General features: G+C 41.7%; 58 protein-coding genes (2 of these 58 running past the window's edge). 14 read left to right on the forward strand and 44 right to left on the reverse strand.

Features of this window, described 5'->3' with window-relative positions; translation table 11 throughout:
* The 3 genes in view from HMPREF1195_RS03120 to pepT are tightly spaced (at most 2 nt apart) and all read left to right on the forward strand, a layout consistent with a single transcriptional unit that may run on beyond the window.
* Nucleotides 1–619 carry the 3' portion of a LexA family transcriptional regulator gene (locus HMPREF1195_RS03120; RefSeq protein ID WP_023918234.1) on the forward strand. Its footprint begins 137 nt before the window's first position, so only the last 619 of its 756 coding nucleotides appear in the window; its start codon lies off the left edge, out of view; it ends in the stop codon at nucleotides 617–619.
* The gene (locus HMPREF1195_RS03125) at nucleotides 616–1,437 is read left to right on the forward strand and encodes a Cof-type HAD-IIB family hydrolase (protein ID WP_023918236.1); all 822 of its coding nucleotides are present in this window, start codon (nucleotides 616–618) and stop codon (nucleotides 1,435–1,437) included. Before HMPREF1195_RS03120 ends, HMPREF1195_RS03125 begins: the two co-directional genes overlap by 4 nt.
* Before the next feature lie 2 nt (nucleotides 1,438–1,439).
* A complete protein-coding gene (gene pepT / locus HMPREF1195_RS03130; protein WP_023918238.1) occupies nucleotides 1,440–2,660 on the forward strand; it encodes a peptidase T in 1,221 nt (406 codons plus the stop codon).
* 36 nt (nucleotides 2,661–2,696) lie between these two features.
* Here the strand turns inward: pepT and HMPREF1195_RS03135 are convergent, their stop codons facing one another.
* The 19 genes from HMPREF1195_RS03135 to HMPREF1195_RS03225 form a co-directional block, all read right to left on the reverse strand.
* Complete coding sequence (locus HMPREF1195_RS03135) at nucleotides 2,697–4,436, reverse strand: ATP-binding protein (protein ID WP_037599320.1); 1,740 nt, start codon at nucleotides 4,434–4,436, stop codon at nucleotides 2,697–2,699.
* Entirely contained in the window at nucleotides 4,433–5,524 is a 1,092-nt protein-coding gene (locus HMPREF1195_RS03140; protein ID WP_023918241.1) for a carbamoyl phosphate synthase small subunit, read from the reverse strand. The genes HMPREF1195_RS03135 and HMPREF1195_RS03140 overlap by 4 nt, the downstream gene beginning before the upstream one ends.
* 124 nt (nucleotides 5,525–5,648) lie before the next feature.
* Nucleotides 5,649–6,572, reverse strand: a complete 924-nt coding sequence (locus tag HMPREF1195_RS03145; protein ID WP_003007497.1) for an aspartate carbamoyltransferase catalytic subunit — start codon at nucleotides 6,570–6,572, stop codon at nucleotides 5,649–5,651.
* 46 nt (nucleotides 6,573–6,618) lie between these two features.
* Entirely contained in the window at nucleotides 6,619–7,137 is a 519-nt protein-coding gene (gene pyrR / locus HMPREF1195_RS03150) for a bifunctional pyr operon transcriptional regulator/uracil phosphoribosyltransferase PyrR (protein WP_003001719.1), read from the reverse strand.
* Nucleotides 7,138–7,411: 274 nt separating this feature from the next.
* Complete coding sequence (locus HMPREF1195_RS03155; RefSeq protein WP_023918243.1) at nucleotides 7,412–8,035, reverse strand: Pr6Pr family membrane protein; 624 nt, start codon at nucleotides 8,033–8,035, stop codon at nucleotides 7,412–7,414.
* A 44-nt stretch (nucleotides 8,036–8,079) separates the two neighbouring features.
* A complete protein-coding gene (locus HMPREF1195_RS03160; protein WP_003016288.1) occupies nucleotides 8,080–8,415 on the reverse strand; it encodes a zinc ribbon domain-containing protein YjdM in 336 nt (111 codons plus the stop codon).
* Nucleotides 8,416–8,543: 128 nt separating this feature from the next.
* The gene (locus HMPREF1195_RS03165; protein WP_023918246.1) at nucleotides 8,544–9,296 is read right to left on the reverse strand and encodes an HAD family hydrolase; all 753 of its coding nucleotides are present in this window, start codon (nucleotides 9,294–9,296) and stop codon (nucleotides 8,544–8,546) included.
* Nucleotides 9,271–9,675, reverse strand: a complete 405-nt coding sequence (locus HMPREF1195_RS03170) for a PaaI family thioesterase (protein WP_003016342.1) — start codon at nucleotides 9,673–9,675, stop codon at nucleotides 9,271–9,273. The genes HMPREF1195_RS03165 and HMPREF1195_RS03170 overlap by 26 nt, the downstream gene beginning before the upstream one ends.
* A gap of 83 nt (nucleotides 9,676–9,758) precedes the next feature.
* Nucleotides 9,759–10,856 carry a hypothetical protein gene (locus HMPREF1195_RS03175; RefSeq protein ID WP_023918248.1) on the reverse strand — a complete coding sequence of 366 codons (1,098 nt, stop codon included), beginning with the start codon at nucleotides 10,854–10,856 and terminating at the stop codon, nucleotides 9,759–9,761.
* Between the two features lie 3 nt (nucleotides 10,857–10,859).
* Complete coding sequence (locus HMPREF1195_RS03180) at nucleotides 10,860–11,564, reverse strand: ATP-binding cassette domain-containing protein (RefSeq protein WP_023918250.1); 705 nt, start codon at nucleotides 11,562–11,564, stop codon at nucleotides 10,860–10,862.
* The gene (locus HMPREF1195_RS11210) at nucleotides 11,561–11,701 is read right to left on the reverse strand and encodes a hypothetical protein (protein ID WP_003001697.1); all 141 of its coding nucleotides are present in this window, start codon (nucleotides 11,699–11,701) and stop codon (nucleotides 11,561–11,563) included. Before HMPREF1195_RS11210 ends, HMPREF1195_RS03180 begins: the two co-directional genes overlap by 4 nt.
* A gap of 153 nt (nucleotides 11,702–11,854) precedes the next feature.
* A complete protein-coding gene (locus HMPREF1195_RS03185; RefSeq protein WP_023918252.1) occupies nucleotides 11,855–12,325 on the reverse strand; it encodes an 8-oxo-dGTP diphosphatase in 471 nt (156 codons plus the stop codon).
* Nucleotides 12,326–12,351: 26 nt separating this feature from the next.
* Nucleotides 12,352–12,783, reverse strand: coding sequence for a hypothetical protein (locus tag HMPREF1195_RS03190; RefSeq protein WP_023918254.1), 432 nt, complete (start codon nucleotides 12,781–12,783; stop codon nucleotides 12,352–12,354).
* 499 nt (nucleotides 12,784–13,282) lie between these two features.
* Nucleotides 13,283–13,906, reverse strand: coding sequence for an NAD(P)H-dependent oxidoreductase (locus tag HMPREF1195_RS03200; RefSeq protein ID WP_023918258.1), 624 nt, complete (start codon nucleotides 13,904–13,906; stop codon nucleotides 13,283–13,285).
* Nucleotides 13,907–13,999: 93 nt separating this feature from the next.
* Complete coding sequence (locus HMPREF1195_RS03205; protein ID WP_023918260.1) at nucleotides 14,000–14,497, reverse strand: GNAT family N-acetyltransferase; 498 nt, start codon at nucleotides 14,495–14,497, stop codon at nucleotides 14,000–14,002.
* A 14-nt stretch (nucleotides 14,498–14,511) separates the two neighbouring features.
* Nucleotides 14,512–16,500 (reverse strand): excinuclease ABC subunit UvrB, encoded by a 1,989-nt coding sequence (uvrB, locus tag HMPREF1195_RS03210; protein ID WP_023918262.1) that lies wholly within the window; start codon nucleotides 16,498–16,500, stop codon nucleotides 14,512–14,514.
* Between the two features lie 262 nt (nucleotides 16,501–16,762).
* Nucleotides 16,763–17,452, reverse strand: a complete 690-nt coding sequence (locus tag HMPREF1195_RS03215; RefSeq protein WP_023918263.1) for a hypothetical protein — start codon at nucleotides 17,450–17,452, stop codon at nucleotides 16,763–16,765.
* Nucleotides 17,433–18,245, reverse strand: coding sequence for a hypothetical protein (locus HMPREF1195_RS03220; protein ID WP_023918265.1), 813 nt, complete (start codon nucleotides 18,243–18,245; stop codon nucleotides 17,433–17,435). The genes HMPREF1195_RS03215 and HMPREF1195_RS03220 overlap by 20 nt, the downstream gene beginning before the upstream one ends.
* A gap of 1 nt (nucleotide 18,246) precedes the next feature.
* Nucleotides 18,247–18,957: an ABC transporter ATP-binding protein gene (locus HMPREF1195_RS03225; RefSeq protein ID WP_023918267.1), complete on the reverse strand. Its 711-nt coding sequence runs from the start codon at nucleotides 18,955–18,957 to the stop codon at nucleotides 18,247–18,249.
* A gap of 158 nt (nucleotides 18,958–19,115) precedes the next feature.
* Between HMPREF1195_RS03225 and HMPREF1195_RS03230 the strand changes: the two genes are divergently transcribed.
* Both HMPREF1195_RS03230 and HMPREF1195_RS03235 read left to right on the forward strand, forming a co-directional pair.
* Nucleotides 19,116–19,787, forward strand: coding sequence for a response regulator transcription factor (locus HMPREF1195_RS03230; RefSeq protein ID WP_023918269.1), 672 nt, complete (start codon nucleotides 19,116–19,118; stop codon nucleotides 19,785–19,787).
* The gene (locus tag HMPREF1195_RS03235) at nucleotides 19,772–20,848 is read left to right on the forward strand and encodes a sensor histidine kinase (RefSeq protein ID WP_023918271.1); all 1,077 of its coding nucleotides are present in this window, start codon (nucleotides 19,772–19,774) and stop codon (nucleotides 20,846–20,848) included. The genes HMPREF1195_RS03230 and HMPREF1195_RS03235 overlap by 16 nt, the downstream gene beginning before the upstream one ends.
* A 102-nt stretch (nucleotides 20,849–20,950) precedes the next feature.
* Here HMPREF1195_RS03235 and HMPREF1195_RS11370 read toward each other — a convergent pair whose 3' ends face one another.
* Entirely contained in the window at nucleotides 20,951–21,889 is a 939-nt protein-coding gene (locus tag HMPREF1195_RS11370) for a CPBP family intramembrane glutamic endopeptidase (RefSeq protein ID WP_023918273.1), read from the reverse strand.
* A 261-nt stretch (nucleotides 21,890–22,150) separates the two neighbouring features.
* Between HMPREF1195_RS11370 and HMPREF1195_RS03250 the strand changes: the two genes are divergently transcribed.
* Both HMPREF1195_RS03250 and HMPREF1195_RS03255 read left to right on the forward strand, forming a co-directional pair.
* Nucleotides 22,151–24,334 carry an amino acid ABC transporter substrate-binding protein/permease gene (locus tag HMPREF1195_RS03250; RefSeq protein ID WP_023918274.1) on the forward strand — a complete coding sequence of 728 codons (2,184 nt, stop codon included), beginning with the start codon at nucleotides 22,151–22,153 and terminating at the stop codon, nucleotides 24,332–24,334.
* Complete coding sequence (locus HMPREF1195_RS03255; RefSeq protein ID WP_023918276.1) at nucleotides 24,334–25,074, forward strand: amino acid ABC transporter ATP-binding protein; 741 nt, start codon at nucleotides 24,334–24,336, stop codon at nucleotides 25,072–25,074. Before HMPREF1195_RS03250 ends, HMPREF1195_RS03255 begins: the two co-directional genes overlap by 1 nt.
* A 347-nt stretch (nucleotides 25,075–25,421) precedes the next feature.
* On the opposite strand, the gene HMPREF1195_RS03260 is transcribed toward HMPREF1195_RS03255, so the two are convergent.
* From HMPREF1195_RS03260 to HMPREF1195_RS03290, 7 genes are all read right to left on the reverse strand, one after another.
* Nucleotides 25,422–27,164, reverse strand: coding sequence for an ABC transporter ATP-binding protein (locus HMPREF1195_RS03260; protein WP_023918278.1), 1,743 nt, complete (start codon nucleotides 27,162–27,164; stop codon nucleotides 25,422–25,424).
* The gene (locus HMPREF1195_RS03265; protein ID WP_023918279.1) at nucleotides 27,161–28,888 is read right to left on the reverse strand and encodes an ABC transporter ATP-binding protein; all 1,728 of its coding nucleotides are present in this window, start codon (nucleotides 28,886–28,888) and stop codon (nucleotides 27,161–27,163) included. Before HMPREF1195_RS03265 ends, HMPREF1195_RS03260 begins: the two co-directional genes overlap by 4 nt.
* Before the next feature lie 116 nt (nucleotides 28,889–29,004).
* On the reverse strand, nucleotides 29,005–30,204 hold the full coding sequence (locus HMPREF1195_RS03270) for an MFS transporter (RefSeq protein WP_023918280.1): 1,200 nt from the start codon (nucleotides 30,202–30,204) through the stop codon (nucleotides 29,005–29,007).
* A 78-nt stretch (nucleotides 30,205–30,282) separates the two neighbouring features.
* Nucleotides 30,283–30,999 (reverse strand): DUF1003 domain-containing protein, encoded by a 717-nt coding sequence (locus HMPREF1195_RS03275; RefSeq protein WP_023918282.1) that lies wholly within the window; start codon nucleotides 30,997–30,999, stop codon nucleotides 30,283–30,285.
* A gap of 68 nt (nucleotides 31,000–31,067) precedes the next feature.
* Nucleotides 31,068–32,414, reverse strand: coding sequence for an asparagine--tRNA ligase (gene asnS, locus HMPREF1195_RS03280; RefSeq protein WP_021153339.1), 1,347 nt, complete (start codon nucleotides 32,412–32,414; stop codon nucleotides 31,068–31,070).
* Between the two features lie 148 nt (nucleotides 32,415–32,562).
* Nucleotides 32,563–33,741 (reverse strand): pyridoxal phosphate-dependent aminotransferase, encoded by a 1,179-nt coding sequence (locus HMPREF1195_RS03285; protein ID WP_003007583.1) that lies wholly within the window; start codon nucleotides 33,739–33,741, stop codon nucleotides 32,563–32,565.
* 16 nt (nucleotides 33,742–33,757) lie between these two features.
* On the reverse strand, nucleotides 33,758–34,105 hold the full coding sequence (locus HMPREF1195_RS03290) for a cell wall elongation regulator TseB-like domain-containing protein (RefSeq protein WP_230514274.1): 348 nt from the start codon (nucleotides 34,103–34,105) through the stop codon (nucleotides 33,758–33,760).
* A gap of 357 nt (nucleotides 34,106–34,462) precedes the next feature.
* On the opposite strand from HMPREF1195_RS03290, the gene HMPREF1195_RS03295 reads away from it, so the two are divergent.
* Nucleotides 34,463–34,909, forward strand: a complete 447-nt coding sequence (locus tag HMPREF1195_RS03295; protein ID WP_003001765.1) for a MarR family winged helix-turn-helix transcriptional regulator — start codon at nucleotides 34,463–34,465, stop codon at nucleotides 34,907–34,909.
* 118 nt (nucleotides 34,910–35,027) lie between these two features.
* Here HMPREF1195_RS03295 and yaaA read toward each other — a convergent pair whose 3' ends face one another.
* Nucleotides 35,028–35,753: a peroxide stress protein YaaA gene (yaaA, locus tag HMPREF1195_RS03300; RefSeq protein WP_023918288.1), complete on the reverse strand. Its 726-nt coding sequence runs from the start codon at nucleotides 35,751–35,753 to the stop codon at nucleotides 35,028–35,030.
* A gap of 66 nt (nucleotides 35,754–35,819) precedes the next feature.
* On the opposite strand from yaaA, the gene HMPREF1195_RS03305 reads away from it, so the two are divergent.
* From HMPREF1195_RS03305 to HMPREF1195_RS03315, 3 genes are all read left to right on the forward strand, one after another.
* Entirely contained in the window at nucleotides 35,820–36,320 is a 501-nt protein-coding gene (locus tag HMPREF1195_RS03305) for a DUF1836 domain-containing protein (RefSeq protein ID WP_013903686.1), read from the forward strand.
* Entirely contained in the window at nucleotides 36,295–36,942 is a 648-nt protein-coding gene (gene trhA, locus HMPREF1195_RS03310; RefSeq protein ID WP_003011253.1) for a PAQR family membrane homeostasis protein TrhA, read from the forward strand. Before HMPREF1195_RS03305 ends, trhA begins: the two co-directional genes overlap by 26 nt.
* A gap of 63 nt (nucleotides 36,943–37,005) precedes the next feature.
* Nucleotides 37,006–38,310 carry an aminotransferase-like domain-containing protein gene (locus HMPREF1195_RS03315; protein ID WP_037599328.1) on the forward strand — a complete coding sequence of 435 codons (1,305 nt, stop codon included), beginning with the start codon at nucleotides 37,006–37,008 and terminating at the stop codon, nucleotides 38,308–38,310.
* An 18-nt stretch (nucleotides 38,311–38,328) separates the two neighbouring features.
* Here HMPREF1195_RS03315 and HMPREF1195_RS03320 read toward each other — a convergent pair whose 3' ends face one another.
* The 14 genes from HMPREF1195_RS03320 to HMPREF1195_RS03385 form a co-directional block, all read right to left on the reverse strand.
* Nucleotides 38,329–38,577 (reverse strand): hypothetical protein, encoded by a 249-nt coding sequence (locus tag HMPREF1195_RS03320; RefSeq protein WP_023918292.1) that lies wholly within the window; start codon nucleotides 38,575–38,577, stop codon nucleotides 38,329–38,331.
* A 92-nt stretch (nucleotides 38,578–38,669) separates the two neighbouring features.
* The gene (locus tag HMPREF1195_RS03325) at nucleotides 38,670–40,424 is read right to left on the reverse strand and encodes an ABC transporter ATP-binding protein (RefSeq protein WP_023918294.1); all 1,755 of its coding nucleotides are present in this window, start codon (nucleotides 40,422–40,424) and stop codon (nucleotides 38,670–38,672) included.
* The gene (locus tag HMPREF1195_RS03330) at nucleotides 40,411–42,165 is read right to left on the reverse strand and encodes an ABC transporter ATP-binding protein (RefSeq protein ID WP_023918295.1); all 1,755 of its coding nucleotides are present in this window, start codon (nucleotides 42,163–42,165) and stop codon (nucleotides 40,411–40,413) included. Before HMPREF1195_RS03330 ends, HMPREF1195_RS03325 begins: the two co-directional genes overlap by 14 nt.
* A 1-nt stretch (nucleotide 42,166) precedes the next feature.
* Nucleotides 42,167–42,832: an MmcQ/YjbR family DNA-binding protein gene (locus tag HMPREF1195_RS03335; RefSeq protein WP_023918296.1), complete on the reverse strand. Its 666-nt coding sequence runs from the start codon at nucleotides 42,830–42,832 to the stop codon at nucleotides 42,167–42,169.
* A 103-nt stretch (nucleotides 42,833–42,935) separates the two neighbouring features.
* A complete protein-coding gene (locus HMPREF1195_RS03340; protein WP_023918297.1) occupies nucleotides 42,936–43,571 on the reverse strand; it encodes a copper homeostasis protein CutC in 636 nt (211 codons plus the stop codon).
* 21 nt (nucleotides 43,572–43,592) lie between these two features.
* On the reverse strand, nucleotides 43,593–44,195 hold the full coding sequence (locus HMPREF1195_RS03345; protein WP_023918299.1) for a hypothetical protein: 603 nt from the start codon (nucleotides 44,193–44,195) through the stop codon (nucleotides 43,593–43,595).
* A 275-nt stretch (nucleotides 44,196–44,470) separates the two neighbouring features.
* Nucleotides 44,471–45,427: an ABC transporter permease gene (locus HMPREF1195_RS03350; protein ID WP_023918301.1), complete on the reverse strand. Its 957-nt coding sequence runs from the start codon at nucleotides 45,425–45,427 to the stop codon at nucleotides 44,471–44,473.
* Complete coding sequence (locus HMPREF1195_RS03355; protein ID WP_023918303.1) at nucleotides 45,427–46,488, reverse strand: ABC transporter permease; 1,062 nt, start codon at nucleotides 46,486–46,488, stop codon at nucleotides 45,427–45,429. The genes HMPREF1195_RS03350 and HMPREF1195_RS03355 overlap by 1 nt, the downstream gene beginning before the upstream one ends.
* The gene (locus tag HMPREF1195_RS03360; protein ID WP_023918304.1) at nucleotides 46,481–48,016 is read right to left on the reverse strand and encodes an ABC transporter ATP-binding protein; all 1,536 of its coding nucleotides are present in this window, start codon (nucleotides 48,014–48,016) and stop codon (nucleotides 46,481–46,483) included. Before HMPREF1195_RS03360 ends, HMPREF1195_RS03355 begins: the two co-directional genes overlap by 8 nt.
* 135 nt (nucleotides 48,017–48,151) lie before the next feature.
* Nucleotides 48,152–49,213 carry a BMP family lipoprotein gene (locus HMPREF1195_RS03365; protein WP_023918305.1) on the reverse strand — a complete coding sequence of 354 codons (1,062 nt, stop codon included), beginning with the start codon at nucleotides 49,211–49,213 and terminating at the stop codon, nucleotides 48,152–48,154.
* A gap of 75 nt (nucleotides 49,214–49,288) precedes the next feature.
* Entirely contained in the window at nucleotides 49,289–49,678 is a 390-nt protein-coding gene (locus HMPREF1195_RS03370) for a cytidine deaminase (RefSeq protein WP_003007631.1), read from the reverse strand.
* A complete protein-coding gene (deoC, locus tag HMPREF1195_RS03375) occupies nucleotides 49,665–50,327 on the reverse strand; it encodes a deoxyribose-phosphate aldolase (protein WP_003001619.1) in 663 nt (220 codons plus the stop codon). Before deoC ends, HMPREF1195_RS03370 begins: the two co-directional genes overlap by 14 nt.
* Before the next feature lie 17 nt (nucleotides 50,328–50,344).
* Complete coding sequence (locus HMPREF1195_RS03380) at nucleotides 50,345–51,622, reverse strand: pyrimidine-nucleoside phosphorylase (protein ID WP_023918307.1); 1,278 nt, start codon at nucleotides 51,620–51,622, stop codon at nucleotides 50,345–50,347.
* Nucleotides 51,619–52,212, reverse strand: coding sequence for a class I SAM-dependent methyltransferase (locus HMPREF1195_RS03385; RefSeq protein ID WP_037599331.1), 594 nt, complete (start codon nucleotides 52,210–52,212; stop codon nucleotides 51,619–51,621). Before HMPREF1195_RS03385 ends, HMPREF1195_RS03380 begins: the two co-directional genes overlap by 4 nt.
* A 90-nt stretch (nucleotides 52,213–52,302) precedes the next feature.
* Here HMPREF1195_RS03385 and coaA point away from each other — a divergent pair, with 90 nt between their 5' ends.
* From coaA to HMPREF1195_RS03400, 3 genes are all read left to right on the forward strand, one after another.
* Nucleotides 52,303–53,223 carry a type I pantothenate kinase gene (coaA, locus tag HMPREF1195_RS03390; protein WP_023918311.1) on the forward strand — a complete coding sequence of 307 codons (921 nt, stop codon included), beginning with the start codon at nucleotides 52,303–52,305 and terminating at the stop codon, nucleotides 53,221–53,223.
* Nucleotides 53,224–53,319: 96 nt separating this feature from the next.
* Entirely contained in the window at nucleotides 53,320–53,568 is a 249-nt protein-coding gene (gene rpsT, locus HMPREF1195_RS03395; RefSeq protein WP_003007640.1) for a 30S ribosomal protein S20, read from the forward strand.
* Between the two features lie 66 nt (nucleotides 53,569–53,634).
* Nucleotides 53,635–54,144, forward strand: a complete 510-nt coding sequence (locus HMPREF1195_RS03400; protein ID WP_023918313.1) for a DNA topology modulation protein — start codon at nucleotides 53,635–53,637, stop codon at nucleotides 54,142–54,144.
* 31 nt (nucleotides 54,145–54,175) lie between these two features.
* Here the strand turns inward: HMPREF1195_RS03400 and ldcB are convergent, their stop codons facing one another.
* Both ldcB and HMPREF1195_RS03410 read right to left on the reverse strand, forming a co-directional pair.
* Nucleotides 54,176–54,955: an LD-carboxypeptidase LdcB/DacB gene (gene ldcB, locus HMPREF1195_RS03405; protein WP_023918315.1), complete on the reverse strand. Its 780-nt coding sequence runs from the start codon at nucleotides 54,953–54,955 to the stop codon at nucleotides 54,176–54,178.
* A gap of 10 nt (nucleotides 54,956–54,965) precedes the next feature.
* Nucleotides 54,966–56,649, reverse strand: partial view of a TcaA second domain-containing protein gene (locus HMPREF1195_RS03410; RefSeq protein WP_023918317.1) — the 3' portion only. 104 nt of this gene lie beyond the right edge of the window; 1,684 of the gene's 1,788 nt are visible here — the last part of the coding sequence; its start codon lies beyond the right edge, outside the window; its stop codon occupies nucleotides 54,966–54,968.

Consider the following 56,649-nt stretch of genomic DNA (forward strand, 5'->3'; position numbering starts at 1 on the left):
TACGCTAACTGGATATGTAAAAGGGACTTCTCTTCCCGTTCCTGAAAATTTAGAGAAGATTGCAGCCTTTTTCCAGGTAGCAGTTGCTGAAATTGACCCTCGATTGCGCAATGATTTTGTGGTCATTGATTCAGAGATTGAACGATTATATAAACAGCTCGATGAAGGAAATCAAGAAAATCTTCTTTCTTATGGAAAGAGTCTCTTGACCCATCAAAAAGAAAGACAGAAAATTGAAAAGCAATACCACTCGTATTCTGTCTATGATTCTTTTGCAGCTTACCAAAATCAGAAGCAAGCTGATATCGTCTGGTTTGATCAAAAGATTCCTTACGATTTGGCTTTTTGGATTCATACGGATTCCCTCGAGCCTAAATACGAAAAAGGGACCGTTGTGTTAATCAAGCAAACCTATTATGATCAAGCAGGGGCAATTTATGCCATTGATTTTGACGGGCAAACGTTGATCAAACGTGTCTTTCGTGAGGCCAACGGTATTCGACTGGTTTCCCTCAATAAGAAATATAGTGATCAAATCATTCCACTAGATGAGGAACCTGGGGTGATTGGAAAAGTGATTGATGGCTTTGTTCCTCTTGATTTGGAGGAAATCAAATGATTAAATTAATTGCGATTGACTTAGATGGCACCCTCTTACACGAGGATAAGACTTTATCCAAAGGAAATATTGAAGCCCTTCATAAAGCCCATCAAGCCGGCTATGATATTGTGATCTGTACGGGGCGTCCCTTAGCGGGTGTCCGTCCTATCTTTGAAGAGATTGGTCTTCCTGATGGCAACTACTATATGATTATCAATAACGGGTGTACAACCTTGTCTACTCAGAATTGGGAAATCATTGGCAAGGAAGAGTTGAGCCTCGAGGATAGGCACCGGTTGCAAGTTTTAACGGAAGATACAGATGTCCAGCTAACCTTATTTGATATGGATCACTACCTAGTGGTCGCACCTGAAGCTAGTGAACTTGTCACTATGGATGCGGGTATTGTTAACTATAAACCGACACCTATTTCATTAGAAGATCTACCAAACTACCTCCCTATTTTTCAAGCAATGTACGTAGGAGATCCTTCTGCTATTGATGCCTTCCAAGCTCAGCACGAGGCTGCATTAGAGGCCGATTTTAACACTGTACGTTCGCAGGATATCTTGTTTGAAATTCTGCCAAAAGGCGCGAGCAAGGCTTCTGCTCTTCAGGCATTAAGTCAAACATTAGGCTACAGCAGAGAGCAGGTTATGGCTCTTGGAGATGCCAATAATGACCTTGAAATGCTACGTTTTGCTGGTTACAGCGTTGCTATGGGAAATGGCAATGCTGCTGTCAAGGAAATCGCAGACTTCATCACCCTGACCAATGATGAAGATGGCGTGGCCCATGCTATTCACAAATTAATTGAAACTGAAAAAGGAGAATGATCATGAAATACGCAAATTTGTTGGACCGTTTTATTACCTATGTAAAGGTTAACACACGTTCAGACGAGAATTCTACAACCACTCCAAGTACCCAATCACAAGTTGATTTTGCAACAAACGTTTTGATCCCTGAGATGAAACGCGTGGGTCTTCAAAACGTCTACTATTTACCAAACGGCTATGCCATTGGAACACTTCCAGCCAATGATCCAAGCTTTACACGCAAGATTGGATTTATCTCTCACATGGATACCGCTGACTTCAATGCGGAAAATGTCAATCCACAAATCGTTGAGAATTATGATGGGGGTGTCATTGCCCTTGGTGAGTCTGGTTTCACACTCGATCCAGCCGATTTTGCTCATTTGAACAACTACAAGGGACAAACCTTGATCACAACTGACGGTACTACTCTTCTGGGTGCAGACGATAAGTCAGGTATCGCTGAAATCATGACAGCTATTGAATACCTGACAGCTCATCCTGAAATCAAACACGGAGAAATCCGTGTTGGCTTTGGTCCAGATGAAGAAATCGGCGTCGGCGCAGATCAATTTGATGCAGAGGATTTCGATGTAGATTTTGCCTATACTGTCGATGGTGGTCCTCTTGGAGAGCTTCAATACGAAACCTTCTCAGCAGCTGGAGCTGAAATCACCTTCAAAGGACGCAATGTCCACCCAGGTACAGCCAAAGGTCAAATGATCAACGCCCTTCAATTGGCCATTGATTTCCATAACAAACTACCTGAAGGAGCACGTCCTGAATTAACCGAAGGCTATGAAGGCTTCTACCACTTGATGAACATTGAAGGAACTGTTGAGGAAGCAAGTGCCAGTTACATCATTCGGGACTTTGAAACTGAAAGCTTTGAGAAACGCAAAGACCTCATGACATCTATTGCGGATCAGATGAATGCGGAGCTCGGTAGCGAACGCGTTCTCCTCACCCTCAAAGATCAGTACTACAACATGAAGCAAGTGATTGAAAAAGATATGACGCCGATTACCCTTGCTAAGGAAGTCATGGAAGATCTTGGCATCACACCAATCATTGAACCAATCCGCGGTGGTACAGATGGGTCTAAAATTTCCTTTATGGGAATTCCTACACCAAACATCTTTGCCGGTGGCGAAAATATGCACGGTCGCTTTGAATACGTTAGCCTCCAAACCATGGAACGCGCAGTTGATACCATTATTGGTATTGTGACCAAAAAATAAGAAACAAAAAGGATTCGGATAGATTGTCCGGATCCTTTATTGTATGTTAGAAAGCTTGACAATATCTTTTACCTGATCAATGGACTGAATTAGGTTAAGGCTTGTCTCATTGATAGGAAGATAATAGACTTTATCTGCCAAAGATTCTGTAAAAGGACGATTGGTGACTAAGATCACCTGTTGTCCTTTTTCTTTTAACTCTTGCTCCTTCTTTCCTACCTTTTGGTAAAAACTCGGGTCCCGAATTTCTAGATCATCCACCAAGACACAAGCAGCATCCAAACCGAATGACTCATTGGTCCCATTTTGGGTCAGATAATAGGCTGCTCCTGCTTTGACCTCATATAAGCCAGCTGATGGCTCAACCGGAAGAAATGCTGGACTTGTATCAGCCTCTACTCCTTTTTCTAACTCCACTAGATTGGCCAAGACCTGCAAATAAATCGGTGCTAATTTACTTAAATCCAAGAGTTCCTCAAACTCAAAACCACGTTTCAGAGCCTCTAAGATATAGAAGAGCCGATGGGGCATATGACGAGCTATTTTTTGGATTAACTCATCATCGGTCATTTCTTCAGGAAAGACAGTCAGCAGTTTTTTATCTTTAATGGTTTCTAAGGCCTGTTGGTAAGCTTCATCGATCCTCTTTCCAAATCCATAAACTGCCCCATAGGAGTGAATTTGGGTATTGAGACGAGCATTTTGCGCAGCATCTGAAAAGATCGGAATCTTAAAGAAAATATAGTCTAGACTAGGTTCATAGACTGCCTTTATCTTCTGTAATAATGGATGAGGCAAATGCTCGAGCGAGCGCCCCAATTGCAGCTGCACGCCTTGCTCAAACAAGGAATAGCCCAAGCCCATAGAGGCCATCGAGATACTATCTGAAGCAAATGGATTAACCTCTAAGATATAAAAAGCATAGCTGGTCGGATCCAAGGCAAACTTAATGGAAATGGCTCCTGTCAGCTTCAGATAGCGACTGATGTGGATCGCTGCTTCACGAAGATTTTGAAACTCACGGTCAGTCAGAGTGACCGCTGGCATAAATTGGTAAGAGTCACTAGAGTGGATCCCAACAGGATCAATGCTTTCAATAGAGGCCGCCAGGTAGTGATTGTCTTCGCGATCCCGCATGACTACAAAATCCAGTTCCTTAAAGCCATAAGTCGAAAACTCCAGCAAACACTGCTGACTTGGAGAAACCGAAAGTCCCATTTCTACAGCTTCGCATAAATCATCCAAGTTATGAGCGATCTTTCGCCCTTGCCCTTGCTTACTCGCTACTGGCCAGATCATAATAGGAAATTGAATGCCTTCAGAAAACTCGATAGCTTCTCGAACAGAACCAACCAGTGCGGAAGCGGGTACTTGATAGCCCAGCTCTTGAAAGAGACGTCGTTGATCTGCCTGTTGGTAAAAATTACGGTAGCGTTGGAGACTCGGCCCGACAATCATAATCGATGCATCTTTGAAAAATCCAGTTTCTTCCAAACGAAACAAGAGATTCAAAATCTGTTTGTCCGCAAAAGCTAAGAGCAAGCGAGATCCAGTATAAGAAAGAAGAGTCGTCCTAAGAGCATCCAGCTTGAGCTTACTAACTACAACTATATCTGTAGCTTCTTGGGTGATAGCATTTTCCTCGCCCAAATAAAGGACAAGAGCATTCCCATCCTTGGCATTAAGTTTTTGTGCTTCCTGTACCGCAGCCAAGAGGCTAATATCCTGATAAGAATCTCCACACAGGAGAAGCAATTTCTGGTTTTGTTTCATCATTCCTTCTCCCTTCTACTTTCGTGAATTTTGGCATCAATCAACTCTAAAAATTCATCGTAAAAATAGAGATTTTCTCTTGGACCTGGACTAGCATCTACTTGGAATTGAACCCCTAAAATTGGTTGGTAACGATGACGAAAAGCTTCAATACTATGGTCATTGACATTTTCATGTGTGACCAATAAATCATGGGGCAGACTGTCCCTCGCTATACTATACAAGTGATTTTGACTGGTTATCTCGATTTTTCCTGTCGCAATTTCACGCACAGGTATGTTCAAGCCGAAATGTCCGACTTCCATAGGGGCCAGCTCAGCGCCGTAAGCTTGTGCCAACAACTGAGCTCCCAAGCCCATACCCCAGATCGGAATCTGACCATTGAGCTTTTTGATCAAGCGGCAGAGTTTTTTCACCTGATGGGGATCGCCTGGCCCACTGGATAAAATAACCCCATCTGGTTGCTGCTCCATCAGTTCATCATAAGAGATATCATAGGGATAGACTGTCACATTACAGTCCCTTTGACTCAGCTGACGTAAGACAGAGTGCTTGACCCCTAGATCAATCAAGGCAATACTCTTTCCAAAACCAGGTACAGCATAGGCTGTTTTGGTCGAGACTTGACGTACTTGGTCTTTGGGAAGGACCGTTGCTCGCAACTGATCCAAGATATGCTCGATCGAATCCCCCTTGTTAATAACAGTTGCCTTCATCCGTCCATACTTGCGGACAATTTTTGCCACCTGGCGGGTATCAATCCCTACAATACCAGGGATTTTTTTTCGCTTCAAGAATTCATCCAAGGTCATCTGCTGCCGCCAATTGCTCGGCATCTCCACCAGATGCTGAACCACTACTGCTAAACAAGTGGGTGTAATGGATTCAGAATCATCCCGATTGATTCCTGCTGCGCCAATAACCGGGAAGGTAAAGGAGAGAATCTGGCCACTAAAAGCCTGATCCGTGAGCAATTCTTGATAACCTGTCATGGCTGTGGTAAAGACCAACTCACCCGTTACATATAGGTCTGCACCAAAGGCTTCTCCTTCAAATACAGTACCATCCTCTAGGACCAATAATCGTTTCATCGAACCTCTCCCTTCTTTTACTCTAGTACAATTTTATCACAGTTCCTCAAAAAAAGGAAAGTCAGATTCCATGTAGCGATCTACTCTGTCCTCTTTCTTTCCTTTCAATGAATTGTCAGTTATTTTATTTTGCTCCGCGACCTTTAAGGACGGCTTCAATGATGGCCATACGGACAAAGACACCATTGGTCATTTGTTCTACGATGCGTGATTTAGGAGCTTCTACCAAGTGGTCCGCGATTTCAACGTCACGGTTGACTGGTGCTGGGTGCATCAAGATCGCAGTATCTTTCATACGGTCATAACGTTCTTGTGTCAAACCATGAAGACGGTGGTAGTTTTCTTTAGAGAAGAGTGATTCGTAATCATGACGTTCGTGCTGCACACGCAAGAACATCATCACATCCACTTCTTCAATGACTTCATCGATAGTGACGAAGGTTCCATAGTCTTCAAATTCCGCACTTCTCCATTCGTCTGGACCTGCAAAGTAAAGAGTTGCTCCCAAACGTTTCAAGATTTGCATGTTTGATTTCGCCACACGTGAGTGATCCAAGTCCCCAGCGATACAAACTTTCAAGCCGTCAAAGTGACCGAATTCTTGGTAGATGGTCATCAAATCAAGCAAGCTTTGGCTTGGGTGTTGACCTGAACCGTCCCCACCATTGACGATAGATGCAGTGATCGTCGGGCTTTCAACTAATTCTTTGTAGTAATCCACTTCAGGGTGACGGATGACGCAGACATCTACACCAAGAGCTGACATGGTTAAGATTGTATCGTAAAGTGTTTCCCCTTTGTTCACAGAACTTGTCTTTACATCAAAGTCAAGGAGATCACATCCCAATTTCAACTCTGCCACTTCAAAGGCTTTGTGGGTACGAGTTGAAGGTTCAAAGAAAAGGTTTGAGATGATGTGTTGGTCTTCGTAGGATGCTTTAGCTCCGTTTTTGAACTCAATCCCACGTTTGATCAATGCCATTACTTCTTCATTGGTAAGAGTTTCCATTGAGACAAGGTTTTTAAGAGCGATTTGATTTTCAGACATATTGATTCTCCTTTTAAAATGTGAATGCAAATAGTATACAATTTGTTTAAGCTTCTTTGATGAGGACGCGGTCTTGACCGTCTAGCTCCACCATCTCGACAATGATTTCCTCTGACTTACTTGTCGGGATATTTTTCCCAACAAAGTCCGGACGAATCGGCAACTCCCGATGCCCACGGTCGACTAGAACCGCCAGACTCACTCGAGCAGGACGACCGTGACTGACCAGATTATCAATGGCAGCGCGTATCGTGCGACCTGTATAGAGGACATCATCGATCAAAATGACTTCTCTATGAGCGATATCAACTGGTAAGACCGTTGTATCCTCAGTCGCCTTCATGTCATCTCGGAAAGGCTTGGTATCTAGTTCTGCAACAGGGACATCGATTTGTTCCAGCTGAGAGAGGCGTTCTTGGATCCGGCGAGCGATGTAAACACCACGCGTCTTGATCCCCACCAGCACAATCTGGCTCAAATCTTTGTTTCGTTCAATGATTTCGTAGGTGATCCGGGTAATGGCCCGTTTCATCGTCAAATCATCAACGACTTCTTTGGTTTTCATTCAGTCCTCCTTAGTTGTAAAAGAAAAACCTCCTTTTTCAAGGAGGTTCAGCAAATGGATGGTCTAAGAGGATAGAGTCTCGCCCTATGGTCCTAGCCATTGTTTTTCACAGTCTCCTTGCCTGCCTCACGGGACAGGATTAAAGGATTTATTTAATTGAGATAACTATATCACAGTTTCAAACGACATGCAAGAAAAAACTCAACATTTTTCAAAAAAATTTAAAGATATGACTTTTCGTCTGAATAATGTTCGGTTTTTACTGAAAAACAGCCTATTTTCGCTTGATATTTTTGATCCCATAGAGCACATAGCCAGCTAGGAGGTAAGCGATAAAGATGATCACTACCCATTTGCCAACAAAGGCCCAACCGTATTTATTAACATTGATAAAGAAATAGGCAAAGGGACTATCTTTTGCACCTGGAATCGGCCACTTCAAGACCAAACCATTGAGAAGGGCAAAGAGCATGTAAGCCAGGGGAATCAAGGTCCAAAGGAAGGGATCGAGCTTACGGTATTGCTTGGCTTTATCAACCACTAGGGTATCAAAGAAGAACATCAAAGGAACGATGTAATGACAGAGGAAGTTTTCCAAACGATAAAACTTCTCAGGTGTCGCCAGAGGCGCCAACATAAAGTGGTAGATGACAAAGGTAATCATAATAGCCATGGTGACCGCTCCCTTCATACGAAGGTAGCCCTGAGTCTGGGTCGAACGACCTCGAACCATGCGCCAAACCATGTCTCCCATAAAGAACATGACCAACATGTTAGATAAAATGGTGTAATAGAGCATCATGCCAAAGCCCCCATGCTTGGTCAGTTGCAGATAAACACCGAGTACACTTAAAATAAACAATAAAAAACGATAGCTAAACAATAGTTTGAATTTCATAGTATCCTCCTGAAAGAAAAGGGACTAGGCCCTTCTTCTTTTCTTTAGATCTTCTTCACAAATTCTGATTTGAGTTTCATTGCACCAAAGCCATCAATCTTACAATCGATGTTGTGGTCTCCTTCCACGATACGGATATTTTTCACGCGCGTACCTTGTTTCAAATCTTTCGGGGCACCCTTGACTTTCAAATCTTTTATCAAGGTCACCGTATCGCCATCAGCCAATTTGTTTCCGTTTGCGTCAATCGCTACGACACCCTCTTCTTCTTCGACCTCAGCTGGGTTCCATTCATACGCACACTCTGGACACACCAAGAGCGCTCCATCTTCATAGACGTATTCAGAGTTACATTTTGGACAGTTTGGTAAGTTATTCATTTTTATCTCCTTATTCAAATTAACTTTCATAGTATACCATGAAAGCGAAAATTTGACAAATCCTGCTTAACTGTAGCATTTTCAATAAAAAAGGAGGCAACTTGGCCTCCCTACATAGATCATATTTTTCAATCTTCCTGCAATTCTTGAATATCTCGAATCACGCGCACACCTGCTTGATTCTTCTCGCGAAGTTCAACATCAGAATATGGGAAGGTATTGATCAAGATACTCTCCATCCCGATACTTTGGGCCACGGCGACATCTGTCGTAAAGTCATTCCCCACCATGACCGTTTTCTCAGGGTTCAACTGGTGTTCTTTCATCACTTCCAAGAGAAACTCTGGCTGAGGTTTGCGAATACCTGCATCAGATGACAAGTAAATGGCATGGAAAAGTTCTCTCAAACCAACCAAATCAATCTCCGGATTGGTAAAATCCGCTTGGGCATTGGATAAGAGAAAGATCCGGCAACCTGCAGCTTTCATATCCTCTAATACTTCTTTCGTGTGAGGATAAAGCTCCAACCGTTTGCGAGAAAGGACACGGAAAGTCCGCGCAATCAAACGTCCCCACTCTTTGAGGTGGACAACACTATTCCCGCTTGGATGGCCTTCTAAATACAATTGCACAAAGATAACTGTAAGATCAATCTCTGGGTAGGCAACTTGTTTTTCCTTAGCCAAGTCTTCTTCGGCTTGTTGCACCAACTCTCTATAACGCAGTCGCAAGCCTTCTCCTGTGTAGCTTGCCCCGTAGGATTGGTAGATCTGAGCCATGGTATCCCATAAAATGGGACTCGACTCATCCGTTTCGATGTCGACCAAGGTTCCATAAAAATCAAAAATATAGTTTTTAAATGCGTACTTGTGCGGATTCATCTCTCACTCCCGTAACAAACATGGTAAAGGTTGCCTTGCAGACATTGGCCCCGTCTTGATTGGTAATATCGACATCCACAACTCGAGTCGTGCGTCCACTATGGACACATTCGCCATGGATCGTGAGGACATCCCCCAGACGCCCTGCTTTCAAGTAATTGATCGAGGATTGCAAGGTCACCCCATCGACCCCTTGAGAAACCACGACCAAACCACTGACTTGGTCACACAGGGTAAAGAGATAGCCTCCGTGCGCATTTCCATAATAATTGAGCGAGGATTCCACGACCTTGGTTGTCACCACTACATGGCCATCTCTCATCTTTTCGATTTCATAATTTTCAAATGCAGCAATTGCATCAAAGTGAAAATCTTTCATATACTTGCCACCTTTTCTAGCATCTTTTCAACTCCTCTATCATACTACAATTAAGAAGCAGATACAAGCAAAGGGGCAATTCCTTAGAAGCAGAAAAGGAGACTCCAACTAAGTAAGAAGACGATACTAGGAACAATGTATTTTCGGGGGTGCTTCCAACATTCTCTCTTTAAATTCCATTTTCTTAAAGGAAAATAGATTTCAATAAGTAAGTGCAAAACAGCTTCCACTACTGCTAGAAGCATCACTCCTAGTAAAAATAGAATCCCCAAGTCAGGCATGACCACCATTTTTAATAATAGAGCAACAAATAGATTCACAGCTAAGAAATAAGTCAGCAATACACGGTAATACATCAAGTAAAAGAACCGACTCTTAGGAAGTGACTTAACATGATCAATCAAATCTTTATCCGCGGAAATGAGGGTGGTTAATGGCGTATTGACAGAAGCCATCGTTAAAAGAATGATGATTTTTAAAGGAGCATCATAATCCTGTATCAGAATGAGAAGGAGGAAGATGAGAGTAAAGACAAAATTGATGGAAAAATAGCGCTCTTGAAACAAGGAAAGCCAAAAATAATTGCCACTTCTTCTCTTTGCGACGAGCAACTGATCATTTTTTGAAATCGCGACCAGGTCCTCATTTTTAAAAATTAAGACAGCAAGGAGGGCTGACAGTAAGATCATATAGGACACTTGTTGAACCCATAAAGAAGATCCTGTGAGAACAGTCGTTACAAAAATGAGCACCCCTCCTAGAAAACTGGGCCTTGTATTGAACTGGATAAAGACATAAAACACACTCAATACCACCAGTAAAGATAGGTGGACAAGCTTAAAGGATTGTGGCAGGTCTAACTTGACTCCCAAAAAGAGGATCAATAACAGCACGCGCTCTAACAAATTGAGAAGAAAGGTTACTGTCAGAAAAGAACCTTTGAAACGATTGAGAGACAACGGAAGCTGGTAGTAGGCCTGGACCCTGTCCATCGAAAAGTAGGAATACAACAATTGAAAGGTTGATAGAGCAGTGACAATAGCCGTACTGATCAATAAGACTTGAAAGCTCGTAGAAAATTTGCCCCCAACAACATGGTAATAAAGAGCAAATGCTAAGGAAGTCAAGAACAAAAAGAGCCGATTTTTGGATACCAAATCTCTAAAAATTGCTAGTAGCATGCTCTACCCCCTCTGACGATTGACGTCATGAAACCAATCTTCTAAATTCGAATCGATCGCGTCTAGGTGACCATCTTCAATAGTATAAGCTGTATCACAGACTCGAACGATACTCTCTGCTATATGCGAACTCATCAGAATAGCGCCTTCTTCTTTATACTGCAATAGCAAACCATATAGAAATTCTGTCGCATCAAAATCAAGGCCATCAAATGGTTCGTCCAAAATAAGGAGGGAAGGTTTGAGATAAAAAGCTGTGATCAGGAAGACTTTCTTCTTATTTCCCGTTGACAAACTACCGATATCGGTGTTGAGAAATTCTTCAAAATGAAAACCTGAGATCAGGTCCTGCAATAACGTTTCATCTCTCTTTCGATGATACAAACGACAGACAAAATTAAAATAGTGAACAAAATCCCAGTTTAAAAAACTATTGTTTTCAGTAAAAACTGTATAGGTACTGCTCTTATAGAAATTCGTATGAAAAGATGTCACCTTGTCTTCAATGGTAACAGTCTCAACTGCATACTGCCGATGATCAAAAACACTACTTAAAGCTTTTAGCAAGGTTGTCTTCCCAGCTCCATTTCGACCAATCAACCCTACTACAGAATGATTGGGTACAAGCAAATTCACGTCTTTTATAATGGGCTTGTCTTTTTTATACCAAACATTTAGCCCCTTAATGTTTAAACACTCACTCTTCATCGACGCACTCCTTTATAAAGGTAAGAAGCCCCAACTAAAAGCAACAGCAAAGCGTATAACCATTCCTTTTGAAAGGCAAAGACTAAGGCACCGATCAAGAAGCAAATTCCTATAAGGATTCTAAATTGTAATTTCATATCTTGCCTTCTTTCTATTCACAGTATGAATGATTACAATTGTATTTTATGCTTATACTATAGTACTTTTTTTAAGCAGATTCAAGCACGAATGGAATATTCTTTCTTCTTTTACCTTACAAGCAAAAAAGCTAGATACCTCTAGCCCCTTGCTTAAAATCTTAATTTTTCCCAATCATCGTCTGTCCGTTTACGATAATAGTACTCGGACAAATCTGGGTCTTCCATCACTTCCAGCAGAGGAAGCATATCGTAGGATAAGTCCAACTGATCTAATTGGTCTTTCTCAACCCAAGAAACTTCTCCTTCTTCGGACGATCTGAGCTGGCCAGTGAATTCTGTCGCTTTGTAGCAAAAGACGATGTAGCGGCCGCCCTCATCTTGTGGCCAGTCTTTGACTGCGACGAGTTTTGGATCTGTAATTGTCAGTCCTGTCTCTTCGTAGATTTCACGAATGACGGATTCTACAAGGCTTTCTCCCTCTTCGATATGGCCACCTGGAAAAGCATAGCCAGCCCATTTCTTGTAGCGCTCTGGCGAGCGGTATTGGAGGACTACTTTATTCGTTTTACAGTCTTCAATCAGACATAGATTTGTTAAAATGGTAGATGTTTCGCGTGACATAAATTTCCTTTCTATAATGTTAACAATTAATCAAAATAAACTTTTTTCTTTACCTCTTTCTTCATCACAAAGGGATTTACCAGCTCATGGTATTCATCAAAAATATCCAAAAGAAAGCCTCTCTCAAAGACAATGGTCTTCTCTTTTATCGAATATTCCAAGTGAATCGTAACCGGACCATGACCATCAAAGGTAAAGAACAACTCAATGAAAAATACCAGAATCGCCATAGCAAAGAGACTCAAAAGAACACTAACAAAGTTCTTCCAATTTGGAGCATGTTTTCGATAGAAGTGATACCAGATGTGACTAAAAGCCGTCACAGCTCCAAGATACAGCCAGGGATTCCACAGGAGCGGTGTAAATGCATAACCATAGAAGCTCAATATAAAGTTCACAAGAACAAAAAGCAACAGAATCAGATACAGGATCCGAAACATGTTCAAATAATTTCTCATGTTTGGTCTCCCCTTCGTAATAATTGGATTAAACTGGATCTCCTAAAGAAACATCAACAGAATATGATAACCCAACCGAATCCAATGATCAATTAGAGGCGCATCCGGATCATTTTTTTTACTATCTAAAAATAGACTTAGCGATAATAAAAGTAAGCTAAGAGCTATAACTATTCTAAGAACGAGTCTCATACCGCCAAGAGCAAAAGAAACTATAGAACCAATTAGTGGTAAAGGGGAAAATATAAATGCCACTAAGCCGAAATAGATCTTAACCAATGATAAAACCAATAAACTATAAACGACAATCTTCGTAAAAAGAGAGACCCTTTTATCTTCTCTTTTCAGTTGTGAAATGGAATAGATGACATAGATCATATACATAAATAGAAACATATTTATTTACCCTATTTCCTATAGATTTTATTCCTATTTTATCCAACATCCGTTTAGAATACAACTTCTTACCTAAACTCACCCAACAAAGACAAGAACAGGATCAGAGTTTTTTCACTTCTCCTGCTACCTTTTGGAGATGGTGTTGCCGCATGCTAGCGGTGTTCACATCCCGGCCGACTTCACCCAAAATGCAGACGCGCTTGGTTTTGATCCCACAGTGGTTCAAGACGGCATTCTTCAAAACAGAGATACCATAACTATCTGGAATGTTGAGAGGGCCTGAAAAAATCTTGTACCACCAGGTAGGTGCCATCGAAGTTGCATAAATACTGGCTGTTTTCCCTTTGAGCAACTTCTTGAATTGCTTGCCTCTGAGGTAATTCCAGATAAAGCTGCCCTGATCATTAGCCGAGTAAGCAATCCCAGGTGTGAAGACCCGATCAATCCAGCCCTTCATGAGGCTAGGCATACTACTCCACCAGATGGGATAGACAAAAATCAGGTGATCCGCCCACTGGATCCATTCTTGAGAACGAAGGATAAAGGAATCTTCTTCCATCCGCTTTCGATAGCCGTAGCGAAGGACCGGATCAAAGTCCTCATCATTGAGACTTATCACTTTAAGCTCGTGGCGATTTGAGTCAATAGTTTCAACAATGGTTTGAAAAATAGCCTGGCAGTAACTTTCCTTATCCGGATGCCCGTTGATGACCAGAATTTTCATTCGTCTTCTCCTTCATTTCTTTGGTTCATTCTATCTCTTTTATTTTTTTACTTGATTAATTGATAGTGGTTCAAAGATTGATAGATAGGTCCTTTAGGAATTTTTATTCGAAGAACACTTCATCCGCAATTCCTTAACAGGTTTTCCAAGTTCAAGTATTTTTTCTTGGCCATCAAAAGTAAAACCCATTTTTTGATAGAAAGCAATGGCTCGCTTATTATCTTTCAATACCCATAAATAAATTTCAGAGAAATGATCGAGAACAGCAAATGCAGCATGCAATAACTGTTCACTCACACCTTTTCCATAGTAATCTTTTAAAACATATAAGGCGATGATTTCACCAGCTTGAATGGCCTCATCACGAAAATTTCCATAGCTGATAAATCCAACGACCTTCTTTCCATCCATCGCAATCAAGGTATTTTCTGGATACTTTTGACTAAAGAAACGACATCTATCTAATGTCATCGTCTCCTGAAATTCCGCGGGTAAAAGATCGTCATAAGCCTCTCTCCACGTTTGCCAATGAACGAGAGATTTTCCTTCTATCTCCTCAGGAGTTTCCATTGTTTTAATGATAATCTTCATTCGCTTTATCCTATCTAATCCAAGGCCTTGACTTCCAACATCATATCCCGGATTTGTGCTGCCAACTCAAAGTCAAGCACTTCGACGGCTTCTTGCATTTGGCCTTGCAGTTTCTTGACCAGTTCCTTGCGCTCTTGGCGGTTGAGACTGGTAATATCCACTTCCTTGTCCTCTTCCTTGGCCACCGCCTTGGTAACAGAGATGAGATCACGGATTTCCTTCTTGATGGTTTGTGGCACAATGCCATGTTCTTCATTATAAGCCATCTGAATTTTACGGCGGCGAGCTGTTTCATCAATGGCTTTTTGCATAGACTGGGTCATGGTGTCCGCATACATGATGACGTGACCCTCACTATTACGGGCAGCACGACCGATGGTTTGGATCAGACCACGTTCATTTCGGAGGAAACCTTCCTTATCAGCATCAAGGATAGCAACTAGGCTGACTTCTGGTACGTCAATCCCTTCGCGAAGTAGGTTAATCCCTACCAAGACGTCAAAGACACCTAATCGCAAGTCACGGATAATCTCTGTCCGCTCCAAAGTCTTAATGTCCGAGTGCATGTATTTGACCTTAACCCCCATTTCTTTGAAGTAGTCGGTCAAGTCTTCTGCCATCTTCTTGGTCAGGGTGGTGACAAAAGTCCGCTCTCCACGTTCTACACGCGCATTGATTTCACCCAAGAGATCGTCCATTTGTCCCATGGTCGGACGCACTTCCACCTCGGGATCGAGAAGACCTGTCGGACGAATGATCTGCTCGATGATAGTATCGGTTTGTTCCATCTCATAATCACCCGGTGTCGCAGACACATAGACAATCTGATGGACATGGCTTTCAAACTCCTCCCGACGCAGTGGTCGGTTGTCCAAGGCAGACGGCAAACGGAAACCATAGTTGACCAGCATCTCCTTGCGCGAGCGGTCTCCATTGTACATGCCCTTAATCTGTCCCATGGTCATGTGACTTTCATCGATCATAATAAGAAAATCTTCTGGGAAGAAGTCAAGGAGGGTGTAGGGAGGCTCTCCTTCACTCCGGCCATCCATGTGACGAGAGTAGTTTTCGACCCCATTGGTGTAACCCATCTCCCGTAGCATTTCAATATCGTACTCAGTCCGTTGTTTCAAGCGTTGAGCTTCTAGCAACTTCCCTTCTTTTTCAAAGACTTTCAACTGCTCTTCTAGTTCCGCCTGAATCTTGGCAATGGCTACATCCATATGGTCATCATTGGTCACGAAGTGAGTGGCTGGGAAAATGGCTAAGTGGTCCACATCTCCCAGAACTTGGCCAGTCAGAGCTTCAATCTCACGAATCCGCTCAATCTCGTCTCCAAAAAACTCAACCCGAAAGGCATGTTCATCGCGCGAAGCTGGGAAAATCTCGACCACATCTCCCCGAACACGGAATTTCCCCCGTTGAAAGTCGATGTCATTGCGCTCAAACTGGATATCCACTAGGTCATTAAGCAGTTTATCACGAGAAATCTCCAGACCTGGGCGCAGGCTGACCACGCTGTCCGAGTATTCTTTGGGAGAACCCAAACCATAGATACAAGAGACAGAAGCGACAACGATCACATCGTTACGCTCTAACAATGCTGATGTTGCTGAGTGACGAAGCTTGTCAATCTCATCATTGACCGAACTATCTTTTTCGATATAGGTATCGCTAGAGGGCACATAAGCTTCTGGCTGGTAGTAATCGTAGTAAGATACGAAGTACTCAACCGCATTCTCAGGGAAAAATTCCTTGAACTCTCCATAGAGCTGGCCTGCTAGGGTTTTATTGTGGGCAATGACCAAGGTCGGCTTATTGACCTGAGCGATGACCTGGCTCATGGTGTAGGTCTTCCCCGTACCAGTCGCCCCCATCAGGATCTGAGCCTTTTCTCCTCCCTCGATGTTATCCACCAGTTGCTCAATAGCCTGCGGTTGATCCCCAGACGGTTGGTATTTGGATACTAGTATAAATTTGTTATCTGTTACTCGATTAATCATCTCTTTGTCCTCACATATATAGACCTTATTTTACCATAAATCACTAGAATTCTCTGAGATGAGGAATGAAAGGGAAAACAACATATTACAAAATAATTAATTGGACACAAATTAGAGCGAAAACTAAACAAGACTCTCGCAATTACTTCGAAAGTCTTGTCTTTTATTCTAAAACAATGCAATACGTAATAAACATCAGTGTCCATGATATACAAAATTAGCAAGGTTTGCTCATCAGTATTGTTTTTACGTGATCAATTTACTACTTAACTTCTTGATTCCTTACCAAGAGGTAGAGAGTTGCTCCAAATGAGCATACAAGTCCAATAACGTAAGTACAGAGTTGCAAATTGGAAGCACTACCTAAAATGGTATCCGCAACAATATTATAAAATAGATAACTAGTCAATGGTTCCACTACTCTTTCTATGAATGGTTGTACCAAAATAGGAAATAGCAGCAAAATAGCTAAACTCCCCATTGGACTTTTGAAAAAATAACTTAAGAAGTAAGAAATTAAAAAATATTGGATGGAGCCAATCAAATAGAAACTGAAAAGTTCTAAACTGACACCATTTTCGCTACTAAAAAAATGAAACCATACAAGCAGTACAATGAAATATAAGGTTGATTGGATTAGTACATCACATAACTCTACGAACAGGATCCTAATTGAACTTAAGATCCTTTTTCCGCTTACCAAATAAACCAGTTTTGTTTCGTGAGCTTGTAACTCAACAAATGCATTAACACACCCAATACTAACAGAGAGCATTGATGCAAAAACAAGAGCTTGCTTTATAGATAATTGTACAACAGTATCATTGATTGAAACTGGTAAAACACCTAAGAGACACACAAAACCTATAAAAAGTGACTGTATAGCTATCTGGTACTTTACGGGTTTTAAACTATATTTTTTGACAATAAGACTAAAAAATATTCTTGCCATTCTTCCTCCTCATTCGAATCATTTCTACAAGCATTATGAATACCAAGAACAAGATCCCTTCAACTACTAAAAGTGTAAATCCATACAATTGGCTCGTTTGAGTCCCTTCAATTCGGCCAAAAGCAAATGACTTTGCTCCAATCAAAGGCAAGAGATTTTCTATTTTAGAGGAAATTCCTCTTAAAATACCTGATAAAGTGATTACCAATAACAAAACGTCTGCAATTAATGAAGTCATTGATTTTTTCGTTACTATTACTAAGAGTAAAGCTAATAGAGTAAGAACGATTGCAAATATCATAACTCTTACCGTAACATCTAAGAACAAAGTCAATTCTAAATAATTCTTTAAAGTTGAATCCAGAAAAACGAGTAAAACAACAGCATTTACTATAGAAAATACTAAAGTAGAAAGTATCGATAAGACAACCGAACTTGCAATAAAACCAGTAAGACGAACTTTCCAGTTAGGAATCAATAACTGAGTAAAACTATCATCACCAAATTGGTAATGGGTTGAATAAACAAGTGAAACCAAGATTGGTAAGAAAATAACACTTGCTTGGTAGGGGGAAGATAAAAGAGCATCCCTGACTGTATAGACTGGATTCGATGATAGCATAGATGGATCAAGGTTAACAGCCTGTCCATTTCCTTCTACTAAAGCATTTATCACCTGGATATTTTGAATTGAAAAAAATATGCTGACTCCCAAAATAAGAAAAAAAGTGAATTTAAAAGTAGGTAAACTACAATATTTATAGAGGTCACTAAAAAAGGAACGCTTCAACATATTATTCACCTTCTTTCCCTTCGAGTGCCTTAAAATATGCCTCCTCAAAAGATCCAAACTGTTTCAAAATGTCTTTGGTAGGAGCATCAATAACAATCTTCCCATTAGAAATCCCAACCAAATGATCTACAGTTAATTCTAACTCACTCATATAATGACTTGTCATTAATACAGTCTTACCTTCATTGACAAAAGACTGCAAAAAATTGCGTACCCAGCGTATTCCTTCTGGATCTAGTCCATTGATTGGTTCATCTAAAATTAAGATGTCAGGATTTGCTAATAAGGCTGTTGCTAAACCAAGACGTTGCTTCATTCCTAATGAATAGTCTTTTACTTTTTTATTTTTAGCTTCACTTAACCCCACCAACTCTAAACATTCGTTGCACCTATTTTTGTCAACGCCACAAGCCAAGCCAATCCACCGAAGATGCTGAAATCCTGTTCTAGTTGGATAAGGTTGACAACTATCTAGGAATGATCCAACAATACAAAAAGGATTATCTCCCAATTGAGAGTATTTTTTTCCATCGATCAACGCCATTCCCATTTGACTATTTTCTAAACCAAGTAAAATTCTAATTAAAGTTGATTTTCCAGATCCATTCGGTCCAATCAATCCGGTAATCTCACCTTTTTTGGCTTTGAAAGACACGTTTTGAAGGACAATTTTATTATTATATTCCTTATGTAGCTTTTGAATTGTTATCATTCATTCTTTTTCCTTTCTGACTTTTAGTGAAATTCCACCTTCACTTGGAGCAAGTATAACAGGAGAAAATCAGGAAATTCTCAGAATAATTATTTTTTTCATTTTCAACAAATTGCATTCTAGATTTGCTATAATATGCTCATATAATTGGAGGAACTATGAAGTATAAAATTTTAGCCATTGACGATGATGAAAAAATCTTACGATTAATAGCGAATACATTAAAAGCGAACAACTTTCACGTGGAAACTCGTAAAAATATAGAGGAGATTAATATCTGTGACTTTACTGGATTCGATCTAATTTTACTTGACGTCATGATGCCTATTTCTGGTTTAGAAATCTGTCGTTCCATTCGTTCACAAATTACTACTCCAATTCTATTTCTAACAGCTAAAGATTTTGAAGAAGATTTACTAAAAGGAATACAAGCCGGAGCCGATGATTACATCACAAAACCATTCAGCATAAAGGAATTGATTGCAAGAATTCAAATGCATCTTCGGAGGGAAGAAAGATCTCACAACGCCTCTAAAGAAGAGATGGATTCAAATATAACTTTTTATCGAGATAGTCAAGAAGTTTATTATCAATCAAAGAGAATTTCATTAACCAAGCGAGAGTTTGATTTACTTTATCTTTTAGCAAAAAATGAAAACCGAATATTTAGCATAGAAGAACTTTACAATTATCTTTATCCTGTAAGCTCTGATGCTCAACTACGGTCAATCACCGAATACATCTATCAAATTAGACAAAAATTTAAAACTCATCAAATTGATCCAATCAAAACAGTATGGGGAGGAGGATACAAATGGAAAAAGAATTGACGATCAAGCAACTCATTAAGCGTACCTACCTTAAAATCATTTGGCAATTTCTTCTATGTCTGATACTTTTTTACATAGTTCCAGCTCTTCTATCTTCTGTATCTGGAATCAATGAGAAAAATGCTAATCGCTTTGCTTTATTTTTTAGCGTCAGTTCTTGGATTTATCTTTGCATCATTTTAATTTTTATCATTGTAATAAATATTAGACAATTATTAACCAAGATTCAAAAAGAAATGAACATGGTTTATCATAGTGGACTATATTTCACCAAAAATGAACATCACCATTTGCAGATTAAAGAATTCATTGAAACAAACGATCTGATTGAAAAAATGCAATCTGATATAAAAAATAGAATTCAAAATGAAAAAGATCAAAAAAAAGAACTCATGTTTCAAGTATCTAGCGCTGCACATGATCTTCGTAGCCCTCTAACTGTTATCAGAGGAAATGCTGAATTCTTACAATCCACTGAGCAAACACCTCAAACAATGGAATGTCTAAAAGATCTTGAGCAAGCAAGCATTCAGTTAAACGATTATTTTAACCACTTTATCCAATATTCCAAAACCTTTTACGACCATGATATTCAACTTGAAAATATATCGATTCAACAATTAACTCATCAATTGAAGGAACATATTACTCCGTTACTCCCTAGAAGTACACAATTTGTTTTTTCAAATACAGTAACTCCATCAACACAAATTGCCATTCATTCCAATCTATTTTTTCGAGCAATCACCAATATTATTAATAATGCAATACAACATCAAAAAGAAAATGATGCAAAGATCCAGCTAACAATGTCACAAGAAAATAATCGATTAGTTCTAACCATATGGAATAATCAATCTACTTTTTCAAAAAATGTATTACACCATGCTGGAAATCTTTTCTATAAAGAGGACCAAGCAAGAACACCCTCTCAAGAAAGTCACTTTGGACTTGGTTTATCTTTCGTGAAACGCGTCATGAAACTTCATAATGGAACTATGCATTTAGAAAATATTCATAATGGTGCACAAGTCAAGCTAATCATTCCCATTATTATATAGAAAAAGCCGAACTCATCAATATGTGTTCGACTCAGAAGGCAGACAAACGTCATTTTTGGTGTTTGTCTTTTTCATATATGACTTTCAGACATTACACAGAGGTTAGTCATCAAACTTTTCTTTCCTCTCCCCTAAGCGATAGACAATCACTAGGGATACAAGAAGAACCAGAGTGGTGATGATTGATCCTTCTGCTCCAAATGCCCCTCCGGTCAACCAGTCAGGTCCATCTCCCATGGTAAAACTAAAGATAGACGCATCTGCGCCTGTGCCACTGACTTGAAAACCAAGGAGATTTCCTTGTACATAGTTCCAAGTTCCGTGTTGGGCGACCACTAGCCAGATACTATCCGTATAGATAAAAAGCAGACCAGCCAGCACTCCATCGAGGATGATATTCAGAACGGATAAGAAGGTCACTCCTGCATTTCCCATATGCAGAATGCCAAAGAGACTACTAGAAATCGCGATCGCTAAAGGCAGATTAGTTCTTGCAGCAATCCGAGTCAGAAGCCAACCTCGCGTCGCTACTTCTTCCGTCCCCCCTTGGAGGAGCCAAAATGGAAATAATCCTAGGATAAAAAGCAAGGGCTCTAAACTGAGCTCATTTAACACAAAAGACCCGATGCCACTGACTTGGTAGACAAGCGCGATCACTCCCATTTGAACAAGTGAAATCATGATCCCCCAGACTAGATACTTGAGCCAATTTCTTTTTACAAAGCCTAAGCTTGATAAAGCATTCTTCTCTATGACCTTCACCCAAAAAATAAAGAGAAATAGTATGATTACAAAACTGAAAAGCTCATAATAGAGAAGATAATGGTAGAAAAATTCTTGAATACTTGCTATCCCATTTCCTGGCGAAAAGAACTCCACTAGAAAACCTATCACTAAGGAAAATGGCCCCACAAGTTCACTACCAATCCAAAGACCTCCTTCTATAAAGAGAGATGCTAATAATACATAAAATAGTGTAGAAATAAGAACTGGCCATGAGGTGTTAGTTTTTATATCCTGAATCATCTTTCCTTTCTTCATGATCAACCTCCATTTATCTGATAGGTCCATTGTAGCAAAGAAAATCTAGAGCCGCAATATCGTTTCATGTTAGAAAACCTAACATGAAAACTCGATTTTTCTTGCAAAGCAAAGTCTTTTATGATATAATAGCTTTTGTAGAAAAACATAAGACCATTCATACTCGTTTTGGTATGAATGATTTGTTTTTTTAAGGCCATCCTTTGGTCAATGTGCTCATGGGTCAAATCCCCTAAGAGAAAGAATTAGAAGGAGACAGAAATGAAGAAAAAATTACTAGCATGTTTGCTTTTCTTATTTCCAATCGTTGCATTCGCTGGTCATGCTCATGCTGAAACGATCAAGGTCGTTTTCGACACAGCATATGCACCGTTTGAATTTAAGGATTCAGATCAAACCTATAAAGGAATTGACGTAGAGATCTTGGACAAGGTCGCTGAAATCAATGGCTGGGATTTGGACAAATCCTTCCCTGGATTTGATGCAGCGGTCAACGCAGTTCAAGCTGGTCAAGCGGATGCCATCATGGCCGGAATGACCAAAACAACCGAGCGTGAAAAAGTCTTCACCATGTCTGATACTTACTATGATACAAAAGTTGTCATTGCGACTACGAAAGCTGACAAAATCACGAAGTACAGCCAATTAAAAGGGAAGACAGTCGGTGTTAAAAACGGAACTGCAGCCCAACGCTTCCTCGATAAAAACAAGGACAAGTACGGCTACAAGATCAAGACTTTTGATACTGGTGATCTCATGTATAACAGTTTATCAGCTGGTGCAGTGGATGCAGTCATGGATGACCAACCTGTTATTCAATACGCCATCCAAAAGGGTCAGGACCTAGCTATCAATATGGACGGGGAGGCAGTCGGTGGCTTTGCCTTTGGTGTTAAAAAAGGTGGAAATCATGAAAAGTTGATCACTGAATTTAACAAGGCTCTCGCTCAAATGAAAGCTGATGGAACACTTGATGAGATCATCAAGAAATGGACAGGTGAAAGCCAATCATCAAGTAACAGTGCCGTTCCAGAAACCACTACTCCTGCCGGTCAAAAAGCAACTCCTAAAAAATCAAAATATGTAATTTCAAGTGACTCATCTTTTGCACCATTTGTCTTCCAAAATGGAAAAAACAAATACACAGGGATCGATATGGACTTGATCAAGGCTATTGCCAAAGACCAAGGATTTACCATCGAGATTAATAATCCTGGATTTGACGCAGCGGTAAGTGATGTCCAATCCGGCCATGCGCAAGGAATGATCGCAGGGATGACCGTAACAGATGCTCGGAAAGAAACATTTGATTTTTCTGAACCATACTACACGGCCAATTCTATTCTAGCCGTTCAAGAAAGCAGCAAGATTGATTCATATGATGACCTAAAAGGAAAGACAGTCGGTGTTAAAAACGGTACTTCCTCACAAAATTTCCTTGAAAAGAACCAAAAGAAATATGGTTACAAGATCAAAACCTTCTCTGACGGAGCTTCTATGTACGATAGTTTGAATTCTGGTTCTGTCGCAGCGATCATGGATGACGAACCTGTTATCAAATACGCTATTAAACATGGACGTAAATTCAAAACACCTATCGAAGGAACTCCAAGTGGTCAACTAGCATTTGCCGTTAAGAAGGGTGAAAATCCTGAATTGATCGAAATGTTCAATAACGGTCTTGCAAACTTGAAGAAAAGCGGTCAATACCAAAAGATTCTCGATAAATACCTTAAAGCAGATAGCAAATCAAGTACTTCAAGTACAACAGCAGATGAAACAACGATCTGGGGCTTACTTCAAAACAACTACAAACAATTGTTAAGTGGTTTGGGTGTGACTCTTGCCCTTGCACTTCTCTCCTTCGCCATTGCTATGGTGATCGGTGTTATCTTTGGGATGTTTAGTGTTAGCCCTTATAAATGGCTCCGCTGGACAGCAGAAATCTTTGTCGATGTTATTCGCGGGATCCCACTCATGATCCTTGCTGCCTTCATCTTCTGGGGAATTCCAAACTTGATTGAATCGGTCACAGGTCATCAATCCCCAATCAACGACTTTGTCGCAGGTACCATTGCCCTCTCTCTCAATGCGGCTGCTTATATTGCAGAAATTGTTCGAGGAGGGATCCAAGCTGTACCGATTGGACAGATGGAAGCCAGCCGAAGCCTGGGGATCTCTTATGGCAAAACCATGCGCAAGATCATCTTGCCACAAGCAACCAAACTCATGCTTCCAAACTTTGTTAACCAATTCGTCATTGCCCTGAAAGATACGACTATTGTGTCTGCGATCGGATTGGTAGAACTCTTCCAAACTGGTAAGATTATCATCGCTCGAAACTATCAAAGTTTCAAGATGTATGCGATCCTTGCCGTCTTCTACCTCGTGATTATCACCTTGCTAACACGATTTGCAAAAAAATTAGAAAAGAAGGTTAACTAATGGCTAAATTAAAAATTGATGTCCATGACCTCCACAAATACTATGGTGAAAATGAGGTCTTAAAAGGAATCTCAGCAAAATTCTACGAAGGGGATGTGGTCTGCATTATCGGACCGTCTGGTTCTGGTAAATCGACCTTCCTTCGTAGTCTCAATCTCCTCGAAGAAGTTACAAAAGGTCAAATTACAGTTAATGGATATGATCTAACCGATCCAAAAACCAATGTTGATTTGGTCCGTGAAAATATCGGGATGGTTTTCCAACACTTCAACCTCTTCCCTCACATGAGCGTCCTTGAAAACATCATGTTTGCGCCAGTAGAGCACAAACTGATGACCCGTGAAGAAGCTCAAAAAGTCGGTATGGAATTGTTGGAAAAAGTTGGACTCGCAGATAAAGCCGATGCCAATCCAAACAGCCTTTCCGGTGGTCAAAAACAACGTGTGGCTATCGCACGTGGACTTGCCATGAATCCAGATATTATGCTCTTTGACGAACCTACTTCTGCCCTTGACCCTGAGATGGTCGGAGATGTATTGAACGTTATGAAAGAGTTGGCTGAGCAAGGCATGACCATGATCATCGTTACCCACGAGATGGGATTTGCCCGCCAAGTAGCCAACCGCGTCATCTTTACCGCAGACGGTGAATTCCTCGAAGACGGCAAACCAGACCAAATCTTCGACAACCCACAACATCCACGTTTAAAAGAATTCTTGGATAAGGTTCTAAACGTTTAAAAAGATAAAAACGAGTGGTTCCTAAAGCATCTAGCAATTTTGCTAGATGTTTTTTTAGACGAAAAAAGTATTTTCAAATCTGAAAATGCTTAGATTGAAGATAAAGACATATTAAAAACTTTCCTTAGGTGAGTACGGACGTCAGCGAACTTCTACGAAGTTCCATGACTTAGTTTTGAACCTAAAGTTTCAAAACTCCCGAGTGCCTGAAACTAAATTGTTTCAGGCACTTTTCTCACCGCGGAAAGTTTTAATGTTCTCTTAATTCGTTATACAAATTGGGTAGATATTTATTTCTTTGCAGAATCACTATACTTATTTTACATTAAAAATGGTTTGTTTACATTCTAACTAATCTGTTGCTGAGCTGTCTGCATCTTGTAGTACACACCTTGCGCTTCCATTAGCTCTTCATGAGTGCCATGCTCAACAATATCGCCATCCACCATGACAAGGATCATATCGGCATTTTGAATGGTCGACAAGCGGTGAGCAATGATAAAGCTGGTCCGTCCTTTCATGAGTTGATTAAAGGCATCTTGAATCAAGACCTCAGTCCGAGTATCGATGGAGGATGTCGCCTCATCCAAGATCAAAATCTTAGGAACTGAAAGGAAAACCCGCGCAATCGTTAAGAGTTGGCGTTGTCCTTGAGATAAAGACTCTCCAGCATCTGAAAGATAGGTATCGTACCCTTGTGGCAACTGCCGAATGAAGAAATCTGCATTGGCTGCTTTGGCTGCTTCTATGACTTCTTCTCTAGTTGCATCTGGACGAGAAAAGGCGATATTTTCATGAATGGTCCCGACCTTGAGCCAGGTTTCTTGCAAAACCATACCAAACTGTTGGCGGTAAGAAGCACGGGTGTAGTCCGTAATTGGCACCCCATCAATCGTGATCTCTCCAGAGTTAACAGGGTAGAAACGCATGAGCAGATTAATCAAGGTCGACTTTCCAGCTCCTGTAGGCCCTACAATGGCCACTTTACTGGCAGCTGGAACCTGAATGGTTAAATCTTTGATCAAAGTCCGCCCCAAATCATAGCCAAATGCGACGTGTTCAAAACCAATCGCACCTTTAACATCCTGACTTTCCAGGACCCGTTGCCCCGTCTCTTCGACCTCAGCTTGATCCAAGACGCTGTACAAGCGCTCTGCGCAGGCAAGGGCACTTTGGAGTTCTGACAAGACAGAGGAGATATCATTAAAGGGCTTGGTGTATTGGTTGACATAATTGAGGAAGGTCACCAATTGACCAACAGTAAAGTGAGATCCCGAAATAATGCGTACAGCACCAAATCCAGCCACTACTGCATAAATCAAGGCATTCACAAAGCGAGTGGCAGGGTTGACAGTTGAAGAATAAAAGACAGCGGATTGGGAATAATTGGCATAGCTTTCATTCGTCCCCTTAAAAGCCTTACGGAATTGATCCTGAGCGTTAAAGGACTGGATCAAGCTTTCCTGGGTCAAGGACTCTTCGATCAATTGAGTTTGAAGACCACGCGCCTTGGTCTGCTTTTGGAAAAGCGTATAAGAACGCTTGGCAATGAAACGAGCAATCAAGAGAGATAATGGGGTCAAGACAAGAACCGCCACCATCATAAAGAAATCCAATTCTGCCATGGTCACGATGGTGACAAGAATGGTTAGGAGGCCAACAAAAAACTGGTTAAAGACCATCAGAAGACCACTATTGAGTTGCTCTACATCGGTCGTGAGACGACTGACAAAGTCTCCGCTCCCTTGTTTATCTAGATAAGACAAGGGCAAGCGGTGTACTTTTTCCATCACTTCTGCTCTCAGGCTTTGGCTATACCGATAGACCAATTGATTGTAGACAAGAGGATTGATCCATTGGATCAGGGTATTGGCCACAATGACCAGAACCATTTTGATCAAAACAGGCCATAAGACTGTCATCCCTTGAGGATTGATGACTAAATCAACCGCATGTCCGATCAGGATCGGTAACCAGACCGTTAAGGCCACTTGAACGATGGTTCCAAGACTAGCTAGGATCAGGAGCCCGGGATGGTGAGCAAAATCTCTAAACAGACGTTTTAAATAACTAGAACGTTTTTGACTCATGCTTCCTCCCTCCCGTGTTGTGAATAATGAATTTCTTGATAAATCTCATTGGTAGACAAAAGGAAATCATGATTCCCCAGTCCTACTTGATGACCCTTGTTCAAGACCAAAATCTGATCAGCAGACTTGAGACTATTGGTTCGTTGTGATACTAAGATCAAACTCGTATCACTCAATTCTTCTTTAATCGATTTTAAGAGACGAGCTTCCGTCAAATAATCCAAGGCAGAAGTTGAATCATCCAAAATCAAGAAAGGAGCCTTCTTCAAAAGGGCACGCGCAATTGTCAACCGCTGGCGTTGGCCGCCTGAAAAATTTCGACCAAAGGCTTCCACTGGCTCATCGAGTTGTCCTTCTTTTTCACGGACAAAATCAGCCGCCTGAGCTGTTTCTAGCGCCCACCACAAATCTTCATCCGATAGATTTTCTTCCATTCCAAGTAAGAGATTCGAGCGGATGGTTCCTCTAAAGAGCTCTGCCTTCTGTGGGACAACAGCTACCCACTCCCGCCACTCCTTGAGAGTTTTAGGAGAGTGACCTTGATGATAGAGGGATAATTTCCCTTGACTCACGGCATACAAATGACTCAATAACTGAACCAGGGTAGACTTCCCAGATCCTGTACCACCGATAATTCCCAACATCTGTCCATGATCCAGATCAAAGGAAATATCTTCTAGAGCTGGGCTTGAAGCCGTTGGATAAGTGAAAGTAACTTTCTGTGCGCTGATCGCTTCTTGCTCTCTTGCAGTTTCTTCTGGCAGAGCTTCTAAGAGGTCTTCTTCCTTCAAATCAAAAATCTCTTGAACACGCTTAGCTGAAATATAGCTGACATTTAAAGACGTGACCAGCATCGCCAGTTTGATCAATTCTGTTAAAATTTGTAATAAATAATTGACCAAAGCGACCAACATCCCTTGGGTTAAAAGACCAGCAGAGATATTCAATTGTCCTTGCCAAATGACACAAACCAAGGTCGTATTGACCACAAGGAAGGTCAAGGGACTGACCAAACTAGACCAGATACCAGCGCGAATTTGCCAGATCTTGTAGTCCTGATTGACCTCTCTAAAGTCCTCTAATTCACTAGACTGTTGTCCAAAGGCCCGAATCACCCGCATCCCTTGAAATTGCTGACGCGTCACTGTGACCATTCGGTCTGTGATTTTCCGGATCTTGGCAAAAAGAGGATTGACAATCCGAGACATGATCACAATAATCAAGGTTAAAATCGCCACCATCCCCAAGAACCAAAGGGTTAGTTTAGGACTGATGGTGAAAGCCATGATGATAGAACCAAAGACAATAATCGGTGCTCTCAAAAAGAGGCGCAAGAATTGGTTGATCCCAACCTGAATTTGATAGGTATCAGAAGTGAGACGGGTTACCAAACTAGAAGTCCCGATCCTATCGCGCTTGTCCTTTGGAAGTGATAAGATCTTCTCATACAAATCCTTGGTCATCTCGCGGGTAAAGCCGACAGCTGCTTTAGAAGAAAAATACTGGGCCGTAATAGCTACGACGACACCAAAGCTCGCAAATAAAAACAAAACACCGACCGTCATCACCACTGCGCTCGTTTCCTTTTTCGGAATGACCTGATCGACTAAGTGGGCGATGATTAAGGGGACACACAATTCAAAAATAGCTTCTAAAAGCTTAAACACGGGCCCTAGAAAAGTTTCCCATAGATAGCCCTTAAAATACTTCAATAATGATTTCATACAACTCAATTCTTTTTAAATAGGATATACCTATTTTACCACAATTATAACTGACAAAAAAACTCTCCCTGCAGAGCAGAGAGAGTTGAATACTGACCAGATGAAGGTCAGAAATCTTATTCCTTCTTTGTTACCTTGCTTAAGGTCTTACCCATTTTCCCCAACCCAAACATCAAGAGAGGGAAAGAGAAAAGCGTTATAAGGCCTAATACAAGAAAGACTGCTACAAATCCACAGCTATCAATGAACCAACCAGTCAGTGGGAAAATGACAATCATAGATAGACTAAACATCATCGAATTGATACTCAGCATGGTTGCTCGCACACTAGAAGGCAGATAAGCTTGTAAATCATTGTAGTAGATGGGTTGATAAACGGCATAAAGGGCATTGGTCAAGAGATAGACACTCAGATAGGCGAATGGAGTCTTCAAACCTACCAAAAGCAAGGCCAACCCTGTCAGTGCAACCAGAATCGGAAAGACTTGATTACTATTCCATTTTTTCCCGATTTGACTGGCCAAATAAACCGCTAAGAGATTGAATCCACTACCAATCAACATAATAAGAGAAACTTGCCAACTGGCTAAGTCACTGATTTTCTGTTGGTAATAAAAATAAAACATACACATGATGGTCCCTACCAACTGATAGGTGAGCATCCAGTAAAACAAGACTGGTTTGTCCTGCCATTCTTGTTTCACTACCTCCAATATCCGCTTTAAGGTCAAGTGACTTCGTTCATCACTCTTGCTCTCTGGCTCCTTCATGAGAAAAATCAATAGAATGGAAAGCAAGGAAAGGCCAATGGAAATATAGTAGGTCCAAGCCAATGCTCCGTGAATAAAGAAGCCTGCCACCACTGTTCCTAACGTTCGGGTGACTTCGGCCACACCAGACAAAAAGCTAGAAATCTGAAGATAACGGTCCTTTTGGCCCGCTTCCACCGCTGAATCAAATAAGAAAGCCGTACTGGTCCCTGAGTCAAAATTATAAGACCAAGCATTGACCATCATAGCAATGGCATAGATCCAAAAATTCCCCTGACCAAATAAAATCAAGATAGAAGATCCAATACTGGACAAGCGAGCTAAATAGAGATTGGTCTTGTAGCTAAAGCGATCGGCTAACATACCAGATGGGATCTCACACAAGAGACTCGTCCCATGAAAGATACTCTCTAATAGACCGATTTGTAGTAAGGAAAGGCCATTTTGAATAAAAAAGAGAATCCAAAAACTGGTGATACCAAAATAAGATGTAAATTCCAGACCTGCTAGGAGTGAAATATTGCGTTTGTAAGTTCTTTTAAACATTGTTTTTCCTCTTTCAATAGATTATATAAGTGTTTCTAAAAGACTTACTTAGAGTTGCCTACATTTTCTCAACCTCCTTCATTTTTCTTGATTCATTTCTTGACGCAGCTGGGCCACTTGATTAGACAAGGACACCAACAATTCGGTTTGCAACTTTTGAATTTCCAGTAAATCCGTCTGGTCTTGTTGCACCATATGATCAATCTTCGTATGCAGTAAGCGAATTTCTCGTTCCGACTCCATATTGACATTAAAGTCATTTCGCGCTTGCAGGCGATCATAATCGGCTGCCCGGTTTTGGCTCATCATGATCAAAGGAGCTTGAATCGCCGCAATCGTAGAAAGTGCCAGATTCAGCAAGATGAAAGGATAAGGGTCAAAATTCCAGCCAAAGGGATGCAAGACATTAATCAACATCCAGATAGCCATCATCGTGATAAAACTGATAATAAAGGTCCAAGAACCACCGAAGCGCGCAACAGAATCCGCCACACGCTGACCGAAGGTATAACTAGCTGTCAAGCGGTCTTCAACGTTAAAGGGGCGTTCACTTTCGGGCATGACAGCTGTTACCTGCTGTTTAATCGCTTCGTTTTTATCATTGGCACGCTCAATAATCTGACCTAGATAATCCATACAATATTGGCTCAAATTTTTATACGTGATAAAATCATCCATTTGACTTTCAGGATAGGAAGTCTTGAGCATCTGTTGAATGCTATGGTCCAGATCCACAATCAAAGATCCTTGGCCTTCTTCGTATTCTTTCCCATCAATGATGTCTATTTTCAGCATTGAAATTCCTTTCATAGTTTTTTGAAGCAGATAAAAGTGAAAAACGCCTAATGGCGTTTTTACGTCTATTAAGGTTTGATACGATGCAACATACGTGGGAATGGAATAGCTTCACGAATGTGTTTTGTACCAGCTGCGAAGGTAACCATCCGTTCAATCCCGATACCAAATCCACCGTGTGGAACTGTCCCGTATTTACGAAGGTCAAGGTAGAATTCATACTCTGTAAGATCCATGCCAAGAGATTCCATCTTCGCTACAAGGGCGTCGTAGTCTTCCTCACGCATAGATCCACCGATGATTTCTCCGTAGCCTTCTGGTGCGAGCAAGTCTGCACAAAGCACGCGGTCTGGGTTACCAGGAACTGGCTTCATGTAGAAGGCTTTGATATCTGATGGATAGTTGATCACGAAGGTTGGTACACCAAAGTGGTTTGAAATCCATGTTTCATGTGGTGAACCGAAGTCATCTCCATGTTCCAAATGCTCGTAATCAGCATCTTCATCGTTTTCATGCTCTTGCAAGAGATCAATCGCTTCATCGTAAGTGATGCGTTTGAATGGTTCAGCAATGTAGCGTTTCAAGAGCTCCGTATCACGCTCCAATGTTTCCAAGGCTTGAGGAGCACGGTCCAAGACACCTTGAAGAAGAGCCTTGACATAAGCTTCCTGCAAATCAAGTGACTCATCGTGTGTCAAGTAAGAGTACTCAGCGTCCATCATCCAGAACTCAGTCAAGTGACGACGAGTTTTTGATTTTTCAGCACGGAATACTGGACCAAAGTCAAAGACGCGACCAAGTGCCATAGCACCTGCTTCCAGATAAAGCTGACCTGATTGACTCAAATAGGCTGGTGTTCCAAAGTAGTCTGTTTCGAAAAGTTCTGTAGAATCTTCTGCAGCATTTCCTGAAAGAATTGGGCTATCAAACTTCATGAAGCCATTCTTATCAAAGAACTCATAAGTTGCATAGATAATGGCATTACGGATTTGCATAACGGCAACTTGTTTGCGTGAACGCAACCACAAGTGGCGGTTGTCCATCAAGAAGTCTGTCCCGTGTTCTTTAGGAGTGATTGGGTAATCTTGAGATTCACCGATCACTTCGATGTCTGTAATATCCAATTCGTAACCAAATTTAGAACGCTCGTCTTCTTTGACAATACCAGTCACAAACACTGATGTTTCTTGGCTCAAGCGTTTGATGGTATCAAATTTTTCAAGCCCCACTTCTTCGCCGAATTTTTCGATAAAGTTTGGTTTAAAAGCCACACCTTGGAAAAAGGCAGTCCCGTCACGCAATTGCAAGAAAGCAATTTTTCCTTTACCTGATTTGTTGGCCACCCAAGCACCGATGGTCACTTCTTGACCAACATAGTCTTTTACTTCGATGATAGTAATCCGTTTTGTCATCATTCATCTTCCTTTTCTCGTTAAACTTGTCCGAAGACATTATCTTCTTAATTGTATCATAAAAAGGCTTTCAGTGCTAGGCTCTACCTGTGAAAACCAGATTTTTTTTAAAGAAAAAGATCCTCAGCTCATTACTAAGGATCTTGCGATTTTATTTTTCCATAAAGGCCTTGAGTCGGCGAACAGCCTCTTTCAGGGTGTCCAAATCTGTCGCATAAGACAAGCGAATATTTTCAGGGGCACCAAAGCCAGCTCCCGTTACTAAAGCAACCTCTGCTTCTTCTAAAATTGCAGTGGTAAATTCCGTCACATCCGTATAGCCCTTCATCTCCATGGCCTTCTTGACATTTGGGAAGAGATAGAAGGCTCCTTGAGGTTTGATGGCTTCAAAACCAGGTACTTCATTCAACAAAGGATAAATAGTATTCAAGCGTTCCTCAAAAGCTTGACGCATGATCTCAATAGAAGATTGGTCTCCTGTGAGGGCTTCGATTGCGGCATATTGGGAAACGGTTGTTAAGTTGGAAGTTGTTTGGCTGATCACCTTGGCCATAGCTCCGATAATCTCAGAATCTCCTACAGCAAAACCAACCCGCCAACCAGTCATAGCATAGGTTTTAGAAACTCCGTTAATCACGATGGTTTGCTTGCGAATCGCTTCTGATAAGCTAGAAATGGGCGTAAAGGTATTGCCATTGTAGACTAATCGCCCATAGATATCGTCTGCCAAAATCAAGATATCATGCTCGACAGCCCAGTTTCCGATTGCTTCGAGTTCTTCTTTACTGTAGATCATTCCTGTTGGATTGGATGGCGAATTCAGCAAGACAACCTTGGTCTTGTCTGTCCGTGCTGCTTCCAATTGCTCTACCGTTGCCTTGAAGTGATTTTCTTCTGTTGTTTGGAAAGTAACAGGTGTGCCTTCTACCATCTTCACCTGGTCTACATAAGAAACCCAGCAAGGGGTTGGAATGATGACTTCATCACCTGGATTGATGACAGAAGTAAAGAAGGCATAGATGATAAACTTAGCACCAGTACCGACCACAACCTCATTTCGATTCACTGCATAGCCATAAAACTCTTTCATGTAGTCGCTAATGGCATCCTTCAATTCTGGAAGTCCAGATGCTACCGTATAAAAGCTAGCGCGACCATCCTCGATCGATGCGACTGCTGCTTCTTGAATATTTTTTGGAGTCGCAAAGTCAGGTTGACCCAGGGTCAAACTTAAGATATCACGACCTTCTGCTGCCAAAGCTTTGGCACGCGCATTTGCAGCCAAGGTCACACTTTCTTCCATTTCCAATACACGATTTGATAATTTCATATTTCCTCCTCAAATCTTAAAAAACACCGGTGACTTTTCCAGTCTTGAAATCCACCACATAATAAGAGCTCCCAGCCTTAACTTCCCAGATCGGTTTGCCTTTAAAGCGTCCAAAAGTGACACGATCAATCGCGTCCTGACTCTTCTCTTTGACGACGGAAGCTGCCTCTTTGGAGCTAACTCCTTCTTTCAAAGGGTAGGTATAGACTGCTTCATCCGCCTGCGCCACCAAAACCGCTAGATCTTGCCCCTCTTGGTCCTTGCCAATAAAGGAAAGATAGGCTTCTCTGCCATGAAAGAAACTCTCCGTCTCAATGGTCGCAATCGAAGAGTGAGACAGAGCTATTTTTCTTGCTTGTGCCATTTGATCCTGCAAGCGATCAGAAGTTTTTTCAGCAAGAAATAGCCAAGAAAAAAGGACCGTCAACACTAAGATACAGATTCCTATTATATGTTGCCATATTATAAAAAGATTATTTTTCTGTTTCACTCCCCCATTATACACCAAAGCCACCTAGAATTCTATAGATTTTCAAGAAAGAATTGTTACTAATATTTCATACCTATTACAATGTTTTAGTATAAAATTGTTTGATAAACAAACTAAAATTAACACCTTGTATATTTTATGTTCATAGTTCAATAAATTTGTCACAATTTTGTAACTAATTTGAAAATAAAATTAAACGACAGAAACACTATTTATTGATAAAATATAGATATGGAAAATTTAAAGAGATTATTCAAAGAAGCAAACGTAGATTTAAAAACCATGATCGTCTTCCACAAGGCAGAACGATTGATCCGTGCGTCTGAGGCTCATATCTTTAAAAAGCACCAGTTGACACCAACTCAATTCTCTGTTCTTGAGACCTTGTACAGCAAGGGCGATCTCCGCATTCAAGATCTGATTGATAGCATTCTTGCGACCTCTGGAAATATGACTGTGGTTATTCGCAATATGGTCCGCGATGGTTGGATTACACGCGAAACCGATCCAGAAGACCGCCGTGCTTATCTTGTATCTATTACAGATGCCGGTCGTAAAAAGATCGAAGAAGCTCTTCCAGATCATATCAAAAATATTCAACGCTTGATGCAAGTCTTTAATAGTGGCGAGCAAGCTGAGTTGACAGAACTCTTGAAGAAATTCAAACATATCGCCTAAGCCTACTGCTCAAGACGATTCTGACTCCAAAATCCTCTATTTTGGAGTTTTCATCGTGCATTCTCTTTATCTAACAGATCAAAAAAATATTCCTGACGCTTCTCAGGAATATTTTTATTTATTCTTTCACAAAGATCCATTCTTTCTCTTGCGATAAATCCTCACGATAAGAAAAACCTGCTACTTCTAGTGATTTCAGATCTTCTAGATGGGTGATTTCTTCCTTCATCATGGCTGTCACCATAGCCCCACGTGCTTTCTTTGAAATCGTTGAGTGAATCTTTAGTGTCCCACCACGATTCTCCATAAATTTGATCCGAATCATTCGCTCACGAATGGCTTTTGAAAAGACCTGTTCAAACTCAGAAGACAAAAGGGATAAGATCTGCTCCTCACCTTCTACTGCCTGATCATAGTCCTCTTTCCAGAATGCCTTTAGAGATTTTCCAGCTGGTTTTAGCTTCATCATAAAATCCAAGCGATGGGGCACAATCCCTTCATAGGCAGGTAGCACACCGTATAAAGCAGTCGTGATCAACAAATGTTCCTGAAGATAAGCCTGCTCTTTTTCAGATAAGTCTTGACGCTCGATACTACGGTACATAAGGCCATCAAACAGTTCCAAAGCAGGATAGGTTTTAGCACTCCCAGCTAACAGAGCTTCAATTCTTTCCTTTTCTACTAGGGCTCTTTCTTCTGAGATCCCGTAAAAGGTCGCTAATTCTTCTAGCGAGAATGCCTTCAAAGCTTGGAGGATGGTTTTTGTGTTCTCTGACAAGGGTTGGGGCTCGACGATACGAGCCTGTTCGTTCAGTTCTTTAGCGGATGGAATTAATAGTTTCATAGTTCTATTGTACCATAATTTTCAAATTTTCTTGACAGGAGTTTTTATTAATGTTATTATCTAGTTATGAAAACTAGATTAAAGAAAGGTGAAGATTTAGTGTCCACTTTTTCCTATCCAACGTGGGAGCAACTGCCTGAGCTAGACCTCTATCTCGATCAGGTCCTACTTTATGTCAATAAAACCTGTGCACCTGTTCTCTCTTCTTCAGACAAGGGCTTGACGGCTGCCATGATCAACAATTACGTAAAACATGGCTATGTCGAAAAACCAGATAAGAAGAAATACCAGCGTAGACAGGTGGCTCGCTTAATCGCTATTACAACCTTAAAAACGGTCTTTTCTATTCAGGAGATCGCTTCTACCTTAAATTTCTTGCAGGACCAGGCGAGTTCAGATCTTCTCTATAATAGCTTTGTCGCTTATCTCAATGAGCAAAAAGAGCCGATCGCTCCCATCATTCGCTCTGCCTGTCAGACGGTTCAACTTTATCTTGAAACCCTATCTTATATTCAACCAGTAAAAACGGAGGAAGAAACTGATGAATTACACCATGAAACTAAGTAAAAAATTATCCTTTGGAGAAGAGATCGCTAATAGCGTAACCCATGCTGTTGGCGCCCTCCTCATGTTGATCTTGCTTCCGATCTCAGCAGTCTATAGCTTTGAGCAACACGGTCTGCTCAGTGCTTTTGGGACTTCTATCTTTGTGATCAGTCTCTTTTTGATGTTTCTTTCTTCGACCGTCTACCATGCCATGTCTTACGATTCACCTCAAAAGTATGTGCTTCGCATTATCGACCATTCAATGATCTACATTGCGATCGCAGGTAGTTACACACCAGTCGTCCTTACCTTGATGAACAACTGGATGGGCTACAGCATTATCTTGATCCAATGGGGCACTACCATCTTTGGTATTCTCTACAAGATCTTTGCCAAAAAAGTCAATGAAAAGTTCAGTCTCGCTCTTTACTTGATCATGGGCTGGTTGGTCATCTTTATTATTCCCCAAATCGTTAGCCAAACCAATCCGATCTTCTGGGGTCTCATGCTCATGGGCGGCCTGTGCTACACGGTTGGAGCTGGCTTTTATGCTAAGAAAAAACCATACTTCCACATGATTTGGCACCTCTTCATCCTGGCGGCTTCTGCTCTTCAGTATTTAGCGATTGTATATTTTATGTAATATGCTCACCACTCTTATGAGTGGTTTTTTTTTGATTTTTTCTGTACAATAGAAAAAAACTGTATGGGGACAGTCGGAATGAAGACGAGCAAATACCAACAAATTATCGATTTCTTAAAAGAAGCTATTCAAGATGGAGAACTGGAAACTGGACAAAAAATTCCTTCTGTTCGCCAGTTAGCTAGTCAATTTTCTTGTAGTAAGGACACGGTGCAACGGGCCTTGCTGGACTTGACTTACCAGCACTTCCTCTATGCTAAGCCTCAGAGTGGCTACTATGTTTTGGAGCAAGAACCTGATCGACATGAGGATCTTCCACTAAAATTAGAGAAAGACCGCAACCAGGCTTTCGAGGACTTCCGAACCTGTATCAATGAAACCTTGATTGGACGGGAGAATTATCTCTTCAATAACTTTTCGGACCAAGCAGGATTACTAGAGGTACGCCAATCGATCCAAGACTTATTGAAGGAAGAAGGTATTTATACGACTGCGGATCAGATTGTTTTGACTGCTGGTACCCAGCAGGCGCTCAATATCCTCAGCCAGATTGACTTTCCCAATAAAAAGTCTCAGATCTTGATCGAGCAACCGACTTATCATCGGATGAACCAACTCTTAGATTCGCAGCAACTTGCCTACCGTACCATTCAACGAAATTTAATGGGAATTGATCTCGAGGAACTTGAAGAGATTTTCAAAAGTGGCCATATCAAATTCTTCTACACGATCCCTCGTTTTCACTATCCGCTCGGTCATAGCTATTCGACCAAGCAGAAAGAAGCGATCTTGCAACTAGCTGACCAATATGATGTTTACCTTGTTGAGGACGACTATCTTGGAGATCTTGATGGCAGCAATGCTCCTTCTTTTCATTATTTGGATCAAAAGAACCGTGTCATCTATATCAAATCTTTTTCGACCAATCTCTTTTCTGCTCTTCGCATCACTTCCATGATCCTTCCCCAAGCCCTTCTAAAGCCGGTCTTAACCTATAAGACGATTCTGGACTATGATAGCAATCTCATCATGCAAAAGGCCTTGAGTCTCTACATTGATAACGGTATGTATCTGACCAATAAAAAGCGACTCCTAGCCAGAAAAAGAGAGGTAGAAGCCAGTCTAAAGACCTTGATGGCCCAGTCTCCTCTTCTTCCCCATCTGACCCTGACCCACGATGGGATCCTTCTAGGACTCAGCCAAGTTCAATCCCTTGCTGCCTTAAAACACAGTGGACTCCCGCTTGATTTCTTTGAAGCAGCCTACATCACTTCTTGTCCTTATCAACTCGCCAAGATCAAATCGGCAGATGTGACCAATGTTTTACCAAAGCTTACGCCTTTTTTTGAAAGAGAAACCCTCGTATAGACTATACGAGGGTTTTTCTTATTTCTTTAATTGCTCATAGATCAGTTTAGCATTTTGAAGGCCGATCCGATAATCGAGGCGAATCAGGCGAATCGCTTCCATCTCTGGTTCTTTGAGGTACTTCTCTTTTTGTTCCTTAGAAATACTACCTGGTTTAAGAAGATAGTGAGTGAATTGATTTCTGACTTTATTGAGCTCAACTTGAAGGGTGAAATAAAGTCCAAATAAGACAATCACAACTCCCATCATGATCAGATCGTTTGACATGGTTTATGCTCCCTTTTTCTGTTCTTTTCTTTATTTTACAGCTTTCAAGAAAGAAAAACAAGGTTAAATTTGCATTTAGACCTTGTTTATCCTTATTTCATCATACCAGCCTGGAGGTCATACATTTTCTTATACGTTCCTCCTAGAGCAATGAGTTGGTCGTGGTTGCCTGATTCGATGATTTTTCCTTTATCGAGAACATAGATGCAATCGGCATCTTGGATGGTAGAAAGGCGATGGGCAATGGCAATGGTTGTCCGCCCTTGGCGCATCTTCTTCAGAGAATTTTGGATCATCTCTTCCGTCTCTTGGTCGATATTGGCAGTGGCCTCATCCAAAATGAGGATCTTAGGCTGGGCAGCAATGGTCCGAGCAAAAGCCAGAAGCTGACGCTGACCAGTCGATAAGGTAGAACCCCGCTCTGTTACCGGATGATCATAGCCACCGGGTAGACTCTCAATAAAGTCTGCTACATCCACAAATGCAGCTGCTTGTCGGATTTCCTCATCTGTCAGTTCTTCATGATACATTCGGATATTAGAAGCAATGGTTCCATGATAGAGGAAGGGTTCTTGCAACACTAAACCGATGGACTTGCGCAAGGCTTCCTGGCTGTAGTTCTTGATATCCTGTCCATCAATCAAGATCTGGCCACGATCAAATTCATAAAAGCGCATGAAGAGATTGATAATAGAGGATTTACCAGAACCAGTATGACCAACAAAAGCGATGGTTTGTCCGTTTTTAACCTCAAAGGAGATATCTTTTAGGACATCCCGTTTGCCATCATAAGAAAAAGATACATGGTCAAAGCGAATATCTCCCCGCTCGATTTCTTTCAGGCTACCAGCTTGCTTTGGCTCGTAGTCATCTCGATCCATCATTTCAAAGACACGCCCTGCAGAAATGGTTGAGGTCTGCAAGGTTGCAAAATTTTGGGTGACATCAATCAAGGGCTGGAAAAGCTGGCTAACATACTGGATAAAGGCATAGATAAGACCTGCTGTAAAGCCAGAGGACTGCCAATTTAGGCCGAAAAAGGTTAGAATAACCGCATAAGCCAGAACCTGTAACAGGGTCATAGCTGGCCTCAAAAAGAGGGAATTGACATCCACAGATCGGTTGGCGTAATCCAAATGTTCCCCATTAATCTGTTCGAATTCATCCGTCAAGCGCTTTTCTTGACGAAAGGCCTGCACGATCCGCATTCCTTCAATGGATTCCGATAATTTCACATTGATATCTGATAATTTTTGTCGGGTCATCTTGACCAAGCGATTGGATAACTTGCGATAGAGACGGATGGAAAACCAAATGATGGGAAGAAAAGGCAGGATCCAAATGGTCAAATGCCAGTCCAAGCTAAACATGGTTACAAGAGTGACTAGAAAGAGTAAAAAGGATGAAACCAGGCTTGAAAAGACCGTAGAAAACATGTCTGCGACTGCCTGGGTATCATTGGTCACGCGCGAAACAATCGAACCTGCTGCTGTCTGGTCATAAAAGGACATACCCAGCCTTTGAAGATTTTGGAAAATATCTAGACGAATGTCTCTTACGATAGAATTGGATACACGCGCAAAGGTTAACTGACTCAGATAAGTTGCCAGCACGCGCCCAATGAATAACCCATAGTAGAGAATCAAAAACTGAAAAGCTGTCAAAACTGGTGAGCCTGCTTCTGTTGGATCCACTAGGTGGTCAATATACCAGCGAGCTGCAAGTGGGATCGCCGTCAATAACAGACTAGTTAGAAAGGTAAAGGCTAAGGCTAGGGCTGTTAGCCATTTATAACGCCACATGTAAGTCAAGAGCCGCTTCATCACATGAGCTTCAGATGTTTTCATTCAGCTTTCCCTCCATTTCTTCTGATAATTGTTGGGCTTGGTAGGTTTCATAGTACCAACCTTTTTGAGCCATTAATTCCTCGTGATTTCCTCGCTCCTTGATCTGTCCATTCTCCATTACTAGAATCAAATCCGCATGAACGATCGCTGATAGGCGGTGGGCTGTAATGATCGTTGTTTTCCCCTTGCGTTCTAGCTTCATATTTTCAATGATTTGGTGCTCCGTTTTAGCATCTACTGCAGACAGGGAATCATCCAAAATCAGGATCTCAGGATTCATGACCAAAGCACGACTCATGGCAATCCGTTGCTTTTGTCCGCCAGAAAGAGAGACACCTCTCTCTCCTAGCACTGTCTCCATCTGGTCTGGCATGGCCAGAATATCTTCATAGACTCCACAAGTTCTCAGAGCCTTCATCACCTCTTCCTCCTTGATCTGTGGATCTGAAAAAGCGACATTCTCGCGAATGGTCATGGCAAAGAGAATCTGATCTTGAGGGACGTAGCCGATCAAGCTTCGAAGATCTTCTAAGCGATAATGTTTGATGGAGATTCCATTGAGCAAGATATCTCCCTGCTCCAAGTCGTGCTCTCTAAGCAAGAGACGCAACAAGGTGGTCTTTCCAGATCCAGTTGGACCCACAATTCCAAGGGTTTGCCCTTTTTCTAAATGAAAGACAACCTTTTCAAGGACAGGCTCTTTCTCATAGGCGAATTCTTCAATGTCATATTCCAGATCGCCATTTTGAATGTTTTTGACTGGTTGACTTGGATCTTGGATATCAGGTGTTTCTGCTAAAAGTGTCTCAATCCGATCATAGGAAACGCTAGCACGCTGACTAATATTAAACAAGAAGCCCATAGCTTGAAGAGGCCAGACGAGCATATTGAGATAGGTTATAAAGGTTACGATTTGTCCAACCGTCAGGCTCCCTTCCTGAACAAATAGCCCCCCGAAGTAGAGCGTCAAGACATAGGAGAGACCGACAAAAAGAAGAGTGGTCGGATCAAACAAAGCATTGTAACCGGCTGAAGTCATATTCTTTGAAAAGACCATTTGATTGGTTTTTTCAAAAGCCTGAATCTCATCTGCCTGAAAGCCAAAGGATTTGGTCACCTTGACTCCTGATACTGATTCCTGAACAAAGTTGTTCAGCTCTGAGAAGCCTTCTTGGGCCTCTTTGAAGGCTTTGTGATTTTTGCGTCCGATAGCCGAAGTTACTACTACCATGACCGGTAGGGGCAAAATAGCTAAGAGGGTTAAGCGCCAATCAATCATGAAAAACATGCTGACTAGGGTCACCAAGGCTGTCACAGAAGCATCTACAGCAGACATGACTCCACCACCAGCAAACATGGTTACCGCATTGATATCATTAGTGGCATGGGCCATGAGATTCCCTGTCCGATAACGCTGATAAAAAGACGGAGACATGAGCGTAAATTGCTTAAACAAACGGTAACGCAAGATCCGAGCCAACTTATTGGCCGTTCCAAAAATATAGCGTCTCCAGACAAAACGAAGGCCATACATAGCAAGAGCTGCGAGGACCAAAAGAGCGATATCTACAACTAACTGCCCCAGCGTCAGCCTTCTTTTATCGATCAAATCGATCACAAGTCCCATGATTCTTGGAGGAATGAGATTTAAAAAGCTAACCAAGATCAAGGACCCTATCCCGATCAAGTATCGCTTCTTCTCTAAATTAAAAAACCAAGATAATTTCCTCAACAGATTCATCTTATTTCCCCTTTTTTGTGAGTTGCCAACTACTATCCACTAGAGCAAACAACTCCTCATCAGCAATTGTTCCATCTAAGGGGATACTCACCCAATATTTTTTATTCATATGAAAAGCTGGATAAATCCCTTTCTGCTGGATGAAATGGGCTACTTGATCAGACTTGACATTCAAAACTTCTATTTTCCCAGACTTGCCAGCATCCAGTTTTTTCCAATCAATGGTCATAAAGACACCATACCACTTGAGGGTGTCTCGGTGGCGAATGGCACCGGATTCCGGAGATCTCTCCCACAAATACTCAATCGTTCCCTGATAGTGCAGGGAGATATAGGACATGAGACGCTTGGCTTGAGGATAGAGAAATTCTTGGACCTCAAAACAAGCTTGGCGAATCCTTGCAAGACTTTCCTGACAGGATTCCCTGACTTGGCCGACGAAATTTCCTTGTAGCTGTTCCTGATGGATTTGGATATACTCGTCTCCTGTATCCTGATCATAGACCTGAAAAGAAATCTTCTGGTCGCAGACACGGACCTTTAAGAGAAAAGAGTCCGATAAGACGGGACACTGGTACTCATAGCCTGCCCCTCTCTTCTTAAATCCGTAAGCCAATCCCTTTTCTGGCTGAAAGGTGTACCGTTCAAAATAATGCTCTAAAAACATTTCCTCTCCCTTATTCATTTTTGCACTAGAAGAGGCTGGAAACAACGTCCCCAACCTTGATAACGGATCCTCAAAACTACTTCAAGCAGTGATCGTTTCTTTTTTAAAACACGATGCGCGTGCCATGCAGTTGACAAACGCCCAATTGCTCCAAAAAGAGCTGACGATTGTCAAGGGTCACACCCCCACCTGGCAGGATCTGAATCTTTCCCTTAGCTGCATCTAATAAACGATGATAGTGTGCAAAGCGTTGCTCTAGTGGGTCACCTGGACTTCCTGCTCGTGTTAAAATACGGGCCACACCTTGATCAGAAAGCCACTCAATCGCTTCTAGCTGATCTGTATGAGCTAACTCATCAAAGGCCATATGAAAGACCACCTCTGCCTCTCCACAGGCTGCTAGTAAAAGCTGCATGACTCTCTGATCCAACTTTCGATCCCTCGTCAGCGCACCCAGCACAAAACTAGTAACCCCTATTTCTTTCGCAGCACGAATATCCGTCAGCATAGCTTGGACTTCCAGATCAGTGTAGACAAAATCGCCACCACGGGGCCGGATAATGACACATAGATCCACGGACTTCTCTCTTGTCAGTTTGATTGCTTCATTGATCACACCTATAATCGGTGTGATCCCTCCTACTGCCAAGTTGTCGCACAGTTCAATGCGACCTGCCCCAGCAGCAATCGCCTTGTCAATATAAGTTAAATTCTCTGCACAAAATTCAAAGACAAGCATGACAACTCCATTTTTATAGTCTTAAAATAAGGAGATACTAACCGTCACCTTGGCATTGCCATTTTCTACTCTCGCTTTTGAGATACTATAACCTGCTTGAGGGATCTCAAGCATAATCTGATCACCATTCACTGTGAAGCCGCCTCCATTTTGATTGGATTGATCCTTCAAATAGTTGAGAACCAAGGATTTTGGAATCGGCATTTTCCCTAATTTAGCAGCTGTCACAGTCAAATTCATGACATTGTTTTCAACTTGACCTGTCATGGTTAAATCTAGATAGCTATCGACTGGCCCTAAGGAAACCGGAACTTTGACGTGAAGGTCATTGCCATCCATTCCAAGTGCCATCTTTTGAAAGTCAGAATTGTCAAGAGCAGATCCAGCACTTGTTTTTACAACTTGACTCAATTGCACAGAATTGAGACTCAACTCAGTTGAGAGCCCTTCAGTGCTTACAGAAGCATTTGAAACTGCATTTTGAGCCAGTTCAATCAAAGAGCTCCCTGCCTGCACATTTCTTAGTTGTTCTCCTTCAGGAATGGATCCCGGAACCAACAGGATCACTAATAAAATAAATAAAACGATCACCATGCCAATCAGGCGTCTCATCCACTTAAACATCTGCTCCTCCAATACGTGAAAAGTTGTATCCTTATTGTACCTTAAATCCAAAGAAATTGCGACTAAGAGGGGGCTTTAGAAAGCAAAAGAGAGCGTGGGACAGAAATCGGTAATTCGTTAGAATTCGATTTCGTCGTCCCACCTCCGCACAGTTGAGTAGGGCTGTAAAAGCTGATAAAATCAGCGTAGTAGAGCCCACTCAACCACTGCGTCTTACTCGACAATCCAAAAACAATTGAGAGGCTAGGACTTTTGTCCCAACCTCTCTCTGTGCATTATTTCGATTTAATGTAGTTAACACCATCTGCTTTTGGTGCAACTGCTTGTCCGAAGAAGGCTGCCAAGACAACCATGGTCAAGACGTAAGGCGCAATTTGCAAGTAAATGGATGGGATACCTTTAAGCAAAGGCAATTGATTCCCGATAACTGCTAAACTTTGTGAAGCTCCAAAGAAGAGACTAGCCAACATAGCACCGATTGGGTTCCATTTCCCGAAAATCATAGCCGCAAGGGCGATAAATCCAGGACCTACAATAGTCGTTACCGCAAAGTTAACAGAAACTGACTGAGCGTAAATAGCTCCTCCGATACCTGCTAGGGCACCTGAGATCATGACTCCTAAGTAGCGCATTTTATAAACATTGATTCCCAGTGTATCTGCTGCTTGTGGGTGCTCCCCAACTGAACGAAGACGCAAACCAAATTTTGTCTTGAACATGACGAACCAAGCAAAGAATGAGAAGAGAATTGCAACCCAGCCGATGATACTGGCATTGTTGAAGAAAATATCCCCAATCACCGGAATTTTAGATAAGACCGGAATGGATGTTTTCCCAAAGGCAACTTTGATATTATCAGTTTGCCCCTTGTTGTACATTGCTTTAACTAGAAAAACGGCTAATGGAGGGGCCATCAAGTTCAATACTGTACCTGAAACGATATGGTCAGCACGGAAATGAATCGTTGCCACCGCGTGGATCAAGGAGAAAATTACTCCGATTCCTGCAGCAACAATCAAGGACAACCATGGTGTTAAATTTCCTAAGGTAGGCTCAAAAGTCAAGTTAAAGATAATTCCTGAGAAGGCTCCCATAACCATGATTCCTTCAAGGCCAACGTTAACAACCCCAGCGTGTTCTGAGTATGCTCCTCCGATACTTGTGAAGATCAGCGGTGCCGCATACACAATCATAGAGGAAACAAGAATACTTAAAATCGTTACAATACTCATTAGTTTGCTCCTCCTTTTTTAGCTGATCGCACCGAGATCATCTTTTCGATAATGTAGTGGGCACATACGAAGAAGATGATAGATGCTGTCACAATTTGAACGACTTCTTCAGGGATAGCAGCTGGCTTCATACCAACTCCCCCAATTTGAAGCGCTCCAAACAAGAAGGCAGCAAATGGAATACCAATTGGTGAATTCATTGCAAGAAGGGCAACGGCCATTCCGTTAAATCCAACACTCATTGAGCTAGTTTGAACATAGACATTTGAGTAAATACCCAGACCTTCTGCTACCCCACCGATACCAGCAAGAGCACCAGAAATGATCATAGAAAGGATAATGGTCCGTTTTGCAGACATCCCAGCATATTCCGCCGCATTCGCATTGAGACCAACGGCACGGATTTCAAAACCAAGTGTTGTTTTCTTCATCAAGAACCAGATGACCACCACTGCGATGATGGCAAAGAAGATCCCGATGTTCATTTGTGATTTGTCTGTCAAATTACGCAACCACTCCGTCTGGTAGACAGCGTTGGCTCCCACATCAATGGTTGAGTCCTTGTTTTTCATCAAGGAAGCTGGGAAGCTATGAATCAAGGCATTCCCACCATAGAGAACAATGTAGTTCATCATAATGGTGATGATGACCTCACTGGTTCCGAGATAGGCACGAAGGAAACCAGGAATCGCTCCAATAAATCCACCTGCGATAGCCGCAATCAAAACGGTCATCGGAATCATCAGTAAGCGAGGCATATTTGGGAAGGAAAGGGCAAACCAAGTCGCCATGATCCATCCTGCAAAAGCCTGACCAGGAAGTCCAACGTTAAAGAAGCCGGCCCGGCTGGCTACTGAAAATCCAAGAGCAACTAAAATCAGTGGCCCCATAGCACGGGAAATATTTCCCCAACTCTTAATCGAACCAAAGGCTTTCTTAAACAGCAATTCATATCCCCAAAGGGCATCATAGCTGAAGGCCCACATAATAATGGCACCCAAGACCAATCCTAAAAGGACAGACACCAATGGAACGGCAATTTGTTTTAAATTCTTATTCATTTGATGCTCCCTCCTTTACTTGGCCTCCTGCCATGAGGATTCCAAGTTCTTGCTTATTCGTTGTTTCAGGGGTTACGATCCCTTGGATCTTCCCATCATGAATAACCGCAATACGGTCAGAAACATTCAAAATTTCATCTAATTCAAAGCTGACAACCAGAACGGCTTTTCCATTATCCCGTTCTTGGATCAAACGTTTGTGGATATATTCGATCGCTCCAACGTCCAATCCACGAGTCGGCTGGCTGACGATCAAGAGATCTGGATCGCGATCGATTTCCCGAGCGATAATGGCTTTTTGCTGGTTCCCTCCAGAGAGAGCCTTAGCAGGTACCACTTCACTGGCTGCACGAACGTCAAACTCTTCCATCAACTTCTTGGCATAAGAGGTAATATTTGGATAATTCAAAATACCATTCTTGCTAAGAGGTTCTTTATAATAGGTTTGAAGGGCAATGTTTTCAGAGATCATCATGTCAAGGACTAATCCATCCCGATGACGGTCTTCAGGGACGTGCCCTACCTTCATTTCTGTGATTTGACGTGGACGAAGTCCTACAACATCCTTGCCTTTAATCTTGATTGAACCAGATTTTACCTTCCGTAGACCTGTAATCGCTTGGATCAACTCAGACTGACCATTTCCGTCAATCCCTGCGATCCCCACGACTTCACCAGCACGAAGTTCCAGTGAAAGATTCTTAACAGCTGGGACACCCCGGTTTTCGTTTACAACCAAGTTTTCGATCGACAAGACGACTTCTTTCGGTTGAGAAGGACCTTTCTCCGTTTTAAAGGAAACAGAACGACCGACCATCATTTCGGCCAAGTCTTGGTTGGTAGCTCCACCAATCTCGACTGTCTCAATTGATTTCCCACGACGGATAACCGTTACCCGGTCTGAAACAGCACGAATTTCATCCAACTTGTGCGTAATCAAGATAATGGATTTTCCTTCATTTGCCAAGTTCTTCATGATTGTCATCAATTCTTCGATTTCAGCTGGTGTCAACACCGCAGTTGGTTCATCGAAGATTAGGATGTCGGCTCCACGATAAAGCGTCTTTAAAATTTCCACACGTTGCTGCGCACCGACGGAAATATCCTCAACTTTAGCATTTGGATCCACTGCTAAGCCATATTTTTTAGACAAATCAAGGATATCTTGACTGGCTTTCTTAAGATCCAAAATACCATGTTTAGTGGTTTCAGACCCAAGGATGATATTTTCAGCAACAGTGAAAGCTTCAACCAACATAAAGTGTTGGTGCACCATTCCAATTCCTAAAGAAGCTGCTTTTGAAGGTGAGTCTAGGTTAACAGTTTTTCCATTTACCACGATGTCTCCGCTAGTTGGTTCCAACAAACCAGCCAACATATTCATCAGGGTAGATTTCCCTGCACCATTTTCTCCAAGAAGTGCATGGATTTCACCTTTGCGCAACTGAAGATTAATCTTGTCATTTGCTACAAAGTCACCAAATTTTTTGGTAATCTCACGCATTTCGATGACATATTCGTGTGTCATGTGGGGTGTTTCCTTTCAAATCAATTTTTATTTCAATAAAACCTATTAGGACAGCTAATAGATTTTACTGAGACAAAAATGTCTCAATTTATTAAAAGGAACGGCCCTTGAAGGTCGGGCCGATCCAATCAATAATTATTTTTCAGGAACTTTAAGTGACCCGTCAAGGATCTTAGCTTTAGCGTCTTCGACAGCTTTTTTAGCTTCTGCAGAAAGATTGTCAGTTGTCAAGTCAACTCCACCATCTTTCAAGCTATAAGTAATCACTTTACCGCCAGGGAATTTACCATCAGCAGTTTTCTTAGCCAAGTCTTTTACAGATTCTCCGACTTTCTTCAAGCTTGAAGCCAATACAAAGTTAGATTTTTTACCATCTTTAGAAGTGTATTCACCTTCAGCTTTTTGGTCACGGTCAACACCAAGAACCCAAACTTTTTCGTCTTCATTTTTCTTCTCGTTCAAGTCTTTAGCTTCAGAGAAGACACCTGCACCAGTACCACCAGCTACTTGGTAGATAACGTCTGCACCTGCAGCATATTGTGCAGCAGCAATTGTTTTACCTTTCGCAGAGTCACCGAATGAACCAGCGTAGTCTACTTGAACTTTGATAGATGGGTCAACAGATTTAACACCAGCTTCAAATCCAGCGCGGAAACGAGTGATAACTTCACTTTCCATACCACCTACAAAACCAACTTGTTTAGTTTTTGTAGTTTTCGCAGCAGCGATACCAGCAAGGTAACCAGCTTCGTTATCGGCATAAACAGCAGATGCTACGTTCTTTTGTCCTTCAATACGGTCATCGATGATGACATAGTTCACATCTTGGTTGTCTTTTGCAGCTTTTTTAACAGAGTCGCTCAAGGCAAAACCAACACCAAAGATCAATTTGTAGTCGTTAGAAACAGCTTCATCAAGGTTTGTCGCATATTGAGATTCATCTGTTGATTGGAAGTAGTCAAATCCGTTCCCTTTAGAAAGACCGTTTTCTTTACCCCAAGCTTGCAAACCTTCCCAAGCAGATTGGTTGAATGATTTGTCATCCACACCACCAGTATCGGTAATGATAGCAGCTTTCAAATCTGTTTTAGATTCTGAGTTTGCGCTATCTTTTTTAGACGCACGATTTCCACATGCTGCAAGTCCGATAGCAGCGACAGTTACTAGACCAAGGCCTAGCCATTGTTTCTTGTTCATTACTGAACCTCCTAAATTATTGTGCAACATTGTTGCGAAGTATTGAAAGGGTCAAAAGACCGCCTCACAGACCTATTAAGTCAGGTCTGTAAAGGAATATGGAAGTAATTCCTTGACCGTCATCACGACCGTCGATTTATCTTTAGATACTAAGGTTACAGGAAGGTCTGGCTCAAAAAATTCAGCCATGACCTGGCGACAAGCACCACATGGAGAGATGGGCTTTTCTGTTTGCCCGTAGATAATGAGCTCTTGAAACTCACGAGCTCCTTCAGAAACAGCTTTAAAAATGGCTGTCCGTTCTCCACAGTTGGTTAATCCAAAACTAGCATTTTCGATATTGACACCTGTATAGATTTCTCCATCCTTCGTTAGCAGTACAGCTCCAATTGGGAAATGAGAGTAAGGCACATAGGCTTGTTGACTCACTTCAACTGCTAAGTCAATCAACTCAGTAGTCGCCATGAGCCACCTTACCTTCCATGATGGCTACACCAGAAGAAGTCCCAATACGGGTCGCACCAGCTTCGATAAAAGCAAGAGCATCTTCATAAGAGCGAGCACCACCAGAAGCCTTAACACCCATGTCGGGTCCAACAGTTTGACGCATTAAGGCCACATCTTCTACCGTTGCTCCTCCAGTTGAGAAGCCAGTTGAAGTCTTCACAAAGTCTGCGCCAGCTAACTTAGCAATTTGACAAGCAACGATCTTTTCATCATCGGTTAAGAGACAAGTCTCAATGATGACTTTGACCAGCTTATCACCGCTCGCTTCGACTACCGCTTGGATATCTTCCTCAACTAGTGCTAAATTCTTAGACTTAAGAGCCCCGATATTAATGACCATGTCAATCTCATCGGCACCATTTTGAATAGCATTTTTTGTTTCACACGCTTTGACAAAAGGGGTATTTGCTCCCAAAGGAAAACCAATGACGGTACAAACTTTAACGTCTGAATCGCGCAAGCCCTCAGCCGCAAAATTCACCCATGTCGGATTCACACAGACACTCGCAAAATCATATGCCTTAGCTTCTTCGATCAATTTTTCGATCTGTTCTTGTTGCGCATCTGGTTTTAAAAGAGTGTGATCAATATATTTATTTAACTTCATACAATCTCCTGAGCTACTTAAGATATTATTTCAATAATTTCTTTAACGCTTTCAGCCCCTTCTAGTATTTTAACATTTTTTTTGAATTCTGTAACGCTTTCTTGTGAATTTTTTTCATTCACGAAAATACGAGCAATGCGTTCCCCTTTTTTAACCTGCTCTCCCACTTTTTTGTCAAATACAATCCCTGTTTCATAATCAAGCGGATCCGATTTGACAGCACGGCCAGCACCAAGTCGCATGGCTAACAGGCCAAATTCCATGGCAGGTAAAGCTGCAATGACGCCATCTTGATCTGCTGTTACTTCAAGGACCTGATCTACCTTGACGGGACGATGCAAATCCTCTAAGTCTCCACCTTGTGCCAAGACCATTTCTTCAAACTTGGCTAAGGCTTGTCCATTGCTCAAGTGTTCATGAATGGCTTCAATCGATTGATCTACATTGGCCAATTTCAACATGATTTGTGCTAATTCACAAATAAACTCTGTGACATCAGCACGCCCCTGTCCTTTTAGAATATCCAGGGCTTCCAAAATCTCTAAACGATTGCCAATACTGGTTCCCAAAGGTTGGCTCATATCTGTAATGACAGCGATTGTCTTGCGCCCTACGGCATTACCGAGATCCACCATGGTACGAGCTAGTTCACGCGCCTCTTCAATGGTCTTCATAAAGGCCCCTTCTCCAACGGTGACATCGAGAAGAATGGCATCAGCACCAGCTGCAATTTTCTTACTCATGACGGAGCTAGCAATCAAAGGAATGGTATCCACCGTCGCCGTCACGTCCCGAAGAGCATACAAGAGTTTATCTGCTTTTACGAGTTGGTCAGATTGCCCAATGACCGATAAGCCGATCTCTTGCACCTGCTGGATGAATTCTTCTTGGGAGCGTTCAATTTGGAAGCCTTTAATGGATTCCAACTTATCGATGGTTCCACCTGTGTGGCCTAAGCCACGACCGCTCATTTTAGCAACTGGCACTCCGAAACTTGCAACCAAAGGCACTAAGACCAAGGTTACCTTATCGCCGACACCGCCAGTCGAGTGCTTATCAACCTTAATCCCTGGAATTGCTGACAGATCAAACTGTTGCCCCGTTTGGACCATCTTCATGGTCATATGAGAAATTTCTTCCGTCGTCATCCCTTTAAAATAAACGGCCATAGCAAAAGCAGACATTTGATAATCTGGTACTGTTCCAGCCACATAGCCCTCAATCAGCCATTCAATTTCTTCCTTGTTTAAGGCAAGACCATCTCTTTTTTTCTGAATGATATCTACTGCTCTCATGATTCTTTCTCACTTCTTAAAATATAATAGCCTTTGTCTTTTTTTACGGTCTCACAATTGCCAAACGTCTCTTCCATCTTGGCCTTAGCGCTCGGAGCTCCTTGTTTTTTCTGAATGACAATGGTCAAATCTCCACCTGGTTTCAAATGTTCAAAACTACCAGTGATCACTTGGTGAACCACTTTCTTACCAGCTCGGATCGGCGGATTACTGATCACATGGTCAAAAAACCCTTCTACTGCTTCATAGACATCCGAAGAAAAGATCTGAGCTTCCACGCCATTTCGGCTGGCATTTTTCTTAGCCAAGTCCAGTGCCCGCTCATTGACATCGACCATGGTCACTGCAACTCCCTGGGCTTTAGCTAGAGAGAGGCCGATTGGTCCATAGCCACAGCCAACATCAAGGACACTTTCTCCTTCTTGAAAATCCAGGGTTGATAAGAGCACCTGACTTCCATAGTCAATCATTTTTTTACTAAAGACGCCGGCGTCCGTATAGAAATTCATCTTTTGCCCCAATAAAACAACAGCCAGATCATGAATATCATGGGCTGCATCTGGGTTTACATCGAAATACATTTTACTCATAAGGTTATTTTATCATAATTCACTCCTTTTTTAAATCGTTTACATGACCTCTAAAAATTGGTATACTAAAGACTACAATAGGAGTGACATATGGACAAAGAATTTCTACATTTTGAAAAAATTAATCGGGAAACGTGGCAAAATTTGCACCGCAAAACCACCCCACCTCTCTCTCAAACAGAGCTCAATTCTATTAAAAGTTTTAACGACCGCATCAACCTCCAGGATGTACGTGACGTCTACCTGCCTTTGACAAACCTGATTGGAATCTACAAGCGTTCCAAAGAAGATTTGGCCTTCTCAAAAGGTATTTTTCTTCAAAAAACGAGTGAACGCCAACCCTTTATCATTGGAGTTTCAGGGAGTGTTGCTGTTGGGAAATCGACCACTAGCCGTCTCCTTCAAATCCTGCTGTCACGAACCTTCGAAGGCTCGACAGTAGAATTGGTGACAACAGATGGCTTCCTCTATCCAAATGCTATCTTAAAAGAACAAGAGATCCTCAATCGAAAAGGATTTCCAGAAAGCTATGATATGGAATTGCTCCTTGATTTTCTTAATCAAATCAAAAACAACAAGAGCGTAGAAATCCCTGTCTATTCCCACGAAATATACGATATTGTTCCAGATGAGAAGCAAACCATTTTACCAGCTGATTTTGTCATTGTAGAAGGGATCAATGTCTTTCAAAATCCGCAAAATGACAGTCTCTATATGACCGATTTCTTTGATTTTTCGATCTATGTGGATGCCGCGGTCAACGATATCGAATCTTGGTATATCGATCGCTTCCAAAAACTCCTTGCATTAGCTCAGAATGATCCCAATAACTACTACTATCGATTTACAGAGCAACCCCTAGAAGAAGTTTTAAGCATGGCCCATCAGGTCTGGGAATCCATTAATTTAGTCAACTTGCAACATTACATCCAACCAACCAGAAATCGAGCTGATCTGATTCTCCATAAGGCAACCAACCATGAAATTGACGAAATTTATCTCAAACGCTAGAGAAAATGGCCTGTTAACGGTACTTTTTTAAGGAAAAGCTATTTTAGGCTTGTCAAATCTTAACTTTTCATATATAATGAGATAGTTAGATTATCAATGGAGGTGAATAACTTGGCAAACATTAAATCAGCTATCAAACGCGCTGAATTGAACGTTAAACAAAACGAAAAAAACTCAGCTCAAAAATCAGCTATGCGTACTGCAATCAAAGCTTTTGAAGCAAACCCATCTGAAGAACTTTACCGCGCTGCTAGCTCAGCTATCGATAAAGCAGAAACTAAAGGTTTGATCCACAAGAACAAAGCTAGCCGTGATAAAGCACGTCTTGCAGCGAAACTTGGTTAATCAAGAACAGCATAAAAATCAAGCTCTCCGGAGCTTTTTTTGTGCCTAAATTTTTGAGAGGTGCTTATGAAAATCGTTATTATCGGCTATTCTGGATCTGGAAAATCTACCTTGGCTGAAAACTTAGCTCGCTACTACTCCATTCCCAAGCTCCATATGGACACCCTTCAATTTCAACCGGGCTGGATAGACAGTGACCGGGATTGGATGGAGAAAGAGATGAGACAGTTTCTCAGCGATCATAGAGACTGGGTCATTGATGGCAATTACTCTTGGTGCTGCTATGAGGAAAGAATGGAGCAAGCGGACCAGATTATCTTTCTCAACTTCTCTCGTTGGAACTGCCTCTTTAGAGGCTGGAAACGATACCGCCGTTATAAAGGCCGAGTCCGTGAGAGTATGGCGGCAGGTTGCCCCGAACGCTTTGACTGGGAATTCATCCGTTGGATCCTTTGGGACGGTCGAACTAAGAAGGCCAAAGAAAGGTATCGAAATATCCGTTCTACCTATCCCGATAAATTCATCTCTCTCAAGAATCAAAAAGAGCTAGATGCATTTCTAAAAACAATACAATAAAAAAGGTTGGGATTAAAATCCCAGCCTTTTCTTATTTATCAACGTAATCTCCGCCGGTGAAGCCATAGTATTCTTCCAGACTCAAGCCTGAATCAGCGATATCTTGTGCTTCTTTTCCGATATAGCGGAGATGCCAGCTTTCTGGCATGTAGCCTGTTACTTTTTCTTTTCCTTCTTGGTATCGAACCACAAAGCCATATTTAGCAGCATTCTTGAGCAACCACTTACTTGGTCCAGGTTCAGTTACCAAATTAGCACTGGTATCGATCAAATCAAAGGCCAAACCAGTTTGGTGTTCACTATAGCCCGGTCTTGCGGAATAACGATCTGCGGCTTCTTGACCATCTTGATTGACATAGTTTTGATAGAGTCCAACTTGGGTATCGTAGCTACGAAAACCACTATATTGGTCACTGATCGGATAACCCTCTGCCTGCATGGCTGCGATCAATTCATGAAGGGCCGAAACAGCTTCAGGATCTTCACCTGGGTTAAAGTCCGGCGCCAAAGGATAATGTTTGTTGGCGATCATCACCTCACCATATTTCCCTTTAACACTATAGTAAGAACCATTGTAGCTGACACCAGAGTCCACTTTCACATCTGACTTACCAGTTTTTGACGACTCTTCTTTGCCAGTCTCTTTTGATGGATTCTTTGCTGAAGACATTTCTTTGGAAGACTTGGTTTGCTTTTGTTTGGTTTCTTCTTTTGCAGAAGATTTAGAACTAGTGGATTGAGATTGGGAGCAAGCTGTCAGGGTTAACAAGGCAACTGTCACCAACGTTAATTTGGAAAATCTTGCTTTCATGGGGAATCTCCTATGATTCTTTTGTTACGACAATATCCGTGATCACATAACTTGCACCTACTTTTTTCAAGGTGTAGGTCTTGTACTTGCGATTTTGTGAATCTGGATGACTATCTGTATAATGCACGGTAAAGTCTTCATAAGTCTTGATGGTCACCACACCATTTTCTTCAGTGACACTTTGAATATCCAAAGCTCCTGGAGTATAGTAGTCAATTTTAGCCTTTCGAACACCATCACCCGTTGTGAATTCAACCATGTCTTTGTAGGCTTGACTTTGCGTGTCATAGTATTTAGAGTAGGTGTTATTTCGATTTGAAACTGAGCTAAAGACAGCATCGCGGTACTCTTTCAAGAATTCTTCTGCCAGGGTCCGATTTTGTTCTTCTTTGGCTGCTTGCGCTTTCTTAGCATCTTGAGCACTCTTGAAGCGTTTTAAAGTATCTTTGGCTAGTTTGAGTTCGATCGGATCGTTTTCACCCTCTTCAATCGTCACCTTAGCCTTTTCGGTTGTGTAGGTTTCCCCATTCATATTGAAAACGGCATGCACTTCAATTTCTTGATAAGGGATGCTGTCTACTTCAAAGGTCGTGCTAGTGCCAACTTCTTTACCGTTGACCACAACCTTCACATCCATTGGGTTTTCAACTTCATCTGGGAACTCAACTTCTAAATTGCGTTTTTCAGAATTCAACTGCAATTCTAAGTTATTCTTCGTTGCTTTTTTAGGATTGAGATGGATCTTAGAAGTGACATTTCCGACTTCTGTTTTAGCAGTCAATTCCATTTCTTTTGTATTATAATGGAAAGAATCAAGATCTGTCACTGCATCTTTCTTCAAGGTCACGGTTTTATTAGCAGCCACTTTGAGTTTGGCTTGGTCCAAATTGGTCTTGACCTTGACTTGCACTGGATAGCTGGCCACACGGTATTCTTGGAAGATTCCAAATTTCTTGTCCGCCTTTTCCAAACCAAAGATCTTGTTACCAGATTTATCCGTATAGCTGCCTTCTCCACCATTATCGATGATCTTGTTCAATTCTGTGCCAATATCGACTCCTTGATCTTCCATGCTGGTGATCAAGCTTTCGGCTTCATCCTTTGTCCATTTATCGTTATCAGTTGAAAGCAGGCCTGCTGCTTCACGATAATCCTTGGTGTCCACTGCCTTGATGAATTTATCTGCAGTCACTTCGACACGTGTTGTAGACTGGAAGTAAAAGAAGGCTGCTACCAAAGCGATCACAAGAACAGCAAGGGCAGAAATAATCCCAATTTTCTTCTTAGAAAGTTTCTTCCCACTCTTCGTTTTAGGAACCTTTGGTTTTTTCTGAGCTGGACTTGCCTCTGTGAAGGTTGATCCCTCAAAGACCTGCGTTTGCTCAGTAGCAAGTGGAGCCGTGTACTCTTGAGTAGGCTGTTGAGGGACATATTTCTGTGTTTCTTCAGTTGAATCTGGGTTCGTAAATTCTGCTTCAGGAACAGGTCCTACAAAAAACTCGAAGTTTTGACTTTTAGCCGCGGTAAATTCTTCTGCACTTGGCTTGCGGCCATAGGTTTCTTCAAAATGTTGCAACCAAGCCTGACGAGCTGCTAGAAGTGGATCGACATTCTTCACTTCTTCAACTGGTTCAACCACTGGTTCCTCGACAGGAGCGACTTCCTCAGATTGTGCATTTCCTGCGATAGACTGA

Source organism: Streptococcus parasanguinis CC87K (assembly GCF_000507765.1).
GTDB classification, from domain to species: Bacteria; Bacillota; Bacilli; order Lactobacillales; family Streptococcaceae; genus Streptococcus; species Streptococcus parasanguinis_J.

Excerpts from the sequence above, each read along its gene's own strand:
- HMPREF1195_RS03285 (WP_003007583.1), bottom strand. The coding sequence starts at position 33,741 with ATGAAATTATCAAATCGTGTATTGGAAATGGAAGAAAGTGTGACCTTG.
- rpsT (WP_003007640.1), top strand. The coding sequence starts at position 53,320 with ATGGAGGTGAATAACTTGGCAAACATTAAATCAGCTATCAAACGCGCT.
- HMPREF1195_RS03185 (WP_023918252.1), bottom strand. The coding sequence starts at position 12,325 with ATGTCACGCGAAACATCTACCATTTTAACAAATCTATGTCTGATTGAA.
- ldcB (WP_023918315.1), bottom strand. The coding sequence starts at position 54,955 with ATGAAAGCAAGATTTTCCAAATTAACGTTGGTGACAGTTGCCTTGTTA.
- HMPREF1195_RS03255 (WP_023918276.1), top strand. The coding sequence starts at position 24,334 with ATGGCTAAATTAAAAATTGATGTCCATGACCTCCACAAATACTATGGT.
- HMPREF1195_RS03190 (WP_023918254.1), bottom strand. The coding sequence starts at position 12,783 with ATGAGAAATTATTTGAACATGTTTCGGATCCTGTATCTGATTCTGTTG.
- HMPREF1195_RS03160 (WP_003016288.1), bottom strand. The coding sequence starts at position 8,415 with ATGAATAACTTACCAAACTGTCCAAAATGTAACTCTGAATACGTCTAT.
- HMPREF1195_RS03250 (WP_023918274.1), top strand. The coding sequence starts at position 22,151 with ATGAAGAAAAAATTACTAGCATGTTTGCTTTTCTTATTTCCAATCGTT.
- HMPREF1195_RS03225 (WP_023918267.1), bottom strand. The coding sequence starts at position 18,957 with ATGATAACAATTCAAAAGCTACATAAGGAATATAATAATAAAATTGTC.
- pyrR (WP_003001719.1), bottom strand. The coding sequence starts at position 7,137 with ATGAAAACCAAAGAAGTCGTTGATGATTTGACGATGAAACGGGCCATT.
- HMPREF1195_RS03200 (WP_023918258.1), bottom strand. The coding sequence starts at position 13,906 with ATGAAAATTCTGGTCATCAACGGGCATCCGGATAAGGAAAGTTACTGC.
- HMPREF1195_RS03205 (WP_023918260.1), bottom strand. The coding sequence starts at position 14,497 with ATGAAGATTATCATTAAAACAATGGAAACTCCTGAGGAGATAGAAGGA.
- HMPREF1195_RS03355 (WP_023918303.1), bottom strand. The coding sequence starts at position 46,488 with ATGAATAAGAATTTAAAACAAATTGCCGTTCCATTGGTGTCTGTCCTT.
- HMPREF1195_RS11210 (WP_003001697.1), bottom strand. The coding sequence starts at position 11,701 with ATGAAATTACAATTTAGAATCCTTATAGGAATTTGCTTCTTGATCGGT.
- HMPREF1195_RS03270 (WP_023918280.1), bottom strand. The coding sequence starts at position 30,204 with ATGTTTAAAAGAACTTACAAACGCAATATTTCACTCCTAGCAGGTCTG.
- pepT (WP_023918238.1), top strand. The coding sequence starts at position 1,440 with ATGAAATACGCAAATTTGTTGGACCGTTTTATTACCTATGTAAAGGTT.
- HMPREF1195_RS03180 (WP_023918250.1), bottom strand. The coding sequence starts at position 11,564 with ATGAAGAGTGAGTGTTTAAACATTAAGGGGCTAAATGTTTGGTATAAA.
- HMPREF1195_RS03260 (WP_023918278.1), bottom strand. The coding sequence starts at position 27,164 with ATGAGTCAAAAACGTTCTAGTTATTTAAAACGTCTGTTTAGAGATTTT.
- HMPREF1195_RS03380 (WP_023918307.1), bottom strand. The coding sequence starts at position 51,622 with ATGAGAGCAGTAGATATCATTCAGAAAAAAAGAGATGGTCTTGCCTTA.
- HMPREF1195_RS03135 (WP_037599320.1), bottom strand. The coding sequence starts at position 4,436 with ATGATGAAACAAAACCAGAAATTGCTTCTCCTGTGTGGAGATTCTTAT.
- HMPREF1195_RS03265 (WP_023918279.1), bottom strand. The coding sequence starts at position 28,888 with ATGAAATCATTATTGAAGTATTTTAAGGGCTATCTATGGGAAACTTTT.
- HMPREF1195_RS03155 (WP_023918243.1), bottom strand. The coding sequence starts at position 8,035 with ATGAAATTCAAACTATTGTTTAGCTATCGTTTTTTATTGTTTATTTTA.
- HMPREF1195_RS03320 (WP_023918292.1), bottom strand. The coding sequence starts at position 38,577 with ATGTCAAACGATCTGATCATGATGGGAGTTGTGATTGTCTTATTTGGA.
- HMPREF1195_RS03325 (WP_023918294.1), bottom strand. The coding sequence starts at position 40,424 with ATGAAAACATCTGAAGCTCATGTGATGAAGCGGCTCTTGACTTACATG.
- HMPREF1195_RS03140 (WP_023918241.1), bottom strand. The coding sequence starts at position 5,524 with ATGAAACGATTATTGGTCCTAGAGGATGGTACTGTATTTGAAGGAGAA.
- HMPREF1195_RS03400 (WP_023918313.1), top strand. The coding sequence starts at position 53,635 with ATGAAAATCGTTATTATCGGCTATTCTGGATCTGGAAAATCTACCTTG.
- HMPREF1195_RS03175 (WP_023918248.1), bottom strand. The coding sequence starts at position 10,856 with ATGCTACTAGCAATTTTTAGAGATTTGGTATCCAAAAATCGGCTCTTT.
- HMPREF1195_RS03275 (WP_023918282.1), bottom strand. The coding sequence starts at position 30,999 with ATGCTGAAAATAGACATCATTGATGGGAAAGAATACGAAGAAGGCCAA.
- HMPREF1195_RS03360 (WP_023918304.1), bottom strand. The coding sequence starts at position 48,016 with ATGACACACGAATATGTCATCGAAATGCGTGAGATTACCAAAAAATTT.
- deoC (WP_003001619.1), bottom strand. The coding sequence starts at position 50,327 with ATGAAGTTAAATAAATATATTGATCACACTCTTTTAAAACCAGATGCG.
- uvrB (WP_023918262.1), bottom strand. The coding sequence starts at position 16,500 with ATGATTAATCGAGTAACAGATAACAAATTTATACTAGTATCCAAATAC.
- HMPREF1195_RS11370 (WP_023918273.1), bottom strand. The coding sequence starts at position 21,889 with ATGAAGAAAGGAAAGATGATTCAGGATATAAAAACTAACACCTCATGG.
- HMPREF1195_RS03125 (WP_023918236.1), top strand. The coding sequence starts at position 616 with ATGATTAAATTAATTGCGATTGACTTAGATGGCACCCTCTTACACGAG.
- HMPREF1195_RS03370 (WP_003007631.1), bottom strand. The coding sequence starts at position 49,678 with ATGGCGACTACTGAGTTGATTGACTTAGCAGTTGAAGTGAGTCAACAA.
- HMPREF1195_RS03345 (WP_023918299.1), bottom strand. The coding sequence starts at position 44,195 with ATGTTTAAGTGGATGAGACGCCTGATTGGCATGGTGATCGTTTTATTT.
- HMPREF1195_RS03340 (WP_023918297.1), bottom strand. The coding sequence starts at position 43,571 with ATGCTTGTCTTTGAATTTTGTGCAGAGAATTTAACTTATATTGACAAG.
- HMPREF1195_RS03215 (WP_023918263.1), bottom strand. The coding sequence starts at position 17,452 with ATGGCAAGAATATTTTTTAGTCTTATTGTCAAAAAATATAGTTTAAAA.
- HMPREF1195_RS03385 (WP_037599331.1), bottom strand. The coding sequence starts at position 52,212 with ATGAGTAAAATGTATTTCGATGTAAACCCAGATGCAGCCCATGATATT.
- HMPREF1195_RS03290 (WP_230514274.1), bottom strand. The coding sequence starts at position 34,105 with ATGGCACAAGCAAGAAAAATAGCTCTGTCTCACTCTTCGATTGCGACC.
- HMPREF1195_RS03305 (WP_013903686.1), top strand. The coding sequence starts at position 35,820 with ATGAAAACTAGATTAAAGAAAGGTGAAGATTTAGTGTCCACTTTTTCC.
- HMPREF1195_RS03330 (WP_023918295.1), bottom strand. The coding sequence starts at position 42,165 with ATGAATCTGTTGAGGAAATTATCTTGGTTTTTTAATTTAGAGAAGAAG.
- HMPREF1195_RS03335 (WP_023918296.1), bottom strand. The coding sequence starts at position 42,832 with ATGTTTTTAGAGCATTATTTTGAACGGTACACCTTTCAGCCAGAAAAG.
- yaaA (WP_023918288.1), bottom strand. The coding sequence starts at position 35,753 with ATGAAACTATTAATTCCATCCGCTAAAGAACTGAACGAACAGGCTCGT.
- HMPREF1195_RS03145 (WP_003007497.1), bottom strand. The coding sequence starts at position 6,572 with ATGTCTGAAAATCAAATCGCTCTTAAAAACCTTGTCTCAATGGAAACT.
- coaA (WP_023918311.1), top strand. The coding sequence starts at position 52,303 with ATGGACAAAGAATTTCTACATTTTGAAAAAATTAATCGGGAAACGTGG.
- asnS (WP_021153339.1), bottom strand. The coding sequence starts at position 32,414 with ATGATGACAAAACGGATTACTATCATCGAAGTAAAAGACTATGTTGGT.
- HMPREF1195_RS03315 (WP_037599328.1), top strand. The coding sequence starts at position 37,006 with ATGGGGACAGTCGGAATGAAGACGAGCAAATACCAACAAATTATCGAT.
- HMPREF1195_RS03295 (WP_003001765.1), top strand. The coding sequence starts at position 34,463 with ATGGAAAATTTAAAGAGATTATTCAAAGAAGCAAACGTAGATTTAAAA.
- HMPREF1195_RS03235 (WP_023918271.1), top strand. The coding sequence starts at position 19,772 with ATGGAAAAAGAATTGACGATCAAGCAACTCATTAAGCGTACCTACCTT.
- HMPREF1195_RS03350 (WP_023918301.1), bottom strand. The coding sequence starts at position 45,427 with ATGAGTATTGTAACGATTTTAAGTATTCTTGTTTCCTCTATGATTGTG.
- HMPREF1195_RS03170 (WP_003016342.1), bottom strand. The coding sequence starts at position 9,675 with ATGAAAGATTTTCACTTTGATGCAATTGCTGCATTTGAAAATTATGAA.
- trhA (WP_003011253.1), top strand. The coding sequence starts at position 36,295 with ATGAATTACACCATGAAACTAAGTAAAAAATTATCCTTTGGAGAAGAG.
- HMPREF1195_RS03365 (WP_023918305.1), bottom strand. The coding sequence starts at position 49,213 with ATGAACAAGAAACAATGGCTAGGCCTTGGTCTAGTAACTGTCGCTGCT.
- HMPREF1195_RS03220 (WP_023918265.1), bottom strand. The coding sequence starts at position 18,245 with ATGTTGAAGCGTTCCTTTTTTAGTGACCTCTATAAATATTGTAGTTTA.
- HMPREF1195_RS03230 (WP_023918269.1), top strand. The coding sequence starts at position 19,116 with ATGAAGTATAAAATTTTAGCCATTGACGATGATGAAAAAATCTTACGA.
- HMPREF1195_RS03165 (WP_023918246.1), bottom strand. The coding sequence starts at position 9,296 with ATGAATCCGCACAAGTACGCATTTAAAAACTATATTTTTGATTTTTAT.